The organism is Streptomyces sp. DT190, from assembly GCF_049846985.1.
In the GTDB taxonomy this organism is placed as follows: domain Bacteria; phylum Actinomycetota; class Actinomycetes; order Streptomycetales; family Streptomycetaceae; genus Streptomyces.
Map to the genome: position 1 here is coordinate 740,927 of NZ_JBNCNM010000001.1, position 43,996 is coordinate 784,922.

Annotated in this window: 37 protein-coding genes and 2 pseudogenes (1 of these 39 only partly in view); 15 read left to right on the plus strand and 24 right to left on the minus strand. The window is 73.1% G+C overall.

The annotated features are described in order from the left end of the window. Both ACPXCS_RS03170 and ACPXCS_RS03175 read right to left on the minus strand, forming a co-directional pair. Positions 1–66 carry the 5' portion of a lactate 2-monooxygenase gene (locus ACPXCS_RS03170; protein ID WP_425946374.1) on the minus strand. The gene continues 1,104 nt to the left of window position 1, outside the view, so 66 of the gene's 1,170 nt are visible here — the first part of the coding sequence; it begins with the start codon at positions 64–66; the stop codon falls past the left edge of the window. An 82-nt stretch (positions 67–148) separates the two neighbouring features. After that, complete coding sequence (locus ACPXCS_RS03175) at positions 149–847, minus strand: alpha/beta fold hydrolase (RefSeq protein WP_425946375.1); 699 nt, start codon at positions 845–847, stop codon at positions 149–151. 625 nt (positions 848–1,472) lie between these two features. Between ACPXCS_RS03175 and ACPXCS_RS03180 the strand changes: the two genes are divergently transcribed. After that, complete coding sequence (locus ACPXCS_RS03180) at positions 1,473–1,907, plus strand: protease inhibitor (RefSeq protein WP_425946376.1); 435 nt, start codon at positions 1,473–1,475, stop codon at positions 1,905–1,907. A gap of 161 nt (positions 1,908–2,068) precedes the next feature. Here ACPXCS_RS03180 and ACPXCS_RS03185 read toward each other — a convergent pair whose 3' ends face one another. From ACPXCS_RS03185 to ACPXCS_RS03225, 9 genes are all read right to left on the minus strand, one after another. Further along, positions 2,069–2,275 carry a CDGSH iron-sulfur domain-containing protein gene (locus ACPXCS_RS03185; protein WP_425946377.1) on the minus strand — a complete coding sequence of 69 codons (207 nt, stop codon included), beginning with the start codon at positions 2,273–2,275 and terminating at the stop codon, positions 2,069–2,071. After that, the gene (locus ACPXCS_RS03190; RefSeq protein WP_425946378.1) at positions 2,256–2,909 is read right to left on the minus strand and encodes a HemK2/MTQ2 family protein methyltransferase; all 654 of its coding nucleotides are present in this window, start codon (positions 2,907–2,909) and stop codon (positions 2,256–2,258) included. The genes ACPXCS_RS03185 and ACPXCS_RS03190 overlap by 20 nt, the downstream gene beginning before the upstream one ends. A gap of 21 nt (positions 2,910–2,930) precedes the next feature. Then, positions 2,931–3,938, minus strand: a complete 1,008-nt coding sequence (locus ACPXCS_RS03195; RefSeq protein WP_425946379.1) for an iron-containing redox enzyme family protein — start codon at positions 3,936–3,938, stop codon at positions 2,931–2,933. Positions 3,939–4,106: 168 nt separating this feature from the next. Further along, positions 4,107–4,295, minus strand: a complete 189-nt coding sequence (locus ACPXCS_RS03200) for a hypothetical protein (protein WP_425946380.1) — start codon at positions 4,293–4,295, stop codon at positions 4,107–4,109. A gap of 60 nt (positions 4,296–4,355) precedes the next feature. After that, positions 4,356–5,363, minus strand: coding sequence for a Ppx/GppA family phosphatase (locus ACPXCS_RS03205; protein ID WP_425946381.1), 1,008 nt, complete (start codon positions 5,361–5,363; stop codon positions 4,356–4,358). Positions 5,364–5,449: 86 nt separating this feature from the next. After that, a complete protein-coding gene (locus ACPXCS_RS03210; RefSeq protein WP_425946382.1) occupies positions 5,450–8,275 on the minus strand; it encodes an NHLP bacteriocin export ABC transporter permease/ATPase subunit in 2,826 nt (941 codons plus the stop codon). Position 8,276: 1 nt separating this feature from the next. Further along, positions 8,277–10,502, minus strand: a complete 2,226-nt coding sequence (locus ACPXCS_RS03215; RefSeq protein ID WP_425946383.1) for an NHLP family bacteriocin export ABC transporter peptidase/permease/ATPase subunit — start codon at positions 10,500–10,502, stop codon at positions 8,277–8,279. Then, positions 10,499–11,305: an HlyD family efflux transporter periplasmic adaptor subunit gene (locus ACPXCS_RS03220; RefSeq protein ID WP_425946384.1), complete on the minus strand. Its 807-nt coding sequence runs from the start codon at positions 11,303–11,305 to the stop codon at positions 10,499–10,501. The genes ACPXCS_RS03215 and ACPXCS_RS03220 overlap by 4 nt, the downstream gene beginning before the upstream one ends. A 128-nt stretch (positions 11,306–11,433) precedes the next feature. Continuing rightward, positions 11,434–11,649: a type A2 lantipeptide gene (locus tag ACPXCS_RS03225; RefSeq protein ID WP_425946385.1), complete on the minus strand. Its 216-nt coding sequence runs from the start codon at positions 11,647–11,649 to the stop codon at positions 11,434–11,436. A gap of 663 nt (positions 11,650–12,312) precedes the next feature. On the opposite strand from ACPXCS_RS03225, the gene ACPXCS_RS03230 reads away from it, so the two are divergent. Then, on the plus strand, positions 12,313–13,683 hold the full coding sequence (locus ACPXCS_RS03230; protein ID WP_425946386.1) for a S1 family peptidase: 1,371 nt from the start codon (positions 12,313–12,315) through the stop codon (positions 13,681–13,683). Between the two features lie 151 nt (positions 13,684–13,834). On the opposite strand, the gene ACPXCS_RS03235 is transcribed toward ACPXCS_RS03230, so the two are convergent. Next, positions 13,835–15,982 (minus strand): SpoIIE family protein phosphatase, encoded by a 2,148-nt coding sequence (locus ACPXCS_RS03235; protein WP_425946387.1) that lies wholly within the window; start codon positions 15,980–15,982, stop codon positions 13,835–13,837. A gap of 338 nt (positions 15,983–16,320) precedes the next feature. Here ACPXCS_RS03235 and ACPXCS_RS03240 point away from each other — a divergent pair, with 338 nt between their 5' ends. Next, on the plus strand, positions 16,321–18,771 hold the full coding sequence (locus ACPXCS_RS03240) for an ATP-binding SpoIIE family protein phosphatase (RefSeq protein ID WP_425946388.1): 2,451 nt from the start codon (positions 16,321–16,323) through the stop codon (positions 18,769–18,771). Between the two features lie 40 nt (positions 18,772–18,811). Here the strand turns inward: ACPXCS_RS03240 and ACPXCS_RS03245 are convergent, their stop codons facing one another. Then, complete coding sequence (locus tag ACPXCS_RS03245) at positions 18,812–19,507, minus strand: type 1 glutamine amidotransferase domain-containing protein (protein ID WP_425946389.1); 696 nt, start codon at positions 19,505–19,507, stop codon at positions 18,812–18,814. 154 nt (positions 19,508–19,661) lie between these two features. Between ACPXCS_RS03245 and ACPXCS_RS03250 the strand changes: the two genes are divergently transcribed. The 7 genes and pseudogenes from ACPXCS_RS03250 to ACPXCS_RS03280 all read left to right on the plus strand — a co-directional run bounded on the left by ACPXCS_RS03250 (position 19,662) and on the right by ACPXCS_RS03280 (position 25,060). Further along, positions 19,662–20,597, plus strand: a complete 936-nt coding sequence (locus tag ACPXCS_RS03250; RefSeq protein ID WP_425946390.1) for a LysR family transcriptional regulator — start codon at positions 19,662–19,664, stop codon at positions 20,595–20,597. Between the two features lie 47 nt (positions 20,598–20,644). After that, positions 20,645–20,848 (plus strand): annotated as a pseudogene (locus ACPXCS_RS03255) (CBS domain-containing protein); the annotation flags it as partial. A gap of 192 nt (positions 20,849–21,040) precedes the next feature. Further along, positions 21,041–21,214 carry a hypothetical protein gene (locus ACPXCS_RS03260; RefSeq protein ID WP_425946391.1) on the plus strand — a complete coding sequence of 58 codons (174 nt, stop codon included), beginning with the start codon at positions 21,041–21,043 and terminating at the stop codon, positions 21,212–21,214. 104 nt (positions 21,215–21,318) lie between these two features. Further along, complete coding sequence (locus ACPXCS_RS03265; protein ID WP_425946392.1) at positions 21,319–22,386, plus strand: glucose-1-phosphate thymidylyltransferase; 1,068 nt, start codon at positions 21,319–21,321, stop codon at positions 22,384–22,386. 19 nt (positions 22,387–22,405) lie between these two features. Next, positions 22,406–23,386: a dTDP-glucose 4,6-dehydratase gene (rfbB, locus tag ACPXCS_RS03270; protein ID WP_425946393.1), complete on the plus strand. Its 981-nt coding sequence runs from the start codon at positions 22,406–22,408 to the stop codon at positions 23,384–23,386. Beyond that, positions 23,383–24,270 carry a dTDP-4-dehydrorhamnose reductase gene (gene rfbD, locus ACPXCS_RS03275; protein WP_425946394.1) on the plus strand — a complete coding sequence of 296 codons (888 nt, stop codon included), beginning with the start codon at positions 23,383–23,385 and terminating at the stop codon, positions 24,268–24,270. Before rfbB ends, rfbD begins: the two co-directional genes overlap by 4 nt. Next, positions 24,257–25,060: a class I SAM-dependent methyltransferase gene (locus ACPXCS_RS03280; protein ID WP_425946395.1), complete on the plus strand. Its 804-nt coding sequence runs from the start codon at positions 24,257–24,259 to the stop codon at positions 25,058–25,060. Before rfbD ends, ACPXCS_RS03280 begins: the two co-directional genes overlap by 14 nt. Positions 25,061–25,115: 55 nt before the next feature. On the opposite strand, the gene rfbC is transcribed toward ACPXCS_RS03280, so the two are convergent. The 3 genes from rfbC to ACPXCS_RS03295 form a co-directional block, all read right to left on the minus strand. Next, positions 25,116–25,724, minus strand: coding sequence for a dTDP-4-dehydrorhamnose 3,5-epimerase (rfbC, locus tag ACPXCS_RS03285; RefSeq protein WP_309097330.1), 609 nt, complete (start codon positions 25,722–25,724; stop codon positions 25,116–25,118). 4 nt (positions 25,725–25,728) lie between these two features. Further along, entirely contained in the window at positions 25,729–27,672 is a 1,944-nt protein-coding gene (locus ACPXCS_RS03290; protein WP_425946396.1) for a glycosyltransferase family 2 protein, read from the minus strand. Between the two features lie 180 nt (positions 27,673–27,852). After that, a complete protein-coding gene (locus ACPXCS_RS03295; protein WP_425946397.1) occupies positions 27,853–29,874 on the minus strand; it encodes a TerD family protein in 2,022 nt (673 codons plus the stop codon). Positions 29,875–29,969: 95 nt separating this feature from the next. On the opposite strand from ACPXCS_RS03295, the gene ACPXCS_RS03300 reads away from it, so the two are divergent. Then, the gene (locus ACPXCS_RS03300) at positions 29,970–30,479 is read left to right on the plus strand and encodes a metallophosphoesterase family protein (protein WP_425946398.1); all 510 of its coding nucleotides are present in this window, start codon (positions 29,970–29,972) and stop codon (positions 30,477–30,479) included. 56 nt (positions 30,480–30,535) lie between these two features. Here ACPXCS_RS03300 and ACPXCS_RS03305 read toward each other — a convergent pair whose 3' ends face one another. The 4 genes from ACPXCS_RS03305 to ACPXCS_RS03320 form a co-directional block, all read right to left on the minus strand. Next, positions 30,536–31,588 (minus strand): alcohol dehydrogenase catalytic domain-containing protein, encoded by a 1,053-nt coding sequence (locus tag ACPXCS_RS03305; protein ID WP_425946399.1) that lies wholly within the window; start codon positions 31,586–31,588, stop codon positions 30,536–30,538. Between the two features lie 26 nt (positions 31,589–31,614). After that, positions 31,615–32,622, minus strand: coding sequence for an NADP-dependent oxidoreductase (locus tag ACPXCS_RS03310; RefSeq protein WP_425946400.1), 1,008 nt, complete (start codon positions 32,620–32,622; stop codon positions 31,615–31,617). Positions 32,623–32,752: 130 nt separating this feature from the next. Further along, positions 32,753–33,085 (minus strand): putative quinol monooxygenase, encoded by a 333-nt coding sequence (locus ACPXCS_RS03315; protein WP_425946401.1) that lies wholly within the window; start codon positions 33,083–33,085, stop codon positions 32,753–32,755. 127 nt (positions 33,086–33,212) lie between these two features. Next, positions 33,213–34,319 (minus strand): XdhC family protein, encoded by a 1,107-nt coding sequence (locus ACPXCS_RS03320; RefSeq protein WP_425946402.1) that lies wholly within the window; start codon positions 34,317–34,319, stop codon positions 33,213–33,215. A gap of 192 nt (positions 34,320–34,511) precedes the next feature. Between ACPXCS_RS03320 and ACPXCS_RS03325 the strand changes: the two genes are divergently transcribed. Next, on the plus strand, positions 34,512–36,491 hold the full coding sequence (locus tag ACPXCS_RS03325) for a GTP-binding protein (protein WP_425946403.1): 1,980 nt from the start codon (positions 34,512–34,514) through the stop codon (positions 36,489–36,491). An 81-nt stretch (positions 36,492–36,572) separates the two neighbouring features. Next, positions 36,573–38,431: pseudogene (locus tag ACPXCS_RS03330) on the plus strand (endoglycosylceramidase). On the opposite strand, the gene ACPXCS_RS03335 reads toward ACPXCS_RS03330, so the two are convergent. Beyond that, positions 38,424–39,674, minus strand: a complete 1,251-nt coding sequence (locus ACPXCS_RS03335; protein WP_425946404.1) for a YncE family protein — start codon at positions 39,672–39,674, stop codon at positions 38,424–38,426. The pseudogene ACPXCS_RS03330 and the gene ACPXCS_RS03335 overlap by 8 nt on opposite strands. A 200-nt stretch (positions 39,675–39,874) precedes the next feature. On the opposite strand from ACPXCS_RS03335, the gene ACPXCS_RS03340 reads away from it, so the two are divergent. Continuing rightward, positions 39,875–40,534 (plus strand): TetR/AcrR family transcriptional regulator, encoded by a 660-nt coding sequence (locus ACPXCS_RS03340; RefSeq protein ID WP_425946405.1) that lies wholly within the window; start codon positions 39,875–39,877, stop codon positions 40,532–40,534. A 1-nt stretch (position 40,535) separates the two neighbouring features. Here ACPXCS_RS03340 and ACPXCS_RS03345 read toward each other — a convergent pair whose 3' ends face one another. Continuing rightward, positions 40,536–41,522, minus strand: coding sequence for a GlxA family transcriptional regulator (locus ACPXCS_RS03345; protein WP_425946425.1), 987 nt, complete (start codon positions 41,520–41,522; stop codon positions 40,536–40,538). 151 nt (positions 41,523–41,673) lie between these two features. Here ACPXCS_RS03345 and ACPXCS_RS03350 point away from each other — a divergent pair, with 151 nt between their 5' ends. Further along, positions 41,674–42,555 carry an NAD(P)-dependent oxidoreductase gene (locus tag ACPXCS_RS03350; protein ID WP_425946406.1) on the plus strand — a complete coding sequence of 294 codons (882 nt, stop codon included), beginning with the start codon at positions 41,674–41,676 and terminating at the stop codon, positions 42,553–42,555. 5 nt (positions 42,556–42,560) lie between these two features. On the opposite strand, the gene ACPXCS_RS03355 is transcribed toward ACPXCS_RS03350, so the two are convergent. Then, the gene (locus ACPXCS_RS03355; RefSeq protein ID WP_425946407.1) at positions 42,561–42,911 is read right to left on the minus strand and encodes a hypothetical protein; all 351 of its coding nucleotides are present in this window, start codon (positions 42,909–42,911) and stop codon (positions 42,561–42,563) included. Then, a partial coding sequence (locus ACPXCS_RS03360) for a cbb3-type cytochrome c oxidase subunit I (RefSeq protein ID WP_425970893.1) occupies positions 42,908–43,996 on the minus strand: 1,089 nt, incomplete at its 5' end. The genes ACPXCS_RS03355 and ACPXCS_RS03360, both read right to left, overlap by 4 nt.

Consider the following 43,996-nt stretch of genomic DNA (forward strand, 5'->3'; position numbering starts at 1 on the left):
CGGTACGGCACCCGTCATCCCGTTCAGATAGATCTCGTACTGGAAGTCCGCCCAGTGCTTGCCCACCGTACGTCCCCGCCTCTCGTCGTCTCCTCGTCGAGACCGTGCCGTACCGGCGACGATACCGAGCGGTACGGACGGTCCCCGATCAGGGGCGGGCCACCGCCGCGTGCAGGACGCGGGCCAGGTCGCGCGGCTGCGAGAACATCGGCCAGTGGCCGGTGTCCAGCTCCACGAGCTCCCAGCTGCCGCCGCGCAGCAGGGCCGTGGCCGCGGGCATCGGCTCCTCCCCGTCGAGCAGGCACTTCACATACGTCGCGGGCAGGTCGCCGAGGGCGCCGGAGAGCACGGCCGGCTCGGTGAGCGTGATCCCCGGGTGCGGCGTGGCGCCGCCGGTGAACCGGGCGATCTGCCCGTCCGTCAGCCCCTGGCCCGCGCACTCCTCGGGGCGAGGCGGCGGCCAGAAGCCGCCGTGGTCCTCGATCGCCTGCCGCACGTGCCCGCTGGGCCAGCCGGACAGGAACGACTCCCCGTGCACGGGCACGTTCGCGTCGACGAACACCACGCGCCGCAGCCGCTCGCCGATCAGCTCGGCGGCCTGCCCCACCGGGATGCCCGCGTAGCTGTGCCCCACCAGGACGACGTCGCGCAGATCGAGGCGCTCCACCTCGTCGACGACGTCCCGCACGTGGGCCCGCGGCCCGGAGGGCTGCCCGTCCCGCTTCTCGGCGAGGCCCGTCAGGGTCAGCGGACGGACGACGTGCCCGGCGTCGCGCAGCCGGGCGGCCACCTCGTCCCACGCCCACGCCCCGAGCCAGGCCCCCGCCACCAGTACGACATCACTCATGCCCGGACCGTAGCGGAGAGGTCCGACGACGCCCCTCGGCGCCGGGGCCGGTGATGGGCGGCACCGGGGTGTCCACGGTCCGGGCCAGCCGCGCGCCCTCGGGCCCGTACACCGCCCGTGGCTCGGGGAACAGCCGCAGCAGCGTGTGCGGCGGCGCGCGGAAGCCGTCCTCGTGGGATCTGCCGGCCGCAGACGAGCGGAGAAGTCCGGCACCAGGTGATGGTTCGTCCATTCCGGGTGCCGCCGGTGGACGACTCCTCCAGGATGCGGTTTCTCCCCACGGGCGCGGCCGCTGCGGCCGGAAGTGGCGATTGCGCGGCGGGACCATGAACGCAAGCGGTTGCAAAGTGGTCACCCAAGAGCGGAATCGGAATGTTTCAGGCCTATTAACGAACGCAGGGGAATCGGCCATCTGGCCGCTTCATGACGGCGGGGCCCGTGCGGTTACGGGCTTCCCATGCTTCCGTTCCGTAACTTCACGCCACTGATTCAATACGCAAGGTTACTGAAACCCGTGGGGTCGATGTGTGTTTCCGCCGCGGACTCGGCAGACTCGCGCTCGCCGACCCGGCACCGACCGAGCTCGGGCCGGCACACCCCGTAATCGAGCGGAAGGATGCACACAATGCGGACCACCGCGCGCTGGGCCATGACTGTCGGACTGACGGCCACCGCCGTCTGCGGACCCCTCACGGGGGCCGCGCTCGCCGACCCGGGTCAGGCCCCCACCGCGCTCTACGCCCCGTCGGCCCTCGTCCTCACGGTGGGTCACGGCGAGAGCGCGATCTCCGCGACTCCGGAACGCGCGGTCACCCTGACCTGTGCCCCGCGGCCCTCGGGCACCCACCCGGCCGCCGGAGAGGCCTGCGCGGAGCTGCGCGGCGTCAGCGGCGACCTCGACGCCCTGACCGCCACCGAGGGCGTGATGTGCACCAAGCAGTACGACCCGGTGGTCGTCACCGTGGACGGCGTCTGGCAGGGCCAGCGCGTCTCCTACGAGCGCACCTTCTCCAACGAGTGCATGAAGAACGCCTACGGAACGGGCGTCTTCTCCTTCTAGGGCGCACTCCCATGAACCGGGATCGCGCCGTTCCCGTGAGGCACAGCGGACCGTGGCTGGGGAGCCGGGCCGCTGTCACGGGAGAGGGCGATCTCGTACAAGGGGGCCGGCGGGCGGAGTGGGGCCGCCCGCCGGCCCCCGGGTCCTGCATGGCCCGGGGCTCAGCCCCGGTCGCGATGGCTCGTGTCGCACCACGGGTAACGACGGCTGCGGCGGCAGGTGCACAGGGCCACCCGGAAGCGGTCGGAGGAGACGACGGAGCCGTCCTCCAGCTCCACCTCCACCGGGCCCTCCATCAGCAGCGGGCCCTTGCGCTGGACGGAGACGCGGCGCGGCGCGCCGGACCGGTCAGACGGGGAGTTCGGCACGGACCACCACCAGCTCTTCCTTGTCCTCGTCCGCGGAGAGCAGCCCCCGCTCCCGCAGCCAGTGCTCCCGGCCGCGCAGCACGGGGCCGAACGCGATCCGCTGCCGGTGCGTCACCGCGGCCTTCAGACCGGCCCCGCGCAGGTGCTCCACGGTGAGGTCCGGACCGCTGAGCGCCGACTGCACCAGCAGCAGCACACCGCCCGGGCGCAGCATCCCGGGTGCCTCCCGGCAGATCCGGTCGACCACCAGCCGCCCGTCGCCGCCCGCGTCCCACGCCCGGGCCGCGCCGCGCGGCTCGCGGTGGCCGTGCGGCGCCGGCACGTACGGCGGATTGGCCAGGATCAGGTCGAACGTCTGCCCGCGCACCGGCCCGAAGAGGTTCCCGTGCCGGATGCGGACCCGCAGGCCCGCCAGCTTGGCGTTGAGCCGGGCCGCCAGGACGGCGCCCCAGGACACGTCGACGGCGGTGACCCGCAGACCGCGACGGGCGGCCTCCAGGGCCAGGGCGCCGGACCCGGTGCCCACGTCGAGTACCTCCGCGCCCGGCGGGAGCGGTTCGTCGGACAGGGCACCGGCCAGCAGCTCGGTGTCTTCCTGTGGGGCGTACACGCCCGGGAGTACCAGTGGATTCACGGGCGCCGAGTACCCCGCTGTTCAGGAGATATGGGTCGCTTCACGGGCAAGCGGTTCACGCAGTGACGAACGTGACGCGCGCCAGTCGGTGAGCAGCCGGGTGCCGAAGCGCTCCTCGACGAACTCGGTGGCGTCGATGCCGAAGGCGACGTCCGGGGCGAGATGCGGCTCCTGCTCCAGCAGCCCGCCGATGACCTCGTGGCGCACGACCTGCTCGTGGACCGCGTCGGCCTCGACGTGCTCGTCGTAGAAGTGCTCGGCCGCGGGCCCGGCGCCGGTGCGGCGCATCGCCTCGGCCAGCCGCCGCGAGCCCGGTGACGAGGTGATCTCGACCGTCGCGAAATGGCCGACCAGGGCGCCCCTGAGGGACCGGTGCAGGCCGAACAGGGACATCATGTTCACCGTGACCAGCGCCTCGGCGGACGCCGCGTCGAGATAGCGGCCGTAGGTGGTGTCCAGGCCCAGGTCCGTCATGAGGTCGGCGAACAGGCGGGCGTGCACGCGGTCGGCGCGGCCTCCGCCCCACTCGTCGAACTCCACCGCCGCCATCCCCGCCTTCGCCCGGCCCCACAGCCGCGGCAGCACCCAGGCGTGCGGGTCCGCCTCCTTGAGGTGGTACAGCGAGCGCTGCGCCGCGTACTCGCGCAGCTGCCACAGCTCGCCCTCGTCGCGCAGGAAGTACGAGACGCCCGTGCCTTCCACGGGCTCGACCAGCAGGGCCGCCAGGGCCTCGTCCACGCTGTCGTGCACATGGGCGTCGGTGCGCAGGGCGGACAGGAAGCGGTGCTCCATCGCGGCGCGCACGCGCAGCAGGTCCGGGTCCCACTCGCGCTGCGGGGGCACCCCGGCGAAACCGCGGTAGTGCAGCTCGTAGCAGAGGTAGAGGGCGAGCTGGAGGTCCTCGCCGTAGACGGCGGCCCGGGCGACGTCCTCCATGCGGGGCAGCCGGCCCGCGCCCCGCAGATACGCATCGACGCCCCGGCTCAGCGGGCCGCGCGGCGTCGGCAGTCCTGGTTCTTCGTGCTCCATGCGCGCCGGGTACCCGGACCGGGAGGAAGGTCACCGCCGCCGGAGGAACTCCTGGTCGTGGGCCGGTGGGCGACGGGCCGGGGCGGTGCGCGCACGGGCGCGGGCCCGGGCCGCCGGCGGTCGCTCGGCGCGCCGCCGTGCCCGGGCCCGCGCCCGTGCCTTGCGCGTTCAGTCCCCTTCGGCCTGCTCCTGCGCGCCGGTGTTGGGCGTGGTGGCGTCACCGGCCTCGCCGCGGTGCCGCCGCTGCTCGGCGGAGTCCTGCGTGCGCGTCTCGGCGTCCTCGATCTCGCGCAGCGCCTCCTCCAGAGCCGTCTCGGGCTGCTCGGCGGAGTGGTTGCGGTCCTGGTCGTGGGCCACGGGGGTCTCCTTTCCTCGGTGCGGTGGGCGAATCGTGGGGGCGCGGGGTGCCGGAACGGCTCAGTTCGAGGTGGTCGCGATGCGCAGCGGCACGGGTTCGGCGGGGGCCGCCTCGGCGCTGTGCCGGGTCACCTCCGCCCACCAGGACGGGCCGTCCTCGATGTGCCGCAGCAGCACGCCCTCGCGGATCGCCCAGGGGCAGACGGTGAGGGACCGGATGCCGGTCAGCTTCATCGCCGTGTGCCCGACGACGGCGCCGGCCAGGCTCTGCGCGGCCCGCGGTGCGGAGATGCCGGGCAGGCGCGCCCGCTCGGCGGCGGGCAGGGCGGCCAGCTGGGCGATCGCCTCCCGCAGGTCGGACCGGCGCATCTCCCGGTCCACGAACGGACCGTGCCGCCCGGGTGCGGCACCGCACAGCCGGCCCAGCTGCTGGAACGTGCGCGACGTGGCCACCGCGGTGCGCGGGCCCTCCCAGCGGATCCGGGCCGCGACGTCCCGCAGCTGGTGGCGGACCTTGCGGCGCAGGGCGCGCAGCCGCTCCGGCGACGGCGGGTCCTCGTCCTCGAAGTGCTCGTGGGTCAGCCGGCGCGCCCCGAGCGGCAGCGACGCCACGAAGTCGGGCAGGCGGCCGCGCCCGAAGGCGACCTCCAGGGTGCCGCCGCCGATGTCCAGCAGGGCGAGGGGACCCGAACGCCAGCCCATCCAGCGGCGGGCCCCGAGGAACGTCAGCTCCGCCTCGACCTCACCGGGCAGGGTGCACAGGTCCACGCCCGTGCCGGCCCGGACGGTCTGCAGCACCTCGTGCCGGTTCGGCGCGTTGCGCACCACGGCGGTCGCGAAGGCCAGCGGTCCGGCCGCGCCCCAGCGGGCGGCCGTCCGGCTCGCCTCGGCGACCGCGTGCACCAGCTGCTCCACGGCCTGCTCCGGAACGGGTCCCCCGGGCGCGACCTGCTCGGACAGTCTCAGGCGCCACTTGGCGGTGTGCACGGGCAGCGGCACCCCGCCCTCCGCGTCCGCGACCACAAGTCTGACCGTGTTCGATCCCACGTCCACCACGCTGATTCGCATGCGCGGCAGGTACCCATTCTCGGGCCGGAGCAACGGATCGGTCCCTGGACAGGGCGAGGATGCGCCACCGGACGCGAGCGGCCGGTTCAGGCCATCTGGCGCCGCACCAGCTCGTGCAGCCGGCCGTTCGTGTCGGCGAGCAGTTGTGCCGGCGGGCCCTGCTGGATGACCTTGCCGTCCTCCATCACCACGACCCGGTCGGCGTCCAGCACGGTGGACAGGCGGTGGGCGATGACGATCCGGGTGGCGTTCAGGGCCTTGGTGCTCTCGATGACCGTGCGCTGCGTCTCGTTGTCCAGGGCACTGGTCGCCTCGTCGAAGAAGAGGATCCGCGGCCGGCGGATCAGCGCCTGGGCGATCATCAGCCGCTGCCGCTGGCCCCCGGAGACGGCCCCGCTGCCCGAGACGATGGTGTGCAGGCCCATCGGCATCCGCTTGATGTCCTCGGCGAGCCCGGCCATCTCGGCCGCCGCCATGGCCTCCTCCGGCGTGTACGGCTCGGTGCCGCAGATGACGTCCAGAATCGACCCGGTGAACGGCTGCGCGTGCTGCAGCACCACACCGCACTGGCGGCGCACCGCCGACTGGTCGAGGGCCGCCAGGTCCTGGCCGTCGTACAGCACGCTGCCCGACACCGGACGGTCGAAGCCGATCAGCAGGCGCAGCAGCGTCGACTTGCCGCAGCCGCTCGGGCCGACGATCGCGACGAACTCGCCCGGCCGTGCCTCGAACGACACGTCGTCCAGGACCAGCGGCCCGTCGTCGGCGTAGCGGAAGGACACCCGCCGTGCCTCGATCGCCCCGGTCAGCGGACCCGGCCGGGTGTTCGCCGTGCGCACCTCGGGCGTGGCGTCCAGCACCGGCCTGATCTCCTCGAACAGCGGCAGCGCCGCCACCGCCGAGACGAACGCGCCGGTGAGCTGGGTGACGGAGGTCAGCAGCATCGTCACCGACGTGTTGAACGTGAGGAACGCCGCCGCCGACATCGAGCCCCGGGCCGGGCCGGCCAGCAGCATGAACATCAGCAGCGTGCACAGCGGCAGGTAGACCGCGCCCAGCACCGCGGTGACGTTCTTGATGCGGCCGACCCGCTGCTGGAGCTCCCGGCTGCGGGCGAACTCCGACGCCCAGGCGGCGTAGGCGTAGTTCTCGGCGGCGGCCACCCTCAGCTTGGGCAGGCCGCGCAGGGTCTGGAACGCCTGGTTGTTCAGCTTGTTGGAGAGCACCACCAGCCGCCGCTGCCAGCGCACCTGCCACAGTCCCAGTCCGAGGAACACGGCGGCGATGACGACGAGCATGCCGATCGCGGCCATCGCCATCGGCACGCTGAACCACAGCAGCAGGCCGAGGTTCATCGCCCCGACGGTCACCGACTGGGCGACCGTCGGCCCGACCCCCGCGAGCAGCCGCCGGATGGAGCTGATGCCCATGGCGGCGCTGGCCAGTTCGCCGGTGGAGCGTTCGGTGAAGAACCGCGTCGGCAGCCGCAGCAGCCGGTCCCACACGGCCGGCTGGAGCGTGGCCTCGATACGCCCTTCGAGCCGCAGGATGGTCAGGTTCTGCAGCAGCATGAAGGCCGCCGCCACCACGCTGCTGAGCATCACGGCCAGGCACACCTGCACGATCAGCTCCGTCTGCGCCTTCGGCACGAACTCGCCGAGCACCCGGCCCGTGGCGAGCGGCACCAGCGCGCCGATCGCCACCGTCACCAGACCGCTGAGCAGCAGGGCCGTCAGGTCGCCGCGCATGCCCCGCACACAGAACCGCAGCAGTCCCAGCGGACCGAGCCCGCGCTCGGGCAGCGGACGGTAGAACATCACCGCGCGCGGCTCGAACTCGTCGGCGTTCGCCTTCTCGACCGGCGTCTCGCGCCCGGTGGAGGGGTGGACCGCCACATATCCGCCGCGCCGCCACAGCAGCGCCACCGGCGCGCCCGACAGGGCCCGCCGGCCCACCAGCGGCCCGACGTCGTCCCGCCACCACCGGCCGTCCAGCCGTACCGCCCGGGTGCGGACCCGGGACGCCAGGGCGACCTGCTCGACCGGGTCGAGGCGGTCACCGCCGGTGCCCTTCTGCGTGGGCTCCGCGATGCCGATGCCGGCCGCCCGCCCGACCAGTCTGCACGCCGCGTACGTGGCGTCGGCGTCGGCCGCCGTGGTGCGCTGCGACGACCCCTTGCCGATGGAGGCGAGCAGGGTCTGGTCGGCCCGGGCGCGCACTGCCTCACCGGCCTTGATGCCCTCGGCCGTACGGTCCTCGTGGGTGCGTTCCAGCTGCTCGATCCAGCGGTCCAGCGTGGTCAGCAACCGGTACTGCTGGTCGACCATGGACTGCCACAGCGCCGGGTCCATCAGCAGGTCGGCCGCCGCCTCGGCGCCGTAGAGCGAGCCGTACTGCACGCTGCCCGGCGGCACCTGCATCCAGAACACGTCGTCGTCGGTGGGGGCGGCCGCCCGTTCCGTGGCCATCGGCGCCTGGAACAGGATGGACAGGCTGCGGCCGACGCCGAGCGCGAGCGCGTACTCCAGCGGGCTCGTCGTCGGCGGCACGTACTGCGGGTTGCCGTAGTCGTCGTAGGACCAGGTCGCGGTCTGGGCGGGCTGGTACAGCTCGCGCAGGCCGATGCGGTGCACCACGCAGTCGCGCAGCGGCCGGGCCACCAGGGTGTGCTGCGGTCCCGCCACCGGGCCGAGCACCAGCGACCCCGCCTCCAGCCGGCCCAGGTGGTGCCAGTGGCCCTGCTGACCGGCGTCGACCGCGAACAGGTCGACGGCGCCGGACGCGACCAGCCACAGCACCTGGGGGCCTTCGAGGTCGAGACGGTTGAACCCGGCGCAGTCGACGCGCGAGCCCAGCTGCCCGAAGGCGCCCAGCACGAGGTCCCCGTGGTGTCCTTCGTGGACGGTCGTCATGTCACCGTTCCCTGACCAGTGCCGCATAGGCGCCGCCGCGCGCCACCAGTTCCTCGTGCCGTCCCCGCTCCACGACCGTGCCGTGCTGCAGGACGACGATCTCGTCGCTGTCGCGCACGGTGCTCAGCCGGTGCGCGATCACCACGCAGGCGCAGCCGCGCCGGCGCAGGTTGTCCATCACGGCCAGTTCGGTCTCCGCGTCCAGCGCGCTGGTCACCTCGTCGAGCACCAGGATGCTCGGGCGGCGCACCAGCGCCCGCGCGATCTCCAGGCGCTGGCGCTGCCCGCCGGAGAAGTTGCGGCCGTCCTGCTCGACCTTGCTGTGGATGCCGCCGGGCCGGCGCGTGATCACGTCGTACAGGGCGGCGTCGCGCAGCGCGTCCTCCACCGCCTCGTCCGGGATCGACGGGTCCCACAGCGCCACGTTGTCGCGGACCGTGCCCTCGAAGAGGAACACGTCCTGGTCGACGAAGGAGACGGAGGCGGCCAGCGCCCCGCGCGGGATGTCCTCGATGCGCTGCCCGTCGATGCGGATCACGCCCTCCCACGGCGCGTACAGGCCGGAGATCAGCCGGGACACCGTGGACTTGCCGCTGCCCGAGCCGCCGACCAGCGCCACCTGCTGCCCGGGCCCGACCGTCAGATCGAAGCCGGTGAGCAGCGGCTTGTCGAGCGGGCTGTAGCCGAAGGTGATGTTCTCCAGCTCGACATGGCCTTGCAGACGGCGGGTCGACTCCCCGGCGCCCGGCCGGCCGTAGAGCGGGTCGGCCTCGAAGTTCTCCACGTCCTTCAGCCGGGCCACGTCGGCGGCGAAGTCCTGGATGCGGCCCGCGACGCCGTTCAGCCGGGTCAGCGGGGCGGTGAAGCGGGTGACCAGGGCCTGGAAGGCGACCAGCAGGCCGACCGAGATGTGCCCCTCGACCGCCCGCATGCCGCCGATCCAGAGGATCAGGGCGCTGTTGAGGGTGGCCAGTGTCGGCGCGACCACGCCCAGCCAGGCGCTCGGCACCCCGAGGCGCTGCTGCTCCTCCAGCGTGGTGGCGTGCTGCCCGGCCCACTTGCGGAAGTAGCCGTCCTCGCCGCCGGTCGCCTTCATCGTCTCGATGAGCTGCAGGCCGGTGTAGGCGGTGTTGGTGAGCCGGGCCGTGTCGGCGCGCAGCTTCGCCGTGCGGGTGGCGCGCAGCCGTACGACGACCCGCATGGCCACGATGTTCAGCAGGGCCACGCCGATGCCGACGGCCGTCAGCTGCGGGTCGTAGGTGTACAGCAGCACCGCGTACAGCACGACCACGATCGCGTCCACGCCCGCCGCCGCCAGGTCGCGGGACAGGGTCTCGGCGACGGCGTCGTTGGACTGCAGGCGCTGCACCAGGTCGGCCGGGCTGCGCTGCGAGAAGAACGTCACGGGCAGCCGCAGCAGATGCCGCAGGAACCGGGCGCTGGACAGGGTCGAGGAGATGATCCGGCCGCGCAGCAGGTTGGCCTGCTGCAGCCAGGTCAGCACGACCGTGAGCAGCACGCACGCCGCCATCGACGTGAACAGCACACCCAGCAGGGAGGTCCGGCCGCCGATCAGGAACTCGTCGATGTAGGTGCGGCTGAGCGCGGGCACCGCCGCACCGACCGCCACCAGCAGCAGGCTCGCCAGAACGGCGGCGGGCAGGGTGCCGGCGGTGCCGCGCAGCCGGGCGGGCATCGCCCCCAGGACGCCGGGTCTGCGGCCGCCCCGGGCGAAGTCCTCACCGGGCTCCATGACCAGCACGACACCGGTGAAGCTGCCGTCGAAGTCCTCCATGGACACGAACCGGCGGCCCTTGCCGGGGTCGTTGATGTAGACGCCCCGGCGGCCGAAGCGGCGGCCCATGCCGTCGTAGACGACGTAGTGGTTGAACTCCCAGAACAGGATGGCCGGCGACTTCACCTCGGCGAGGGCCGCCAGGTCCATCTGCATGCCCTTGGCCGTCAGGCCGTAACTGCGGGCCGCCTTCAGCAGGTTGCTGGCGCGCGAGCCGTCCCGCGAGACGCCGCAGGCGATGCGCAGCTCCTCCAGCGGGACGTGCCTGCCGTAGTGGCCGAGCACCATCGCCAGGGAGGCGGCACCGCACTCCACGGCCTCCATCTGCAGGACGGTGGGGGTGCGCACGGTCTTCGCCCGGGCCTTGGGCACCGTGCGTTTCGGCGGGGCGGCGCGGCGCCTGCCCCGGCTCTCCCGCGTGGTCGCGCTCATGGCAGCAGCCAGTCGACGGGGCGCTGGTCGGCCAGCTTGATCGAGCCGGTGGCCGCCGTCATGGACGACAGCTCGAACGGGGGCCCCTCGGCGGAGGACCACGCGTAACCGCTCTTCGTGGCGGAGGACTTGTCGAGCCGGACCGTCACGGCCACGGGCCTGCCCTTCTTCGTGAACTGCTCGCCGAGCTGGCTGTCCCCGAGGAACGCGGCGATCTGCTGCGGCGACTGGGCCGAGCGGTCCACCGTCTTCACATGGCCGCGCAGCACGCCGTACTCCTGCGTCGGCACCGACTGCACGGTCAGGTCGACGGCGGCGCCGTCGGGGATCGAGGCGGCGTTCTCGGCGGGCACGTAGACCGTGGCCCAGAGGGGGGCATCGGTGCGGGCGACCTTCTCCACGGCGGCGACGTTCGCGCCGGTCCGGATGATCTGCCCGACGCTCGCGGCGAGTGCGGAGACCCGGCCGGCGTCGAGCGTGCGGACCACGGTCTCACCCCCGGGGGTGCGGACCTTGAGCACGGGGGAGTTCGCGGGGAGCCGCTGGCCCTGCCGGGCGAGGACGGCGGTGACCTGGCCCGCGACGGGGCTCTGCAGGACGTAACTGCCCTGCCCGTGCGTGAGGATGGCGGGCGCGCTGACGGTGGAGGCCACCGAGCCGGTCACCGCCCACACCGAGGCGGCCGCCATCGCGACCACCGTCACCGAGAGCACGAGCCAGCCCTGCGGGCGGGCGAAGCGCACCGGCAGGTCGAGCTCCTCCGGCGACTGGAGCTTGGCGAGGGCCTGTTGGCGGAACTGCAAGGAACTTCCCTCACCCGTAGAAGAGGTTCTTACGGACGTGGCGGAGACGGTCGGGGTGCCCGGTCACGGCACCCGAAGATCCCGGAACCGCCGGCTGCGGCTCCGGGAGTCAACGGCACTGGGCCAGGTCAGAGACCGGCGACCAGGTTGGTGACCGGGGCCGTGTTCAGGCCGGTGACGCCCTCGACGGTGCCGACGGCGGTGTTCACCAGGCCGGAGACCGGAGCGATGCCGTCCACCGTGTCGGTGACGGTGTTCACGGCGTTCAGGGACAGGCCGCCGGAAACGGCGTCGAGCTCGGCGTCGGCGATCTCGACGGTCTCGACCTGGGGGGTGGAGTTCATGATGGAACTTCCCTTCGTATGGATATTTCACAAGGGGGGAGCGGCCCCCTCTGGGGACAGATGACGGCCGCGACCGCGAGCGCCGGACATGCGTTTCCGAATGCCCTGGGCGGCCCCCGCGGTGCGATGGATCAAAGCACGCTGCGGGCACGGGCTTCCAATCAACCAACCGTCTCACCAGGGGAATTGCGCCCCTGAGGCGCTTTTCCGTGCAGGTTCGCGCACGCCTTGGTGGCGACTTCTTCACATGCCCCACGGCATCGGCCCATTCCGGCTCTTGTATCTCCGCGCGGCGAATCCGGCACTCCCGTCCCAAAGGCGTGACCGACGCGAAGGGCACGGCGGCAACCCTCTTTCCGGTGACCGGGTTGGGCATTCGATGTGCAGATTCGCTGAAGGGTGGATTCAACTTCGTGATCGCAACGGACTGCTTCTGGGTGATCACTGATCGTGTCGCCCCCGGGCCGGTCGCCGCCCGGGCGGTGGCGAGCCGCTCGTCCGGCCGTCCGGGTGCCGGGAGTTGGCCGGTTCCGTCCTGCGAAGAGATCGCTTGCAAACGGGATTGAACGCCCCACGGGACCCGTGCGTACCAACAGCCATCCAGGCGCCCCCCAGAAGCTGCCGGACGGCGGCACCCACTCCGTCCCCCAGGAGGAGAGAAGTTTGAGTCACAAGCGAATTCCGAAGCGCAAGGCCGCGATAGCGGCGGGCAGCGTGGTGGCGCTCGGCGCGGCCGCGATCCTGCTGCCCCAGGCCAACGCGTCGCAGGACGACTCGTCCGACGGCGCGGCGGCCGCGCCGAAGACCCTGAAGGCGGGCGACGCCTCGGATCTCGCCTCGCAGCTCGCCGGACTCCTCGGTGACGCGTTCGGCGGCTCCTACTACGACGGCGACAACCAGCAGCTGGTCGTCAACGTCGTACCGGGCGACAACAACAACGTGATCGTGCAGGCCAAGGCGGCGGGCGCGAAGGTACGCGAGGTCGACAACAGCTGGTCGGAGCTCCAGCAGGGGGCGTCGACCCTGAAGTCCGAGGCGACCATCGCGGGCACCTCGTGGTCGATCGACCCGCGCACCAACAAGCTCCTGGTGACGGCGGACAGCACCGTGACCGGCGCCAAGTGGGACCGGCTGGAGTCCACCGTGCGGAGCCTCGGCTCCGGCATGGCGACCATCAAGAAGTCCCAGGGCACCTTCAAGCCGTTCGTCTCCGGCGGTGACGCCATCTTCGCGGGCGGCTCGCGCTGCTCCCTCGGCTTCAACGTCACCGCGGGCGACGGCTCCCCGGCGTTCCTGACGGCCGGTCACTGCACCCTCGGCGGAAACGAGTGGTCCGACGCGCAGGGCGGCCAGCCGATCGCCACGGTCGACCAGTCGACCTTCCCCGGCGCCGGCGACTTCGCACTCGTGAAGTACGACGACCCGGCGACCGAGGCACCCAGTGAGGTCAACCTCGGCAACCAGACCGTCCCGATCACCGAGGCCGCGGAGGCGACCGTCGGCCAGGAGGTCTTCCGGATGGGCAGCACCACCGGGCTCGCCGACGGCCAGGTCCTCGGCCTCGACGCCACGGTGAACTATCCGGAGGGCACGGTCACCGGGCTCATCCAGACCGACGTCTGCGCCGAGCCCGGCGACAGCGGCGGTTCCCTTTTCACCCAGGACGGTCTCGCGATCGGCCTGACCTCCGGTGGCAGCGGTGACTGCACCGTCGGCGGCGAGACGTTCTTCCAGCCGGTCACCACCGCGCTGGAGGCGGTCGGCGCCACCCTCGGCGGCGGCGCCGCGGGCGGCGGAGCGGGCGCGGGCGACGAAGCCGGAGCGGGCGCCGGTGACGAGGCCGGGGCCGGTGACGAGGCCGGTGCGGGCGCGGGCGAGGAAGCGGGTGCGGGTGCCGGTGAGGAGGCCGGGGCCGGCCAGGAAGCCGGCGCGGGTGAGGAAGCCGGAGCCGGTGAGGACGCCGCCGGAGCCGGGGCCGGTCAGGACACCGGCCAGGGCGTCCAGGGCGACTCGGAGCTGACCGAGTCGCGCTGACCGCCCACCGCGTCGGTGGCCGGTCCGGTCCCGCCCCCCTTCCTGGCGGGACCCGGCCGGCCGCCGGTGAACCGGGCCGGTCCTCCCGCCGGAGGACCGGCCCGTCCCGCTGCCGTCGCGCGCGGCCGGCTCCGCCCGGCGTCCCGCCGCCCTACCCCGTCGCCCTGATCAGCAGCAGGGCGATGTCGTCGAGCCGCTCCTCACCGTCGTTGTGCCGTCCGTCGTGGTGCACGAGGCGGTCGGCCAGTTCGTCCAGCGGCCGGTCCCCGATGTCGGCCAGGCGGTGGCACAGTTCCGCGACGGCCTCCTCGAAGTCCGTGCCGGGGGACTCCACCAGCCCGTCGGTGTACAGGACGAGCAGGGAGCCCGGTGCGAGGGCGACCTCCGTCGTCGGGTACACCGCGTCCGCGTCGATGCCGAGCAGCGGGCCCCCGGCCAGGTCGAGGACGCGGATCCGCCCGTCCGGCCGTCTCAGCAGGGGCGGGGGATGGCCCGCCCGGGACATCACGGCCCGGCCGTGCGCGGGGTCCAGCCGCAGGTACAGGCAGCTCGCGAACAGGTCGGAGCCCAGCTCCAGCAGCAGCCGGTTGGTGCTGCGCATGACCTCCTCGGGCGCCTGGCCCACGGCCGTGTACGCCCGGACCGCCGTACGGACCTGCCCCATCAGCCCGGCCGCCGTGACGTTGTGGCCCTGGACGTCCCCGATCACCGCCGCCGCCATGCCCTGGGTGCGCACCAGGTCGTAGAAGTCGCCGCCGATGTCCATGCCCTGCGTGGCCGGCACGTAGCGGCCCGCCGCCTCGATGCCGGGCAGTGACGGCAGCGAGTGCGGCAGCAGCGCCTCCTGGAGGCCGTGCGCGAGCCGGTGCTTGGCGTCGTAGAGCAGTGCCCGCTCCAGCGCCTGGGCGATCAGCCCCGCCAGACTGGTCATGACGGCCCGCTCCTCGGCCGGGAACGGGTGCGGCTCGGCGAAGGAGAGCACGCACGTCCCCACCGGTCGGCCCTGCGCGATCAGCGGCAGGTAGGCCCAGGCGGCGAAGCCGTCCGGGGTGGCCAGCCGCGCCGGGTACAGGCGCTCCAGCTGCTCCTGCGACTCGAAGAACGCCGGCACGCCCGTCCGCAGCACCTGCGTGCCGGGCGTCGGCTCGGTCAGGGGCATGCCGTCGAACCGCTCCACCACGTGCGCGTCCGGGTAGCCGCGGTGCCCGAGCACCCGCAGCCGCTTGGCCCGCGAGCCCAGCAGCACCAGGGCCTGACTGCCCACGGCCGGCGCGATCTCGTCGGCGACCAGCTGCACCACGTCCTGCACCCCGACCGCCTCGGTGAGCGCGCCGGCCAGGTCCAGCACCTGCGAGATGGTGACGAGCCGGGGCGGCGCCCCGCCGGGCGGCGGTGCGGTCCGGTTCATCTGCGACACGGCCCGGGACCGGGTGATGCGCACGCTCAGCCCCGTCGTGCTCGGATACAGCCGGAACGACAGCCACTCGCCCGGCGGGCGCAGCGCCACGAACGAGGTGACGTGCTGGCTGAGCAGCGCGGCCCGGTAGCGGTCCTCGTACACGGGGTCGTTGAGCCACGGCACCGACGCCCACAGCTGCGTGCCCAGCAGCCGGCTGACCGGGACGTTCAGCAGCTCGGCCGCCGCCGCGTTGACGAAGCCGATCCGTCCGTGCAGGTCCAGCGACACCAGCCCGTACGGCAGGCGGCTCACCATCCGGGCCGCCTCGACCGTCCCCAGCGTGCCGGCCACGCCGCCCACCAGGGGCGCGCCGACCAGGTCGGGTTCCGGGTACGGCGGGAGGCTGTGCTCGGCGGCCCGCTCCAGCCGGACCGCCAGCCGGCCGCAGGCCGCGGTCAGGTGCTCGCGCTCGTGGTCGGACAGCTCCGTGGGATGCGCGCCCGGCCAGGTGACGAAGACCGCGCCGTACACCGTGGTCTCGGTGGCGACCGGCACCGCCGCGAGGGCGAAGGGATAGGGGAGCACCACGGCGATCCGCGGGTAGTGGCGGGCCATCTCCTCCTCGCCGCCGACCCACACCAGCCGCCGCTCGCGGGCCGCGTCGCTGACCGGGATCGGCGCGCTCAGGCCCACCCGTTCCCAGGGGGCCGCGAACGCCCGGGGCAGCCCGGCCATCACCGCCATCTCCAGCACGGGCTGGTCCGGCGCGAGCAGGTACACGGCACCGGAGTGGGCGTGCACCTCGTCCATCATCGAGGCCAGGGCCAGCGACAGCAGCGGTCGGCCCACCGGCGCCCCGGTGGCTGCCGGCGCCTGCGCGGACGACTGCCCGTCGGACACGCCGACCACCTCCTCGCACGGCCGCGCGGCCGGACCCAGGAACAAATCTCCCCCCTGGCGGCCCGTCGCGCACGACGAGCGGACGGCGGCGGACCCGGTTACCGACGGTCACAGAAACCGGCGGTCCGGAGGGGGCGCCCCGTGTACCCCGGCCACCCCGACCCATGCCCCCGTGAGGGAACCGGAGCCGGCTTCGGACGGGTTCGGGGGGGCGGACGGGTTCGGACGATCCACGCCTCGGCGACCGCGTGAAGGCGGAGCGGATCACCGGGATCGTCCAGGGCTCCTGCCCACCGGAACGCCCCCAAGGGCTGCGCGGATGTCTCATTGGCGCTGTAATGGCCAACGTGGTCAGTCCGGGCGCCCGAGAACGCGGAACGCGAACGCTGCGTGCCGAAGGTGTCCTCAAAGCGATCGCGGCCGATCAGGAGTCACCCGACCGGGTGCGCCGCGTCCTCGAACAGGCACTCGTCTTCGCCGGAGCGGCGTTCGCCGCCGTCTACACGCCCGGCGAGGACGGCGAACTGCTGTGCCTGGTCGAGTCGGCCGGGGTGCCCCGAACCCTCTACGGGCTGCGCGACAGCTACCCGCGCGCCGGCCGGTCCCCGGTCGCCGAGGCCCACCGCGGTGGCCGGCCGGTCTCCCTCGGCCCGGCGGAACTCGCCGCACACGCCCAGTCCCGGCGCGTGCCGTCGAGGGACTTCCACCTGACGGCCCTGCCCGTGCGCGGCGACGGCGGCGGCAGCCTGCTCGCCGTCAGCGAGCGCCCCGACGGCTTCGGACCCGGCGAACGCGAGTGCCTCGAACTCGTCGCCGAGGCCGTCGCCTACACCGCCCCGGCCGCGCCCGCCGAGGGCGCCGAACTGCCGCCCGGCGCGTTCAGCCTCGCCATGGACACCGGCCGCGTCCGGGTGGGCGACGACCTGCTGGACCTGTTCGGCCTCGACCCCGCCGACTTCGACGGCCGCGTCGAGACGCTGCTCGGCCTGACCGTGCCGGAGGACCTGCCCTCCCTGATGTCGGTGGTGGAGGCCGACCACATGTCCATCGGCGACCGGGAGCTGGAGTTCCGTGTGCTCCAGCCGGCCGGGCCGCCCAGATGGCTCCGGCTGCGCGGGCGCCTGCTGCACGGCGGGGAGGGCCGGTCCGCGCGGCTCGTGGGCACCGTCGCCGACGCCTCCGCCCTGCGCTCCGACGTCACCGACGTGGCCCGGGTGCAGCGCCTGGCCGCCGCGCTGGCCACCGCCGTCACCGTCCGGGACGTCGGCAAGGCCGTGGTCGCGGCGCTGCGCCGGCCGCTCAGGGCCGACCGGATCGCGCTCGCCGAGCTGGAGAGCGACCGGCTCGTCGTCACCGTCCTGGACCCGCCCGAACCCGAGGCCTGGCCCGAGCTGTGGCGCACGGAGTGGCGCGGGGAGTGGCCCGACGCGCCCGTGCGGGCCATGCCCACCCTCGCCGCGGCGCTGCGCGAGGGCCGGGCCCGGATCTGGCCCGCCGGCAGCCCCCTGGAACGGGCCCTCGGCGAGGTCGGGCCCGGCGGTCTCGCCGTCCTGCCGCTGCCCGCCGGGAACCGCATGGCCGGGGCCTGCCTGATCGGCTGGGACGCCCCGCACGACTTCGGCGCCGACGAACGCGCCCTGCTCACCGCCTGCGCCGGGCTGGCCGGACAGGCCCTCGTGCGGGCCCGGGCCTTCGACGCCGAACACGAACTCGTCGGCATGCTCCAGCGGCAGCTGCTGCCGCGCCGCCTGCCCCTGCTGCCGGGCGCGGTGGCCGTCGCCCGTTACCTGCCGAGCACGGCCGGGCTCGAACTCGGCGGCGACTGGTACGACGTCATCCCGCTGCCCGACCACCACGTCGCCCTCGTCATCGGCGACGTCCAGGGCCACAGCGCCGGAGCCGCCACGCTCATGGGCCAGATGCGCACCGCCCTGCGCGCCTACGCCGTCGAGGGGCACCCGCCGGACGTGGTGGTCGCGCACGCCAACCGGCTGCTCATGGACATGGACAGCGAACTCTTCGCCACCTGCTGCTACGTCGACCTGGACCTGGAGGAGGGGGCCGCCTGGTACGTGCGGGCCGGGCACCTGCCGCCGGTGCTGCGCTACCCCGACGGCCGGACCGAGATCCCGGAGGCCGAGGGCGGCCCGCCCCTCGGGGTGGTCACCCGGGCCGACTTCCCCATGAGCCCGCTCCGGCTGCCGCCCGGCACCTTGATCGCGCTGGCCACGGACGGCCTCGTCGAGACGCCCGACACCGACATCGACCACGGCATGGACCGCCTCGCCGGCCGGCTGGCCGAGGCCGCCCCCGTCGATCTGGGGCTCGTCGCCGACGGCCTGCTCGGCGAGGCCCGGCGCAGCGACGACGTCGCGCTGCTGCTGTTGCGCTACGACGGCATGGACCTGCTTCCGCTGCGGGAGAGCTGGACGGTGTGGCGGGTGCCGCAGGCGGTCGGGCACGCCCGTCGCTTCGCCCGCCGCAGCCTGCGCTCCTGGGGCGTCATCGACGACCTCGACGCCGTGCTCGTGGTCGTCTCCGAGCTCGTCACCAACGCCCTCGTCCACACCGACGGCCGGGTCCGCATGGACCTCACCCTCATCGACGACCGTCTGCGCGTCGCCGTCGCCGACGCCTCCCCGCGCACCCCGGTCCGCCCCACCAGCATCGGCTGGGAGGCCACCGGCGGCCGCGGCATCCTCCTCGTCGAGGCGCTCTCGGCGACCTGGGGCACCCTGCCGGTCAGCGGCGGCAAGCAGGTGTGGGCGGAGCTGGTGCTGGGCCGCTGAGCGGTGCGCCGCGACCGGCCGGGCGCGGCGGCCGGCGGGCTCAGCCCAGCCGCTTCAGCAGCTCCTGGGCCAGCGGCGCGGAGGACGCCGGGTTCTGGCCCGTGACCAGGGTGCGGTCGGTGACCACGTGCGGGGCCCACGGCTCGCCGGCCCGCACGGTCAGCCCGGCCTCGGTGAGACGGTCCTGCAGCAGCCACTTCGCGCGGTCGGCGAGGCCGCCCTGGATTTCCTCGGCGTTGGTGAACGCCGCGACCTCGTACCCGGCGAAGACGTTCTCGCCGCCGTCCCCGACCGCGGCCAGCAACGCGGCCGGCCCGTGGCACACCACGCCCAGCGGAAGGCCGGACTCCAGGGCCCGGGCGAGCAGCCGGCCCGAGTCGGCGTTCACGGCGAGGTCCTCCATCGGACCGTGGCCGCCCGGGTAGAAGACGGCCGCGTACTCCTCCGGCCGGACGTCCTCCAGGCGGACGGGACGCCGCAGCTCGCTGAAGGACTCCAGCGCCTTCGCGATCCGGTCGGCGTTCTCCTGTCCCCCGTTCACCTCGGGTGCCAGGGAGGCCTTGTCGACGGTGGGCACGACACCGCCGGGCGTGGCGACGACGACCTCGTGGCCGGCGGCCCGGAACGCCTCGTAGGGGGCGACGGCCTCCTCGGCCCAGAAGCCGGTGGGGTGCTCGGTGCCGTCGGCCAGGGTCCAGCTGTCGGCGCCGGTGACGACGAAGAGGATCTTCGACATGGTGGTGTTGCTCCGTGAGGACGGCCGCGGCGGTGAGCGCGGCGACTGACTGGGACACGGCCGACCGTAGGCGCCCCGACCGCCGGTTTTCCAATGGCGAAACCGATGGCTGCCATAAGAATCCTCATGGCTCGGGGCGGTAGGGTCGGACGGCGTGAGACCTTTGGACCCCCTCGGTGCCGCCGGGGTGCCCGCGCAGCCCGACCTCAACCTGCTGCGCACCTTCCTGGCCGTCTACCGGTCCGGCTCCTTCACCGCCGCCGCCCAGCTGCTGGGCCTGTCCCAGCCGACGGTCACCACGCAGATCCGCTCGCTGGAGCGCCAGACCCGCCGGGAACTGTTCGAACGGCTGCCGCGCGGCGTCGCCCCGACGGCCGTGGCCGACGAGCTCGCGGCCCGGGTCGCGGCCCCTCTCGACGCGCTCGCCGAAGCCGCCGGGCACGGCCCCCGCACGGAGTCGCGCGCCGAGCCGGTCCACCTGGCCGGCCCCGCCGAGCTGCTGTCCACCCGGGCCCTGCCCGCCCTGGCCCCGCTCGTCACCGAGGGCGTACGGCTGCGCGTCGTCATGGGACTGACCGAGCCGCTCCTCGACGAGCTGCGCGCCGGCCGCCACGACCTGGTGATCGCCACGACCCGGCCGCGCGGCCGCACCCTGTCGGCGGTGCCGTTGACGGACGAGGAGTTCGTCCTGGTCGCCGCCCCCGCGCGGGCCGGCCCGGTCGCGCGGCGGCTGGCCACCGAGGGGCCCGGCGCGCTGCACGACGTGCCGCTGATCGCGTACGCCGAGGACCTGCCCATCGTGCGCCGCTACTGGCGGCACGTCTTCGGCCGGCGCCTGAACTGCCGTGCCGCCGTCTCGGTACCGGACCTCAGGGCCGTCCTGGCGCTGGTCACGGCCGGCGCCGGCTTCAGCGTGCTGCCCCGCTACCTGTGCGCCGGGGAACTGGCGTCCGGCGCCCTCGTCCTCCTCGCCGCTCCCGAGGACGCCCCCATCAACACCGGCTACCTCGTCCAGCGGCCGGGCGCCTCCGGCAACCCGCACGTCGCCCTCGTCCGCGAGCGGCTGCTGGAGGCCGGCCGCGCATGGTGAATGCGGCGCGCGGTCCGGGTACCCGGACCGCGCAGGACGGAGAAAGCGCCTGCAGCGACGAGCTGGTCACCGTCGGCCCCGACGAGGACCTCGGTCAGACGGTGGAGCTGATGCGCGAGCACTCCGTGCGCCGGATCCCGGTCGTCGACCACGGGCACCCGGTGGGCATCGTCTCCCTGGGTGACCTGGCCATGGAACGCGACCCGGAGTCGGCGCTCGGCGACATCAGCGCCGCGCGCCCCAACACCTGACCGCGACGAGAAGGCACGTGCCCCGCGCACCCGCCGGTGCGTGGGGCCGTCGCACGTTCCGGTGAACAGCGAAGCCCGGGCGGGGGGTTGGGGCGAACGGCGCTCGGCGGGGTGCACCCGGGTTTGTTCGGTTTCTGCCTGGGGACTCGAACACCTGCGGATGCAGAAGGAAGATGATGAGTCGTGACGCCCATGGACACCCCTGACAAGACCGCCGTCCGACGGCCCGAGACCGGCTGGTCGAAGGCACGGCGCCTGCGCGGCCAGGCCGCGCCGCGCACCTGCCTCCCCGCCGTGGAGGACCGGGCCACCCCCGGAACCGCGCACTCCGGGACGGAGTGGAACATCGTCCGGGGCGAGGACTGACCGCCTCCCGGGAAGCGGCCCGGTGACGTCCCGGGGAACGGTGCACGTCGGCAACCCAAAGAAGTGATGTTCACATCCGCCGGATGGCGACTAAGGTGAGCTGAATGAAGGCTCTCGTGCTGTCCGGCGGTGCAGGAACACGGCTGAGGCCGATCACTCACACGTCGGCCAAGCAACTGGTGCCCGTGGCCAACAAAGCCGTGCTGTTCTACGGGTTGGAGTCGATCGCCGACGCCGGCATCACCGACGTGGGCATGATCGTCGGGGACACGGCAGCGGAGATCGAGGAAGCGGTGGGGGACGGGTCGAGGTTCGGCCTGAAGGTCACCTACATCCCGCAGGAGCGGCCCCTCGGGCTGGCCCACGCGGTGCTGATCGCCCGGGACTTCCTCGGCGACGACGACTTCGTGATGTACCTCGGCGACAACTTCATCGTCGGCGGCATCACCGGACTCGTCGACGAGTTCCGCGCCCACCGGCCCGACGCCCAGATCCTGCTGACCCGCGTGGCCGACCCGCGGGCCTTCGGCGTCGCCGAACTCGACCCGTCCGGCCGGGTGATCGGCCTGGAGGAGAAGCCCCAGGAGCCCAAGAGCGACCTCGCCCTGGTCGGGGTCTACATGTTCACGCCCCGCATCCACGAGGCGGTGCGCGCCATCGAGCCGTCCTGGCGCGGCGAACTGGAGATCACCCACGCCATCCAGCACCTCATCGACTCCCGCGCCGACGTGCGGTCCACGGTCATCAAGGGTTACTGGAAGGACACCGGCAACGTCGGCGACATGCTCGAGGTGAACCGCATGGTCCTCGAAGGCATGGAGCGCCGCATCGACGGCGACGTCGACGAGGTCTCGGAGACCGTCGGCCGGGTCGTCGTGGAGGAGGGCGCGCGGATCGTCAACTCCCGCATCGTCGGCCCCGCCGTCATAGGCGCCGGCACGTACGTCGGCAACTCCTACGTGGGTCCCTTCACCTCCGTCGCGGAGAACTGCAGGATCACCGACAGCGAACTGGAGTTCTCCATCGTGCTGCGGGACTCCTCGATCCAGGGCGTCGGCCGGATCGAGTCCTCGCTGATCGGCCGGCACGTCGAGGTGACGCCGGCCCCCAGCGTCCCCAGCGCCCACCGATTCGTCCTCGGAGACCACAGCAAGGTGCAGATCACTTCATGAGCAAGGTGCGGATCACTTCATGAACCTCCTCGTCACCGGCGCCGCCGGCTTCATCGGCTCCCGCTACGTGCGCGCACTGCTCGCCTCGGACGCGCCCGACGCGCCGCGCATCACCGTGCTGGACAAGCTGACCTACGCGGGCACCCTCGACAACCTCGAACTGACCCACCCGCGCCTGGAGTTCGTCCAGGGTGACATCTGCGACGCCGAACTCGTCGACAAGCTCGTGGCCGACGCCGACCAGGTCGTGCACTTCGCCGCCGAGTCCCACGTGGACCGCTCCATCACCGGCGCCGCCGACTTCGTCCGCACCAACGTGCTCGGCACCCAGACCCTGCTCGACGCCGCCCTGCGCCACGGCACCGGCCCGTTCGTGCACGTCTCCACCGACGAGGTCTACGGCTCCATCGAGACCGGCTCCTGGCCCGAGGACCACCCGCTGCGGCCGAACTCCCCGTACTCGGCCTCCAAGGCCTCCTCCGACCTGCTCGCCCTGGCCTACCACCGCACCCACGGCCTGGACGTGCGCGTCACCCGGTGCTCCAACAACTACGGCCCGCACCAGTTCCCCGAGAAGGTCATCCCGCTGTTCGTCACCAACCTGCTCGACGGGCAGAAGGTGCCGCTGTACGGCGAGGGCCGCAACGTCCGCGACTGGCTGCACGTCGACGACCACTGCCAGGGCGTCGACCTGGTCCGCACCGCGGGCCGGCCCGGCGAGGTGTACAACATCGGCGGCGGCACCGAGCTCACCAACAAGGAGCTCACCGGCCTGCTGCTGGAGGCCTGCGGCGCCGGCTGGGACCGGGTGGAGTACGTCGAGGACCGCAAGGGCCACGACCTGCGCTACTCCGTCGACTGGTCCAAGGCCCGCGACGAACTCGGCTACCGCCCCCGCCACGACTTCACCACCGGCCTCGCCGAGACCGTCGCCTGGTACCGCGACCACCGCGCCTGGTGGGAGCCCCTGAAGCGGCGCGTCGCGCAGGAGCGGGTATGAAGTGGCTGATCACCGGCGCGGGCGGCATGCTCGGGCACGACGTCACCGAGGAGCTCACCCGGCGCGGTGAGACGGTCGTGGGCCTCGACCGCGCCGCCCTGGACATCACCGACCCCGAGGCCGTCGGCACGGCCGTCCGCGACCACGCCCCCGACCTCGTCGTGAACTGCGCCGCCTACACGGCCGTCGACGACGCCGAGACCGACGAGGCCCGCGCCCTGCTGATCAACGGCGAGGGTCCGCGCCTGCTCGCCCGGTCCTGCGCCGCCCACGGCGCCGGGCTGATCCACGTCTCCACGGACTACGTCTTCTCCGGCGACTCCCGCACCACCCCCTACCCGGAGGACCACCCCACGGGCCCGCGCACCGCCTACGGCCGCACCAAGCTGGCCGGCGAGCGCGCCGTGCTGGAGGAATTGCCCGGGGCGAGCGCGATCGTGCGGACGGCCTGGCTCTACGGGGTGCACGGCGGCAACTTCGTCCGGACCATGATCGGTCTGGAAGCCCGCCGGGACACCCTCGACGTCGTCGACGACCAGCGCGGGCAGCCCACCTGGAGCGCGGACGTCGCCGGGTGGCTCGCCGACCTCGGACCCCGCCTCGGCCCCGACGCGCACGGCGTCTTCCACGCCACGAGCTCCGGCGAGGCCAGCTGGTACGAGCTGGCCCGCGAGGTGTTCGCCCTCATCGGCGCCGACCCGGACCGGGTGCGCCCCACCAGCAGCGCGGCCTTCCCGCGGCCCGCGCCCCGCCCGGCGTACAGCGCCCTCGCACACGACCGGTGGCAGGAGATCGGCCTGCCGCTGCCCCGCGAGTGGCGCTCCGCCCTGCACGAAGCACTGCCCCGCATCCGCAAGGAAGGTCTTCTTCGTGAAACGCCATGAGTTCCTCCGGGAACTGCACAAGGTCAGCGCCAATCGCAACTACCTGGAGATCGGCGTCAACGACGGGCGCAGCCTGACGCTGTCCCGCGTCCCCAGCATCGCGATCGACCCCGCCTTCAAGGTGGTCTCGGAGCTGAAGTGCGACGTCCACCTGGTGAAGGCCACCAGCGACGACTTCTTCGCCCGCGACAACCCGCTGCAGCACCTCAAGGGCGGCCGGCACCCGCTGCGCAACCTGCGCCGCGGCCGCAGCCCGATCGGCTACTGGCGCCGCACCACGCTCGACCTGTCCTTCATCGACGGCATGCACCTGTTCGAGTTCGCGCTGCGCGACTTCATGAACGTCGAGAAGTACTCGGACTGGTCCAGCGTGATCGTCCTCGACGACATGCTGCCGCGCAGCGTCGACGAGGCGGCCCGGGACCGGCACACCAACGCCTGGACCGGTGACGTCTTCAAGATCACCGAGGTGCTGGCCCGCTACCGCCCCGACCTGGTCACCGTCCAGGTGGACACCGCGCCCACCGGCCAGCTGGTCGTCTTCGGCGCCGACCCGAACAACCGGGTCCTGCACGACAAGTACGACGAGATCATGGCCGAGTACAAGGTCCCGGACCCGCAGAAGGTCCCGGAGGCGATCCTGGAGCGGGCCGGCGCCGTACGCCCCGAGGCGCTCCTCGAAGCCGGCTTCTGGCGCCCGCTCGCCCAGGCCCGCAACCGCGGTCTGCCGCGGTCCGTGGGCTGGGAGCCGCTGCGCAAGGCGCTGCAGCAGGTCGGCGTCAGCCGCTGAGAGAGCGACGCCGGCCGCCCTCGGGGCGGCCGGCGTCGTCCGTGGCGGCGCGGGGTCAGTCGGATCGCCGTCCGCCGCGCAGCTCCTCGTAGTACGCGAGGCACGCCTCGTACGACGGCAGCAACCCCTGCCGTTCCGCCTCGGCCAGTGTCGGAGCCTGCTCGTCCTTGGGGGACAGCACCGGCGTGATGCCCTCGGGCCACTCGATGCCGAGCGCCGGGTCGAGCGGGTGGATGCCGTGCTCGCGCTCCGGGGCGTACCCCGCCGAGCACAGGTACACCACCGTGGCGTCGTCGGTCAGTGCCATGAAGGCGTGGCCCAGGCCCTCGGCGAGGAAGACCGCCGCCCGGGTGTCGTCGTCCAGCCGTACGGCCTCCCACTGCCGGTAGGTGGGGGAGCCCACGCGGATGTCGATCACCACGTCCAGGACGGCGCCGCGCACACACGTGACGTACTTGGCCTGGCTGGGCGGCACATCGGCGAAGTGCACGCCCCGCAGCACGCCCCGCCGGGAGACCGAGCAGTTGGCCTGGGCGAGGAACAGGTCACGGCCCGTCGCCTCGCGGAACTCCTCGCTCCGGAACCACTCGTGGAAGTTGCCCCGGTCGTCCGGGAAGACCTTGGGCTCCAGAACCCAGGCGCCTGCTATGCCCAGTGGTCGCATTCCGTCACTTTCCTCCGGTCCTGATACGGGACGACACCGTGCGCCGTGCCCTGCCGAGCACACGCCGTGCCCGCCGCGCCAGCCGCAGCGCCACTCCGGGCCGCGGCACCTCCACGACCTGCAGCCGCCCGTCGGAGGCGCGCAGCGCGAACGGCAGACCGGTGAAGCGCGCCTGCTCGCCGCCCGGGGTGGGGCACAGCGCCACGCGCCACACCCCGTTGGAGAGGTCCTCGACGGACAGGTCCGCCTCCAGCACCGAGCCCGCGTTGTCCGGGGCGGGGGAGAGGACGCCGGCCGCGTCGAAGAACCGGCTGGCGGAGACGAGGCGCAGCCGCACCTCCGTCTGCGCCGGGACGTGCAGCGGAAGAGGCACCCGGAAGCGACGGCCGGAGACGGTGACGTCCGTCCGCGGCACCCGGCCCAGCCCCAGCCGCTTGCCGCGGGTGCCGAACTCCAGGGAGAGGTTGCCGTGCGGCCGCGTCCAGTAGGGCAGGGCCGTGCGGTCGCCGACGACACCGGCGCCCGGCGCGGGCCGGTCCTCGCGGGGCGCGGGGCCCAGCCGGCACTCCTTGGTCCAGCCGCCCAGCTTGACCCGGACCAGCGCGTCCCACACACCGCCGGCCGGCAGGGCGGCGGGGTCGACCGTGGCGGTCGCCCGCAGCACCAGCCGCACCTGCTCGCCGTCCCCGGCGGGCACCGTCTCGCGGGTGAACTCGACCGGCTGGAAGTACTGCGCGGCGCTGGAGCGCTCCCGCAGCAGCAGATCGGCCGTGGCCTGGCCGAAGCGCGCGGCGGTCTCCGAGGCCACCCAGCGCACCGCCTCGGTCACGTTCTTCGGCGCGTCGGTCAGCGGCGCCGCCTCGGCACCGGCGGGGAACACCATCGGCTCGCCCGCGGACACGTACTCGGCGGTGAAGCCGATCCTGAGCGTGCCTTCCCGCCACTCGATGCCGCCGGGAGTCGCCCTGGGGGCGACGCTCGCCTCCCACTCGGCGAACGCCACCACGTCGTCGTACCGGTCGGCGGCCGTCAGCGCCGCGACCACCTGCTGCGTCGGCTGCAGCCCGGCCGCGACACCCGGCCCGAACCGCTCGACCACGACCTGGTGGATCTCGGCGAACAGCTCCCTGCGGTAGTCGTCCGGCAGGTTCAGCAGCCGCCGGGCCCGCAGCCGCTCCACCATCTCCACGCGCAGCCAGCGGCGGAACAGCCGGTCGCGCACCGGACCCGGCTCGGTGTACCGCTCGACGACGTCGAGGGCCTCGCGCAGGTTCTTGAAGTAGCCGACGGGGTCGAAGCGTTCGAACCCGGCGTTGGAGCTGTCGTCGCGCCGCAGGTGGTAGTAGCAGACGTAGTCGCTGAGCACGGAGACGTTCTCCGCGCGCAGATACGCCTCCGCGATGAAGACGTGGTCCTCCAGGCGCCGCCTGCCCTCGGGGAAGCGCAGGCCGATGCGGTCCAGGAAGGCCCGCCGGATCATCTTGTGCGGGGTGAGGCTGTCGATGAGCGGGGCGTTCTCGACGGTGGCGCGCGGATGGTTGCGGCGGAACAGCTCCACCGGCACCCCGCGGCCCTTGCCGGCCATCTTGCCGACGATCACGTCGGCGCCGTTGGCGACGCCGTAGTCGTACATCCGCTCCAGGGCCTCGTCGCCCAGGTAGTCGTCGTTGTCGACGAACATCACGAACTCGCCCCGGGAGGCCTCGATGCCGACGTTGCGGGGCTTGCCCGACCAGCCGGAGTTCTCCTGGTGGATGACCTTCATCCGGGGGTCCTCGGCGGCGAGCGCGTCGAGCCGGGCCGGAGTCTCGTCGGTCGAGCCGTCGTCGACGAAGATCACCTCGAACTCGTCGGGAGGCAGCGACTGCCGCTGCAGCGAGGAGATGCAGTCCTCGATGTAGATCCCCGGGTTGTAGACGGGGACGATGACGCTGACCTTGACCGGCATCGGGTTTCCGGGCCCCTTCGGGTCGCTTGCCGTTGACGTCCTGTTGTACTGGGTGTTGCCCGATGCTAACCCGGTCGGCGAGGCCCCCTCACCTTTCGAGACCTCGCCGTGATCATCCCGCCCCACGGCAACTGAGCTGCGACGTCTGTCTGTTCGCGGTCAAAGCGGTTCAGCCGGCGATCAGCCGGCAACCTGCACACCGTAGCTCCGGGCGAGGGCGTCCAGCCCTTGGTCGAACCCCTGCCCCACGGTGCGCAGGCGCCACAGCGGGCCGCGGCGGTAGAGCTCGGCGAGCAGCAGGGTGCGCTCGGTGGTCGCGGCGTCCAGAGTGGCCTGGACCAGAGGTGCGGCGCTGGGTCCGGGCCCGGAGCTGATGTGGATGGCGCCGACGTCGCCGAAGGTGGGCGAGCCGTCGATGGCGGCGGCGACCACGACCTTGTGGGCCGAGGGCGGCAGTGCGGCGAGGTCCACGCCGATCGTCTGCTCGGTCGGCCCGTCGCTGTGCAGCCGCACCGTCCCGCCGGGATTCTCCGGTGCGCCGTAGAAGACGAAGTCCTCGTCGAAGCAGACCTGTTCGTCGTCGTCGACGACGAAGGCGACCACGTCGATCTCGCACGACGTCTGCTGCGCCCAGGCCGCGGTGACGGTCCAGGGGACCGCGGGCGCGGACCCGCTCGGCTGCGGCAGGTCGACGACGCCGCCGCGCGGCAGGACGCGCGGTGCCGCCGGCCCGCCGCCCTGCCGGGGGAGCGGGGCGATGACCGGCGCGTCGAGCCACGCGGCGCCGTGCGTGGGGAACGCGAGGGCGGTGATCCGCTTCATCCGGCGGTCCCGCTCTCCGCCGTCCAGGAGCACGACGTCGGTGACGCTGGAGGAGAGGTTGATCGCCGCCGCCCCGCCGAGCGCGACGATCCTGGCGCGGGCCGCGACGGCTTCGGGGTGCGTACCACCGAGCACCAGAACCCGCCGGCCGGCCAGGGGACGGTCCGCGGCGGCCGGTCGCGCCGGGTGCGCCGCACGCGGCGGGTGCGCCGCACGCGGCGGGTGCGCCGCACGCGGCGGGTGCGCCGCACGCGGCGGCGCGACCGGCACCGGCTCCACCGGGCCGGCCGGGGCGAGGGCCGCGGGAACCGGCTCGGCCCGCTCGGGGCTGGTGGCGGCGGGCGTCGGGGCGGGCCGCGCACGTGTCGTGTCGGCGGGCGTCGGGCCCGGGCGTGCGGGGTTCGTGGTGCCGGGCGTCGCGGGCGACGGGATGACGGCGCCCGAACTGCGGGTGCGCTCATGCGGTGTTCCCGGTCTGACGTCCGCGAGCAGCGCGACGAACGTGGACTCGTCGAGCACCGGCACGCCCTCGGCCAGGGCGCGCCGTGCCTTGCCGGAGCCCGACGAGGCGTCGTTGGTGACCAGGGCGCTGGTGTGCCGGCTGACGGAGCCCATGACGTTCAGCCCGGCCTCGACGGCCTGCCGTTCCAGCTCCGCGCGCGGCCTGAGCGTCTCACCCGTGATCGCGACCTTCATGCCCTGCACCAGGGGCCCGCCCGGCTCCGGCCGTCCCGGATTGCGGTACGCGCAGGGCGCCTTGGGCGTCCGGGGAGCGAACCGGGGATCCTGGCGGGGCGGGCAGGTCACGAACGGCAAGGGCAGTTCCAGGCGCGCCGCCTCCCGCAGCGAGGCACGCAGTACGCCCGCCAGCACCCGGGTGTCGTCGAGCGCGTCGTGCGCCCTGACCTGGTGGACGCCGTAGTGGGCGGCGAGCGTGCCCAGCCGGAGATCCTCGGTCGGCGGATCGACCCGCCGGTTCAGCGCGAGCGTGCACAGACGCCGGGCCACCGGCAGCGCGGTGCCGGCACGGGCGAACTCGTGGGCGAGGAAGTCGTAGTCGAACTGGGCGTTGTGCGCGACGAGCACCCGGTCCCGCAGCATCGCCGCGATCCGCGGTGCGACCTGGTCGAAGACCGGAGCACCGCGCAGCCTCTCGGACGTCAGCCCGTGGACATGGACCGGCCCCGGATCGCAGCCCGGGTCGAGGAGCGTCGAGAACTCGTCCCTCTGCTCCCCGTCCGGGCCCAGGACCACCACGGCCAGGGACAGCACCCGGTCCCGGCGGGCGACCAGCCCGGACGTCTCCACGTCGACCACCGCCCAGTCGTGGGCGTAGTCGCGCAGGCCGGACGCATCGAAGGCGGGGGAGAGGAGAGACATGGAGGAAGGATGGAGGGATCTTCACCGGCCCTTCAACCCGGATGCCGATTCATCCGTATAAGTGGAGATCGAACGGCACCCTCTAGAGTGAGGACGTGCGACTGCTCCTGATGTCCGACACCCACCTGCCCAAGCGTGCCAAGAGCCTGCCCGCCCCCCTGCTCGACGAACTCCCGCACGCCGACGTCGTCTTCCACGCCGGGGACTGGGTCGACACGGACACCCTCGATCTGCTGGAGGCCCGCTGCCGCCGGCTCGTCGGGGTGTACGGCAACAACGACGGGGCGGAGCTGCGGGCCCGGCTGCCCGAGGTGGCGTACGCGGAGCTCGGCGGGCTGCGCTTCGGGGTGATCCACGAGACGGGCCCCGCGCAGGGCCGGGAGCAGCGGTGTGCCGCCCGTTTCCCCGACCTGGACGTGCTGGTCTTCGGGCACAGCCACATCCCCTGGGACACCACCGCCGCCACCGGCCTGCGCCTGCTCAACCCGGGCTCCCCGACGGACCGCCGCCGCCAGCCGCACTGCACGTACCTGACGGCCACGGTCGCCGACGGGCTCCTCACGGACGTGGAACTCCACCGTCTGCCGCCCCGCGTCACCCGCTGAACCGCCCGGCCGCGAGGCGGAGAACCCGGCCGCGAGGCGGAGTGCCCGGGCACAGGTCAGCCGGTCGGGTCGAGGAGGATCTTGCGGACGCCGTCGGAGCGGCCCGCGAACAGGTCGTACGCGGCCGGGCCCTCGGAGAGGGCGAAGCGGTGGGAGACCACGGCCTCGGGCCTGATCCGGCCGGCGCGGGTGAGGGCGATCAGCGGAGGCAGCTCGTAGTGCACGGAGCACAGCCCGATGGCGAACTCCAGTTCCTTGACCTGGGCCAGGTACATGTGGAACGGGAAGGCCTTGTTCTGGCTGACCCCGATGACGCTGACCCGGCCGGCCTGCCGGACGGCCTTGAGGGCGAGCTGGATGGTGGCGTCGGAACCCACCGCCTCCACCACGGCGTCCGGCCCGCGGCCGGCCGTCATGTCCCGGATCGCCGCCCGCGCGTCCTCCCCCTCGACCGGCTCCACGCCCAGGCCGGCGGCGAAGGCCCGGCGCTCCGCGACCAGGTCCACGCCCAGCACCCGGGCGGCGCCCATCGCGAACGCGGACTGGGCGGCCATCAGGCCGACCGGGCCGAGGCCGACGACCAGGACGGTCTCACCGGGCTGGATGCGGGCGCGGCGACAGCCGTACCAGGCGGTGGGAGCGTTGTCCGTCAGGACGACGGCGGCTTCGTCGGAGATGTCCTCGGGCAAGGGCACCAGGTTGACGTCGGCGCAGGGCACGGCCAGGAGTTGCGCCTGGCTGCCCGGGAGCTTCGGGCTCACTCCGTAGCAGAGGTCCGTGCCCGACTCGGCGCGCTCGCAGCGGGCGGTGAACCCGGCGGCGCACTGCCGGCACTGCGCGCAGCCCACCGAGGCGGGCACCAGGACCCGGTCACCGGGCTTGAAGCGGGTGACGTGGCCGCCGGTGTCGACGACCTCGCCCACGCACTCGTGTCCCGGTGTGTAGCCCAGGCCCGGGCTGAAGCCGTGGCCTTCGTAGATGTGCAGGTCGCTGCCGCAGATGCCGGCCGCGGTCACCCGCACCACCGCGTCGGCGGGGCCGTCGACGACCGGGTCGGGGACCTCGCCGTAGCGGATGTCATGACGGCCGTGGTAGGTCAGTGCCTTCATCGGATCTCTCCCTCCCCTCGGATCCGTCAGTCCGCGATCTTCAGCACCAGCTTGCCGTGGTTCTCACCGCGGAACAGGCGCATCAGGGTCTCGGGGAAGTCCGCGACCGAGCCGGGCACCACGTCCTCCAGGGACTTCAGCCGGCCCTCGGCCCGCCACGCGGCCATCCGCGCGATGCCCTCCGCGTACCGGTCGGCGTAGTCGAACACCACGATGCCCGTCATGGAGGCCCGGTTCACCAACAGGGACAGGTAGTTGGCGGGGCCCTGCGGCCTGGTGCTGTTGTACTGGGAGATCGCGCCGCAGACGACCACGCGGGCGCCGCGCGCCAGCCGCAGCAGCACGGCGTCCAGCACGTCTCCGCCGACGTTGTCGAAGTACACGTCGACGCCGTCGGGGGCGTGCTCGCGCAGCGCCTTGCGGACGTCCTCGTTCTGGTAGTCGATCGCGGCGTCGAAGCCGAACTCGTCCACCACCATCCGGCACTTGGCCTCGCCGCCGGCGATGCCGACGACCCGGCAGCCGAGGATCTTGGCGATCTGTCCGACGACGCTGCCGACGGCGCCGGCCGCTCCGGAGACCACGACGGTCTGCCCCGGCTCGGGACGCCCGACCTCGATCAGGCCGAAGTAGGCCGTCAGGCCCGACATGCCGAGCGTGCCGAGATAGGTCGGCAGGGGGGCCGCCGCGGGGTCGACCACGGTGACGCCGCGCCCGTCCGACACGCAGTACTCCTGCACCCCGAACGTGCCCGACACGTGGTCGCCGACCGCGAACCCGGAGTGCCGGGAGGCGATCACCCTGCCCACCGCGCCGGCCCGCATCACCTCGCCGACCTCCACCGGGCGGATGTAGGACCTGCCCGCGTTCATCCAGCCGCGCATGGCCGGGTCGATCGACAGGCAGAGCACCTGGACCAGGAACTCCCCGTCGCCCGGCTCCCCGGCCGGTTCCTCGGTCTGCCGCCAGTCGGTGGGACGCGGCTCTCCCACGGGACGTGCGGCCAGGCGTATCTGGCGATTGATCGTGCTCATCTGCGGCGACTCCCTCGATCCCATACCGTCCAGTCGGTACGGCCGTGAGCGTACGGATGCCCGCCGCGCGAGGCAAGAGCCGGTCCGCCACGAGTTGCGGCTCGCGCCGATGGCCGGTCCGTACCGGGAGCTACTCCTGTTCCGGCACCGCCATCTCCCCGAGGGGCGACCAGTCGTCCTGCGCCACGTTCGCGTTGACGATGCGCGGCGTCTCGGCCAGATGCGGAGGCAGCGTCCGCTGCGCCGCCCTGAAGTGCGCGGACTGCACGTGCGCGGCTCCGGCCGCCTCGTCGCGGAAGGCCTCCACCAGGACGTACTCCGTCGGCTCGTCCACGCTGCGCGACCAGTCGAACCACAGGCAGCCGGGTTCGGCGCGCGTGGCCCGGGTGAAATCGGCGGCGATCTCCGGCCAGCGGTCGGCGTCCTCGGGCCGGACCGGGAACTTGGCGGTGATGAAGATCATGAGATGCCCTTCACTGGTGTGCTGGTGTGCTGGTGTGCTGGTGTGGGGGATGTGCTGGATGTGCCGGTGGGGCGACACGGTCGTACGGACCCGGTTCCGGCGGCGGGACGGGGAGTGTCCTCGGTGGTCAGGAGGGCCGGTGCGGATGTACGGCCCCCTCCGTCGCGGACAGCGGCGCGCCGGTGCCGCCCCAGCGCAGCGCCACGATCTCGGCGGCGACGGACACCGCCACCTCCTCGGGCGTACGGGCGCCCAGGTCGAGACCGACCGGTGAGCGCAGCCGTGCCAGCTCGCGCCCGGACAGCCCGGCCTCGGTCAGCCGCGCGGTCCGGTCGTCGTGGGTCCGGCGGCTGCCCATCGCCCCGATGTACGCGGCCGGCCGGCGCAGGGCCTCCGTCAGCAGCGGCACGTCGAACTTGGGGTCGTGCGTGAGGACGCAGATCACCGTGCGGTCGTCGGTGTCCGTGTCGCGCAGGTAGCGGTGCGGCCACTGGGCGATCACCTCGACGCCCTCGGGGAAGCGCCGGGGCGTGGCGAAGACCGGGCGGGCGTCGCAGACGGTGACCCGGTAGCCCAGGAAGTCACCGATCCGGGCCACGGCCGCCGCGTAGTCGATCGCCCCGAAGACCAGCATGCGCGGGGGCGGGGCGAAGGACTGCAGGAACACGGCGACGGCGTCCTCCCGGCGCTGCCCCCGCGGGCCGTAGTGCCGCAGGCCGGTCGCGCCGAGGGCGAGTTCGCCGCGCGCGTCCGCGGTGACGGCCGCGTCCAGGCCGTCCGTGCCCAGCGTGCCCCGCACCCGGTCCGGCCAGACGGCGAGCACCGCCCCGCGCGGCGCGGGTCCGTCGGTGACCGTGGCCACGGTCACCGGCTCGCCCGCCGTGACGGAATCGGCGACCGCGCCGAACGCGGGATCCCGCTCGGGCGTCACGGCACGCACCAGCACGGTGATCGCGCCGCCGCAGGTCAGCCCGACGGCGAAGGCGTCCTCGTCGCTGTAGCCGAAGGTTTCGAGCCGGGCCGCGCCGCTCGCCACCACCTCCTGCGCCAGCTCGAACACCGCACCCTCCACGCAGCCTCCCGACACGCTGCCCACGACCTCTTCGCCGGGGCCCACCGCCATCGCCGCGCCCGGATCGCGGGGCGCGCTGCGGCTGACCTCGACGACCGTCGCCAGGCCGAACGGCAGCCCGGCCGCGTACCAGCCGCCGAGCACCGGAAGGACGTCACGCACGAGCCGCTCCTCTCCGTCGGGCACCCCGCCGGGTACCCCGGCGGCGGTCAAATTCCGTTGTGGCCGGCCGGGCCGGTCTGCTGCACTGCACGGGACGACGACGTCACCGAGTCCCGAGGAGAAGCCGGATGCGCACCGCGTTCATGTCCCCCCAGTCAGCAACGACTCCCTCCTCGAAGGACATGACGCTTCGTGCACCTGCTCAACCTCGGGATTCTCGCCCATGTCGACGCCGGTAAGACCAGCCTGACCGAGCGGCTGCTCCATTCGGCCGGGGTGATCGACGAACTCGGCAGCGTCGACGACGGCAGCACCCGCACCGACACGCTCGCGCTGGAGCGGCAGCGCGGCATCACCATCAAGTCCGCCGTCGTGTCGTTCCCGCTCGACCGCGTGACCGTCAACCTCATCGACACCCCGGGTCACCCCGATTTCATCGCCGAGGTGGAACGCGTCCTCGGCGTGCTGGACGGCGCCGTCCTGGTGGTCTCCGCCGTCGAGGGCGTGCAGGCGCAGACGCGGGTGCTGATGCGGACGCTGCGGCGGCTGCGCATCCCGACGCTGCTCTTCGTCAACAAGATCGACCGCGGCGGCGCGCGCCACGACGGCGTGCTGCGGGAGATCGCGGCCCGGCTGACCCCGGCGATCGTCCCGATGGGGACCGTCACCGGCCTCGGCACCCGCGCGGCACGCTGCACCGCCGAACCGGGGCCCGGCCGGGCAGGCGCCCTCGACGTGCTGACGGAGTACGACGACGCCCTGCTGTCCGCGTACGTCGGCGGCGAGGTGACCGACACCCTCCTGCGCCGGTCCCTCGTCGCCCGGACCGGGGAGGCCCGGGTCCACCCGGTCTACTTCGGCTCCGCCGCCACGGGCGCCGGGGTGCGGGCGCTGGTGTCCGGCATCGAGGAACTGCTGCCCCCGGCCGAGGGGGACGCGGACGGGCCGGTGTCCGGCACCGTGTTCAAGGTCGAACGGGGCCCGGCGGGGGAGAAGATCGCCTACGCGCGGATGTTCTCCGGCACCCTGCGCGTCCGCGACCGGATCCCCTTCGGCGCCGACGGGGCGAAGGGCCGGGTCACCGGGATCAGCGTCTTCGAGCACGGCACCGACACCCCGGCGGACGCCGTCGGCGCCGGCCGGATCGCCCGGCTGCGGGGACTGGCGGACATCAGGATCGGCGACGCCCTGGGCGAACCCCGTACGGACCGACGGCACTTCTTCGCCCCGCCCACCCTGGAGACGGTCGTCGTCCCCGGCCCGGACACGCACCGGGGAGCGCTCCACCTCGCCCTGACCCAGCTCGCCGAGCAGGACCCGCTGATCGGCCTGCGCCACGACGAACGCCGCGGGGAGACCTCCGTCTCCCTCTACGGCGAGGTGCAGAAGGAGGTCCTCCAGGCCACGCTCGCCGACGAGTACGGCCTGGACGTCACCTTCCGCGAGACGACCCCGCTGTGCGTCGAACGGGTCGTCGGCTCGGGACACGCGGTCGAGTTCAACAAGAAGGATGCGAACCCGTTCCTGGCCACGGTCGGGCTGCGCGTCGAGCCCGCCCCGCCCGGCTCGGGCGTGGCCTTCCGGCTGGAGGTGGAGCTCGGCTCCATGCCGTACGCCTTCTTCAAGGCCGTCGAGGACTCGGTGCGCGAGACCCTCCAGCAGGGGCTGCGCGGCTGGCAGGTCCCCGACTGCACGGTCACCATGACCCACAGCGGCTACTCGCCCCGGCAGAGCCACGCCCACCAGGGGTTCGACAAGAGCATGTCGAGCACGGGTGCCGACTTCCGGGGGGTGACCCCGCTGGTGCTCGTGGAGGCGCTGCGGCGGGCCGGGACCCGGGTGCACGAGCCCCTGCACCGCTTCCGCGTCGAGGCCCCGGCCGACACCCTGGGCGCCCTGCTGCCCGTCCTCGCGGGGCTCGGTGCGGTACCGGAGGCGACGCACCACCGGGACGAGCTCTGCGTCCTTCACGGCACTGTGCCGGCCGCCCGCGTGCACGCCCTCGAACAGCGGCTGCCGGGGCTGACCCGGGGCGAGGGCGAGCTGGAGAGCTCCTTCGCCCACTACGCGCCGGTCACCCACGGCACCCCTCCCGCGCGTCCGCGCACCGACCACAACCCGTTGAACAGGAAGGAGTACCTGCTGAACGTGACGCGAAGGATCGGCGGCTGAGTGTGCGCGGCCGGGGAGCGGGAACTTACTCCGGAGTCAGGGGTGTTGACGGTGTCCTGATATCACCGGAATGTAGTGGACATGCCAATCTCGCGAGTGCGACTCCTGGTCGTCCTGGCCGTCCTCCTCGGCTCCCTGTCGGTCGCGGGCGTCCCGCCCGCCACCGCCGCGCCCCGCCCGGCTCCCTCTGGTTCGACGACCCGGCGGTCACCGTGCGCGGTGGCCGCTTCACCGACACCCACGGCCGCGAGATCGTGCTGCGCGGCTACAACGTCTCCGGTGAGACCAAACTCGCGGAGAACAAGGGCCTGCCCTTCGCCTCGGTCGCCGACGCCCGCACGTCGGCGACCGCGCTGCGCGCCCTGGGCGGCGGCAACACCGTCCGCTTCCTGCTCTCCTGGGCGTACGCCGAGCCCGAGCGTGGTCGGGTGGACACGGCCTACCTGGCCGCCGCGACCGACCAGATGAGGGCCTTCCTCGACGCGGGCGTCCGGGTCTACCCCGACTTCCACCAGGACCTCTACTCCCGGTACCTGTTCGACGCCGACAGCTGGTACACCGGCGACGGCGCCCCCCGGTGGGCGGTGGACGCCGGGAACTACCCCGACGAGTCCTGCGGCATCTGTCTGTTCTGGGGGCAGAACATCACCCAGAACGAGGCCGTGAAGCGCGCCTCGTACGACTTCTGGCACAACGCGCACGGCGTGCAGGACGCCTTCCTCGCCACCGCCGAGAAGACCATGACGTACATCCGGCAGCACCTGGGCGCCGACCGGTTCAGGGGCGTCGCCGGCTTCGACCCCTACAACGAGCCGCACGCCGGCGTGTTCGACTCCGGGCAGACCAGCCGCGCCTGGGAGAAGGACGTCCTGTGGCCGTTCTACGAGAGGTTCCGCGCCCGCATGGACGCCGCCGGCTGGCACGACAAGCCCGCCTTCGTCGAGCCGAACCTCTTCTGGAACGCCAACCTCGACTTCCAGAGGCAGGAGGGCGGCCTGCTGGACGCCGGCCCGCTCGGACCCCGCTACGTCTTCAACACCCACTTCTACGACCAGAAGGCCATCTCCGGTGTCTTCATGTGGGGCAAGGCGGCCGACGGCCAGTACGCGGGTGACTTCCGCACGGTCCGGGACCGCGCCGCCGGGGCGCGCACGGCCGCGGTGGTCAGCGAGTTCGGGCACCCGCTCGCGGGACCCGTCTCCGACAAGGCGCCGACCGTGCTGAAGGCGATGTACCAGGCCCTCGACTCGCGCCTGAAGGGGGCCGACTGGTGGTCCGACCCGGCGGCCTCGGGACCCGTGCTGTCCGGCTCCCAGTGGCAGTGGGACCTCTACAACGGCCGCCACCGCGAGCCGATGAACGGCAACCCCGGGAAGATCCTCACCGAGGGCGACGCCTGGAACGACGAGGACCTGTCGGCCGTGCGCCTCGACGACGCGGGCCGGCCGGTGCTGCGCCAGGACGCCCGGCTGCTGGACCGCCTCTACCCGAGCGCCACGGCCGGCACGACCGTCGGCTTCACCTACGAGGACCGCTCCCGGGACGGCGCCACGACCCTGACCTGGAACCCGGTGCCGAGCTCCCTGCCGCACGTGCGGCGGCTGGTGGGCTCCGGGCAGTACGGGCTGCTGCTGTGGCGCTCCGACGGCGGCCCGGCGCCCACCGAGCTGCACCTGCCGGCGAGCTTCCCGGCCGGCGCCACCACCGTCGTCTCCGATCTGGGCGCCGTCCACGCCCCGCCGGCGTACTCCGCGAGGACCCCGGTCGGGGTGGCCGAGGAGCCGGGCGGCACGGGAAGCCGCCGCCTGCTGCTCACCGCGCCGGACTCCGGGGTCCTGCACTACGCGCTGGTGACCAACGGGGCGGCGGCTCCCCCGGCGGACCTGCTCGCCGCCGCCCGCTCCGAACTGTCGGCCTGGGCGGCTGAGGAGGTCAGTTAGCGGACGGGCTCGTCCAGCCGGCGGCCACCCGGCCGAGGCGGACGCGCTGCGGGTGGTCGCCGACCGGCACGGACACGACCTTCCTGCCCGTGGCGAAGTCGATGGCCGTGACCTGGTCGGTGCCGCTCTCGGAGACCACGCAGGACCTGCCGTCACCGCTGACCGTGGCCCAGTAGGGCTTGGAGGCGGTGACGAGCGGTCCCTCCTGGAGGGTGGCGCGGTCGACGACCGTGGCGTAGTCGTCCATGGTCCCGGCCACGCACAGCTTCCTGCCGTCCGGGCTCATGGACAGCCCGTGGTGGCGCGAGTCGTTGACGAAGGTGGTGCGGTCGTCGCTGGTCGCCGGGTTCTTCGGCAGGGTCTTCGTGCGGGTGATCCTGTCGGTGGCCAGGTCGTACTCGAAGAAGCCGTTGAAGAACGACACCTGGAAGTACAGCTTCGACTCGTCCGGCGAGAACACCGCGGGGCGCACCGCGTCGGAGTAGTCCTTCAGCCCGATCGCGTCCAGGCGTGAGCGCATGTCGATGACCTTGACCTGCTGGTACGTGGTCGCGTCGATGACGGTGATGCGGCGGTCGCCCTTCGTCCAGTCCAGCCAGGGCGCGTCGGTCTGCGTGTTCACCTCGCCGATCGACATGTTGTAGATGTACTTGCCGTCCTTGGTGAAGATGTTCTCGTGCGGCTTGTCGCCGGTGGCGGCCTTGCCGAGCTGCCTGCCGGTCTCGATGTCCAGGACGTGCACGGCGTTGCCGGTCGAGGCCGACACCGCGACCCGCTTGCCGTCGGGGGAGACGGCCATGTGGTCGGCGCGGAAACCGGACACCGGGAAGCGCCAGTTGAGCCGCCCGGAGGCCAGGTCGATCGAGACGACGTCGGCGAAGCTGGGCCGCGAGACGACCACCGACGTCCCGTCCGGTGTGGAGTACATGTCGTCCACGAACTGGTCGTGTCCCTCGCCGACGCTGTTGCGGATCGTCATGAAGGCGATCCACCTGATCGGATCGGCGTTGATCTCCGCCATCCGCTCGGCCTTGTCGGGAACCACGTTGATCCGGCCGATCCTCGCGAAGTCGCCGGCGGACTCGATGACATCGGCGGTGCCGTCCCAGTTGTTGCCCACGAACAGCACCTCGCGCGGCGCGGCGGGGGAGTCCGGGGCCGCCGTGGCGGCGGCGGGCAGGGCGGTGGTCAGGGCGAGGGCGGCGGTCAGGGAGCACAGGTGCCGTCGTCGGAAGACGGACATGGCTGATCCCTCCTCTGCGGTGGGGTGAGGAATCTGAACACACGTGCTTTCAGAGTGAACTTACTGCAAAGTAAGGAAGGGGCGGCCTTCACCACAAGACCGCGTACACGACAAAATCGGCGAGCGGACATCGGCGAGCGGACGTCGGTGAGCGGACATCGGTGAGCGAACGAGGATCACGCGCGCGAGGAGGGAGAGCGGTGCCGGGCAGACTCAGGGCGCCGACCGGCCGTTACGGCGGCAAGACCGCCGCGCAGCGGCAGGCCGAGCGGCGCCGGCGGTTCCTCGACGCGGCGCTCGGCCTGTTCGGCGACACCCCCGGCTTCCGCGCCACCACCGTCGCGGCGCTCAGCGAGGCGGCCGGGCTGTCGACCCGTCAGTTCTACGAGGAGTTCCGCACCCTGGAGGACGTGCTCGCCGCGCTGCACCTGGAGGTCAACGGCTGGGCCGAGGCGGCGGTGCTGGAGGCGGCCGCCGGGGCCGCGGGACTCCCGCTGGTCGAGCGCGCCGCCGCGATCTTCCGTGCCTACGCGGGGAACCTCGCCGCGGACCCGCGCCGGATCCGCATCACCTTCGTCGAGATCATCGGCGTCAGCCCGCGCCTGGAGGAACAGCGGCTCGCCCGCCGGGCCGGCTGGGTCGACCTCATCTGCGCCGAGGCCGAGGCGGCCGCCGCGCGCGGGGAGGCCGCCCCGCGCGACTACCGCCTCGCGGCGACCGGCTTCATCGGCAGCGTCAACGGCCTGCTGCACGACTGGAGCGCCGGCTGGGTGGACGCCACCCTGGACGAGGTCGTCGACGAACTCGTCCGCCAGCTCCTCGCCATCCTGCGGCCCCCGGGCTGGAGCCCGGGCGGCTGAGTCAGACCCGGGCGGACCCGCGCCCGCCGGCCCCGGCCCCGGGAAAGGCCCGGCGGTAGTCGCCGGGCGACACCCCGAGGTGCCGCAGGAAGTGATGGCGGAGGTTGTTGGCCGTGCCGAGGCCGCTGAGCTCGCCGACCTTCTCGATGGGCAGGTCCGTCGACTCCAGCAGGGACCGCGCCCGCCCGAGCCGCTGGTCCAGGAGCCACTGCAGCGGAGTCGTGCCGGTGGCCGCCTGGAGGCGCCGGTAGAACGTCCGCGGGCTCATCGCGGCCCGGCGCGCCAGGTCCGCGACGGTCAGCGGCCGGTCCAGGTGGGCCCGCGCCCACGCCAGGACGGGCGCCAGCCCCTCGTCGTCACGGGCGGGCACGGACAGCTCGATGAACTGCGCCTGCCCGCCCGGCCGGTGGGCGGGCACCACCATGCGGCGCGCCAGCTGGTTGGCGACGTGCGCGCCGAGGTCGCGCCGCACCAGGTGCAGGCACAGGTCGAGGCCGGCCGTCAGCCCGGCGCTGGTGAGCACGTCACCCTCGTCCACGTACAGCACCGACGCGTCGACCTCCACCTTCGGGTAGCGCTCGGCCAGTTGCGCGGTGTGCATCCAGTGGGCCGTGGCACGCCGCCCGTCCAGCAGTCCCGCCTCGGCGAGCGCGAAGGCGCCCGTGCACAGGGACACCATCCGCGCGCCCGCCCGATGGGCCTCGCGCAGGGCGTCGATCAGCTCGACCGGCAGCGGCCTGCCTTCTTCGACGCACGCGTCGGGCACCGACGGCACGACGACGGTGTCGGCACCGACCAGGTCGTCCGGACCGTAGGGCGTGCGCAGACTCAGCCCGGGGCCGTCCGCCTCCCCGGCTCCGACCCGGCACAGCCGCAGCTCGTACCAGGGGTCGGCGAGGTCGGGCTGCGGCTTGCCGAACACCGTGCACGGGATGCTCAGTTCGTACAGGTCCCACGAGGGGACCCCGATCTCCTCGGTGACCACCACGGCCACGGAACCGGCACTCATGCCCGGAAGCGTATGGCAGGAATTTGGTGGCGGCCGTCACCGCTGTCACTGTCCCCGGTCCCCGCGCCCTGCGAGCGTGTGCGTACGTGATCACGGCACGGACACCCCTGCACACGCGAGGAGTTGCAGCATGACCGCACCACAGCAGGCCGTCACCGTCCTCGGCCTGGGCCAGATGGGCTCGGCCCTGGCCGCCGCGCTGCTCGACAAGGGTCACCCGACCACGGTCTGGAACCGGTCACCGGACAAGGCCGGACCCCTGGTCGAGCGCGGCGCCCGCGCGGCCGCGACCGCCCGGGAGGCGATCGCGGCCTCACCGCTGGTCGTCGCCTGCGTCCTGGACCACGAGGCGCTCCACACGGTCGTCGACCCCGCCGCCCCGGCGCTGCGGGGCACGACCCTGGTCAATCTCACCTCCGGCTCCCCCGAGCAGGCCCGGGAGGCCGTCGCGTGGGCGGGCTCCCTCGGGGCCGACTACCTCGACGGCGCCGTCATGACCACCCCACCCGGCGTGGGCGACCCCGCCATGATGTTCCTCTACAGCGGCTCCCGGCAGGTCTTCGAGGCCCATCGCCCGGTCCTCACCGCCCTCGGCGACCCCCTGTACCTGGGCGCCGACCCGGGCCTGGCCTCCCTCTACGACGCCGCCCTGCTCGGCCTGATGTGGTCCACCATGACCGGCTGGCTGCACGGCGCGGCCCTGGTCGGCGCCGAGGGCACCCCGGCCGCCGCGTACACCCCCGTCGCCGTCCGCTGGCTGACGGCGGTGGCGAGTTTCCTCACCCGGTACGCGCCGCAGGTCGACGCCGGCCGCTACCCGGGCGACGACGCCACCGTCGACGTGCAGATCGCGGCCATCGGCCATCTGATCCACGCGGCGGGAGCCCGGGGCGTCGACAACGCCCTGCCCGAGCTGCTGAGGACCGCGATGGAGAAGGCGAGCGCCGCGGGCCACGGACAGGACAGCTACGCCAGCCTCATCGAGGTACTGCGCCCGGCCCCGCGGGACTGAGCGGGTCAGCCCGACGCCAGGACGGCCAGGTCCACCGCCGCGACCAGCGCGAGCCCCAGCAGCAAACCGGCCAGCCACCGCGCCCGCAGCCCGCGGTACACGGCCTCGTACTCGTCCCGCAGTTCCCGAGCGCGTCGCGCCGTCCGCTCCCAGGAGGCCCGGGCGAGGGCGAGGTGCTCCGCCGCGAACCGCCGCTCCACCTCGGCCCGTTGCGCCGCCGGGAGCCAGTCGAGACCGGCGGCGAAGCGGGCGGCGGCGCACCGGGCCTCCTCGCGCGCCGCGGCGGCGAGCAGATGACCCTCGACCTCGTTGTGGAACGCCCGCAGATCCACGGGGGGTTCGCCCGTCGCGGTCATCGGAGCGTCAGCTCCCGGTCCGCCGCCGCGACGGCCGCGTGGTGCAGGTCGAACGCCGGGGACTCGCTGCGGATCCTGGGCAGGGCGACGAAGTTGTGCCGCGGCGGCGGGCAGGAGGTGGCCCACTCCAGGGAACGGCCGTAGCCCCACGGGTCGTCGGCCGCGACCCGCTCGCCGTACCGGGCCGTCTTCCACACGTTGTAGAAGAACGGCAGCATCGACATCCCGAGCAGGAACGAGAAGACGCTCGACAGGGTGTTGAGTGTCGTCAGGCCCTCCACCGCCAGGTAGTCGGGGATCCGCCGCTGCATGCCCTCGGCGCCCAGCCAGTGCTGGACCAGGAACGTGCCGTGGAAGCCGGTGAACAGCGTCCAGAAGGTGATCTTGCCCAGGCGCTCGTCCAGCATCCTGCCGGTGAACTTCGGCCACCAGAAGTGGAAGCCGGAGAACATCGCGAACACCACCGTCCCGAAGATGACGTAGTGGAAGTGCGCCACCACGAAGTACGAGTCGGAGACGGCGAAGTCGAGCGGCGGCGAGGCCAGCAGCACCCCCGTCAGCCCGCCGAACACGAACGTCATCAGGAAGCCGGTGGCCCAGAGCATCGGGGTCTCGAAGGACAGCGAGCCCTTCCACATGGTGCCGATCCAGTTGAAGAACTTCACACCGGTGGGGACCGCGATGAGGAACGTCATGAAGGAGAAGAACGGCAGCAGCACACCGCCGGTGACGTACATGTGGTGCGCCCACACCGTCACGGACAGGCCCGCGATCGCGATGGTCGCGCCGATCAGGCCCGTGTAGCCGAACATCGGCTTGCGGGAGAAGACCGGGATGACCTCACTGATGATGCCGAAGAACGGCAGGGCGATGATGTACACCTCTGGATGGCCGAAGAACCAGAAGAGGTGCTGCCACAGCAACGCGCCGCCGTTGGCGGAGTCGAAGATGTGGGCGCCGAACTTGCGGTCCGCCTCCAGGGCGAACAGGGCCGCGGCCAGGACCGGGAAGGCGAGCAGGACCAGCACACCGGTCAGCAGCACGTTCCAGGTGAAGATCGGCATGCGGAACATCGTCATGCCGGG

Coding starts and splice junctions, on each gene's coding strand:
- ACPXCS_RS03205 (WP_425946381.1), bottom strand. CDS start 5,363: ATGCGAATCAGCGTGGTGGACGTGGGATCGAACACGGTCAGACTTGTG.
- ACPXCS_RS03350 (WP_425946406.1), top strand. CDS start 41,674: ATGACCGCACCACAGCAGGCCGTCACCGTCCTCGGCCTGGGCCAGATG.
- ACPXCS_RS03180 (WP_425946376.1), top strand. CDS start 1,473: ATGCGGACCACCGCGCGCTGGGCCATGACTGTCGGACTGACGGCCACC.
- ACPXCS_RS03225 (WP_425946385.1), bottom strand. CDS start 11,649: ATGAACTCCACCCCCCAGGTCGAGACCGTCGAGATCGCCGACGCCGAG.
- rfbD (WP_425946394.1), top strand. CDS start 23,383: ATGAAGTGGCTGATCACCGGCGCGGGCGGCATGCTCGGGCACGACGTC.
- rfbC (WP_309097330.1), bottom strand. CDS start 25,724: ATGCGACCACTGGGCATAGCAGGCGCCTGGGTTCTGGAGCCCAAGGTC.
- ACPXCS_RS03240 (WP_425946388.1), top strand. CDS start 16,321: ATGGCCAACGTGGTCAGTCCGGGCGCCCGAGAACGCGGAACGCGAACG.
- ACPXCS_RS03265 (WP_425946392.1), top strand. CDS start 21,319: ATGAAGGCTCTCGTGCTGTCCGGCGGTGCAGGAACACGGCTGAGGCCG.
- ACPXCS_RS03310 (WP_425946400.1), bottom strand. CDS start 32,622: ATGAGCACGATCAATCGCCAGATACGCCTGGCCGCACGTCCCGTGGGA.
- ACPXCS_RS03195 (WP_425946379.1), bottom strand. CDS start 3,938: ATGGAGCACGAAGAACCAGGACTGCCGACGCCGCGCGGCCCGCTGAGC.
- ACPXCS_RS03260 (WP_425946391.1), top strand. CDS start 21,041: ATGGACACCCCTGACAAGACCGCCGTCCGACGGCCCGAGACCGGCTGG.
- ACPXCS_RS03210 (WP_425946382.1), bottom strand. CDS start 8,275: ATGACGACCGTCCACGAAGGACACCACGGGGACCTCGTGCTGGGCGCC.
- ACPXCS_RS03315 (WP_425946401.1), bottom strand. CDS start 33,085: ATGATCTTCATCACCGCCAAGTTCCCGGTCCGGCCCGAGGACGCCGAC.
- ACPXCS_RS03215 (WP_425946383.1), bottom strand. CDS start 10,502: ATGAGCGCGACCACGCGGGAGAGCCGGGGCAGGCGCCGCGCCGCCCCG.
- ACPXCS_RS03305 (WP_425946399.1), bottom strand. CDS start 31,588: ATGAAGGCACTGACCTACCACGGCCGTCATGACATCCGCTACGGCGAG.
- ACPXCS_RS03245 (WP_425946389.1), bottom strand. CDS start 19,507: ATGTCGAAGATCCTCTTCGTCGTCACCGGCGCCGACAGCTGGACCCTG.
- ACPXCS_RS03295 (WP_425946397.1), bottom strand. CDS start 29,874: ATGTCTCTCCTCTCCCCCGCCTTCGATGCGTCCGGCCTGCGCGACTAC.
- ACPXCS_RS03175 (WP_425946375.1), bottom strand. CDS start 847: ATGAGTGATGTCGTACTGGTGGCGGGGGCCTGGCTCGGGGCGTGGGCG.
- ACPXCS_RS03335 (WP_425946404.1), bottom strand. CDS start 39,674: ATGTCCGTCTTCCGACGACGGCACCTGTGCTCCCTGACCGCCGCCCTC.
- rfbB (WP_425946393.1), top strand. CDS start 22,406: ATGAACCTCCTCGTCACCGGCGCCGCCGGCTTCATCGGCTCCCGCTAC.
- ACPXCS_RS03290 (WP_425946396.1), bottom strand. CDS start 27,672: ATGCCGGTCAAGGTCAGCGTCATCGTCCCCGTCTACAACCCGGGGATC.
- ACPXCS_RS03355 (WP_425946407.1), bottom strand. CDS start 42,911: ATGACCGCGACGGGCGAACCCCCCGTGGATCTGCGGGCGTTCCACAAC.